Annotated in this window: 40 protein-coding genes and 1 pseudogene; 26 read left to right on the top strand and 15 right to left on the bottom strand. The window is 72.1% G+C overall.

The features are described 5' to 3' along the window. Positions 1 to 154 precede the first annotated feature (154 nt). Positions 155 to 1,612: an NAD(P)/FAD-dependent oxidoreductase gene (locus tag AAG827_RS11500; RefSeq protein ID WP_341926120.1), complete on the bottom strand. Its 1,458-nt coding sequence runs from the start codon at positions 1,610 to 1,612 to the stop codon at positions 155 to 157. A 70-nt stretch (positions 1,613 to 1,682) separates the two neighbouring features. Here AAG827_RS11500 and AAG827_RS11495 point away from each other — a divergent pair, with 70 nt between their 5' ends. Together AAG827_RS11495 and AAG827_RS11490 are read left to right on the top strand one after the other, a co-directional pair. Then, positions 1,683 to 2,663, top strand: coding sequence for a helix-turn-helix domain-containing protein (locus AAG827_RS11495; protein WP_341926119.1), 981 nt, complete (start codon positions 1,683 to 1,685; stop codon positions 2,661 to 2,663). A 69-nt stretch (positions 2,664 to 2,732) separates the two neighbouring features. Beyond that, positions 2,733 to 4,808, top strand: a complete 2,076-nt coding sequence (locus tag AAG827_RS11490) for a PhoX family phosphatase (RefSeq protein ID WP_341926118.1) — start codon at positions 2,733 to 2,735, stop codon at positions 4,806 to 4,808. Between the two features lie 51 nt (positions 4,809 to 4,859). Here AAG827_RS11490 and AAG827_RS11485 read toward each other — a convergent pair whose 3' ends face one another. Then, positions 4,860 to 5,621, bottom strand: a complete 762-nt coding sequence (locus tag AAG827_RS11485; protein ID WP_341926117.1) for a 3-oxoacyl-ACP reductase family protein — start codon at positions 5,619 to 5,621, stop codon at positions 4,860 to 4,862. A 102-nt stretch (positions 5,622 to 5,723) separates the two neighbouring features. Between AAG827_RS11485 and AAG827_RS11480 the strand changes: the two genes are divergently transcribed. The 6 genes from AAG827_RS11480 to holA all read left to right on the top strand — a co-directional run bounded on the left by AAG827_RS11480 (position 5,724) and on the right by holA (position 14,435). Then, positions 5,724 to 6,350 (top strand): TetR/AcrR family transcriptional regulator, encoded by a 627-nt coding sequence (locus tag AAG827_RS11480; protein ID WP_341926116.1) that lies wholly within the window; start codon positions 5,724 to 5,726, stop codon positions 6,348 to 6,350. Positions 6,351 to 6,494: 144 nt separating this feature from the next. After that, a complete protein-coding gene (gene leuS, locus AAG827_RS11475; RefSeq protein WP_341926115.1) occupies positions 6,495 to 8,987 on the top strand; it encodes a leucine--tRNA ligase in 2,493 nt (830 codons plus the stop codon). 38 nt (positions 8,988 to 9,025) lie between these two features. After that, complete coding sequence (locus tag AAG827_RS11470; RefSeq protein ID WP_341926114.1) at positions 9,026 to 9,880, top strand: DegV family protein; 855 nt, start codon at positions 9,026 to 9,028, stop codon at positions 9,878 to 9,880. Between the two features lie 204 nt (positions 9,881 to 10,084). Further along, entirely contained in the window at positions 10,085 to 11,077 is a 993-nt protein-coding gene (locus AAG827_RS11465; protein WP_341926113.1) for a ComEA family DNA-binding protein, read from the top strand. Between the two features lie 21 nt (positions 11,078 to 11,098). Then, positions 11,099 to 13,417, top strand: coding sequence for a ComEC/Rec2 family competence protein (locus tag AAG827_RS11460; protein ID WP_341926112.1), 2,319 nt, complete (start codon positions 11,099 to 11,101; stop codon positions 13,415 to 13,417). Positions 13,418 to 13,460: 43 nt separating this feature from the next. Next, positions 13,461 to 14,435 (top strand): DNA polymerase III subunit delta, encoded by a 975-nt coding sequence (gene holA, locus AAG827_RS11455; protein WP_341926111.1) that lies wholly within the window; start codon positions 13,461 to 13,463, stop codon positions 14,433 to 14,435. Between the two features lie 115 nt (positions 14,436 to 14,550). Here holA and rpsT read toward each other — a convergent pair whose 3' ends face one another. Continuing rightward, the gene (gene rpsT, locus AAG827_RS11450) at positions 14,551 to 14,808 is read right to left on the bottom strand and encodes a 30S ribosomal protein S20 (RefSeq protein ID WP_341926110.1); all 258 of its coding nucleotides are present in this window, start codon (positions 14,806 to 14,808) and stop codon (positions 14,551 to 14,553) included. Positions 14,809 to 14,941: 133 nt separating this feature from the next. After that, the gene (locus AAG827_RS11445) at positions 14,942 to 15,883 is read right to left on the bottom strand and encodes a hypothetical protein (protein WP_341926109.1); all 942 of its coding nucleotides are present in this window, start codon (positions 15,881 to 15,883) and stop codon (positions 14,942 to 14,944) included. A gap of 110 nt (positions 15,884 to 15,993) precedes the next feature. Here AAG827_RS11445 and lepA point away from each other — a divergent pair, with 110 nt between their 5' ends. Both lepA and AAG827_RS11435 read left to right on the top strand, forming a co-directional pair. Beyond that, positions 15,994 to 17,907, top strand: a complete 1,914-nt coding sequence (gene lepA, locus AAG827_RS11440) for a translation elongation factor 4 (RefSeq protein ID WP_341926108.1) — start codon at positions 15,994 to 15,996, stop codon at positions 17,905 to 17,907. 11 nt (positions 17,908 to 17,918) lie between these two features. Continuing rightward, positions 17,919 to 18,809, top strand: a complete 891-nt coding sequence (locus AAG827_RS11435; protein WP_341926107.1) for an aminoglycoside phosphotransferase family protein — start codon at positions 17,919 to 17,921, stop codon at positions 18,807 to 18,809. Between the two features lie 10 nt (positions 18,810 to 18,819). On the opposite strand, the gene AAG827_RS11430 is transcribed toward AAG827_RS11435, so the two are convergent. Genes AAG827_RS11430 through AAG827_RS11420 form a run of 3 tightly spaced genes read right to left on the bottom strand, consistent with a single transcriptional unit; the run spans position 18,820 to position 21,754 of the window. Next, positions 18,820 to 20,268: a DUF1254 domain-containing protein gene (locus tag AAG827_RS11430; protein WP_341926105.1), complete on the bottom strand. Its 1,449-nt coding sequence runs from the start codon at positions 20,266 to 20,268 to the stop codon at positions 18,820 to 18,822. A 45-nt stretch (positions 20,269 to 20,313) separates the two neighbouring features. Next, positions 20,314 to 20,700, bottom strand: coding sequence for a VOC family protein (locus AAG827_RS11425; protein ID WP_341926103.1), 387 nt, complete (start codon positions 20,698 to 20,700; stop codon positions 20,314 to 20,316). A 4-nt stretch (positions 20,701 to 20,704) separates the two neighbouring features. Further along, positions 20,705 to 21,754: a hypothetical protein gene (locus AAG827_RS11420; RefSeq protein ID WP_341926102.1), complete on the bottom strand. Its 1,050-nt coding sequence runs from the start codon at positions 21,752 to 21,754 to the stop codon at positions 20,705 to 20,707. Between the two features lie 111 nt (positions 21,755 to 21,865). On the opposite strand from AAG827_RS11420, the gene AAG827_RS11415 reads away from it, so the two are divergent. The 5 genes from AAG827_RS11415 (at position 21,866) to AAG827_RS11395 (ending at position 27,640) form a co-directional block, all read left to right on the top strand. Then, the gene (locus AAG827_RS11415; RefSeq protein ID WP_341926101.1) at positions 21,866 to 22,519 is read left to right on the top strand and encodes an MOSC domain-containing protein; all 654 of its coding nucleotides are present in this window, start codon (positions 21,866 to 21,868) and stop codon (positions 22,517 to 22,519) included. Between the two features lie 10 nt (positions 22,520 to 22,529). Further along, positions 22,530 to 23,768, top strand: a complete 1,239-nt coding sequence (locus AAG827_RS11410; protein WP_341926100.1) for an MFS transporter — start codon at positions 22,530 to 22,532, stop codon at positions 23,766 to 23,768. A 57-nt stretch (positions 23,769 to 23,825) separates the two neighbouring features. Continuing rightward, positions 23,826 to 25,646 carry a long-chain fatty acid--CoA ligase gene (locus AAG827_RS11405; RefSeq protein WP_341926099.1) on the top strand — a complete coding sequence of 607 codons (1,821 nt, stop codon included), beginning with the start codon at positions 23,826 to 23,828 and terminating at the stop codon, positions 25,644 to 25,646. 214 nt (positions 25,647 to 25,860) lie between these two features. Next, a complete protein-coding gene (gene hemW / locus AAG827_RS11400) occupies positions 25,861 to 27,072 on the top strand; it encodes a radical SAM family heme chaperone HemW (protein ID WP_341926098.1) in 1,212 nt (403 codons plus the stop codon). A gap of 43 nt (positions 27,073 to 27,115) precedes the next feature. After that, complete coding sequence (locus AAG827_RS11395; RefSeq protein WP_341926097.1) at positions 27,116 to 27,640, top strand: NINE protein; 525 nt, start codon at positions 27,116 to 27,118, stop codon at positions 27,638 to 27,640. A 46-nt stretch (positions 27,641 to 27,686) separates the two neighbouring features. Here the strand turns inward: AAG827_RS11395 and AAG827_RS11390 are convergent, their stop codons facing one another. The 4 genes from AAG827_RS11390 to AAG827_RS11375 are packed head-to-tail and all read right to left on the bottom strand — an operon-like array spanning position 27,687 to position 30,487. Beyond that, entirely contained in the window at positions 27,687 to 28,535 is an 849-nt protein-coding gene (locus tag AAG827_RS11390) for a DUF3097 domain-containing protein (RefSeq protein WP_341926095.1), read from the bottom strand. A 50-nt stretch (positions 28,536 to 28,585) separates the two neighbouring features. Beyond that, on the bottom strand, positions 28,586 to 28,798 hold the full coding sequence (locus AAG827_RS11385) for a hypothetical protein (protein ID WP_341926094.1): 213 nt from the start codon (positions 28,796 to 28,798) through the stop codon (positions 28,586 to 28,588). Between the two features lie 56 nt (positions 28,799 to 28,854). Beyond that, complete coding sequence (locus AAG827_RS11380; protein ID WP_341926092.1) at positions 28,855 to 29,724, bottom strand: MBL fold metallo-hydrolase; 870 nt, start codon at positions 29,722 to 29,724, stop codon at positions 28,855 to 28,857. Positions 29,725 to 29,758: 34 nt separating this feature from the next. Continuing rightward, entirely contained in the window at positions 29,759 to 30,487 is a 729-nt protein-coding gene (locus tag AAG827_RS11375; RefSeq protein WP_341926091.1) for a hypothetical protein, read from the bottom strand. A 150-nt stretch (positions 30,488 to 30,637) separates the two neighbouring features. On the opposite strand from AAG827_RS11375, the gene hrcA reads away from it, so the two are divergent. The 3 genes from hrcA to AAG827_RS11360 all read left to right on the top strand — a co-directional run bounded on the left by hrcA (position 30,638) and on the right by AAG827_RS11360 (position 33,651). Next, positions 30,638 to 31,663: a heat-inducible transcriptional repressor HrcA gene (hrcA, locus tag AAG827_RS11370; RefSeq protein ID WP_341926090.1), complete on the top strand. Its 1,026-nt coding sequence runs from the start codon at positions 30,638 to 30,640 to the stop codon at positions 31,661 to 31,663. Positions 31,664 to 31,726: 63 nt separating this feature from the next. Next, positions 31,727 to 32,911 (top strand): molecular chaperone DnaJ, encoded by a 1,185-nt coding sequence (dnaJ, locus tag AAG827_RS11365; RefSeq protein ID WP_341926089.1) that lies wholly within the window; start codon positions 31,727 to 31,729, stop codon positions 32,909 to 32,911. After that, entirely contained in the window at positions 32,908 to 33,651 is a 744-nt protein-coding gene (locus AAG827_RS11360) for a 16S rRNA (uracil(1498)-N(3))-methyltransferase (RefSeq protein ID WP_341926088.1), read from the top strand. The genes dnaJ and AAG827_RS11360 overlap by 4 nt, the downstream gene beginning before the upstream one ends. A 134-nt stretch (positions 33,652 to 33,785) precedes the next feature. On the opposite strand, the gene AAG827_RS11355 is transcribed toward AAG827_RS11360, so the two are convergent. The 3 genes from AAG827_RS11355 to AAG827_RS11345 are packed head-to-tail and all read right to left on the bottom strand — an operon-like array spanning position 33,786 to position 36,343. Next, positions 33,786 to 34,718: a Gmad2 immunoglobulin-like domain-containing protein gene (locus tag AAG827_RS11355; RefSeq protein ID WP_341926087.1), complete on the bottom strand. Its 933-nt coding sequence runs from the start codon at positions 34,716 to 34,718 to the stop codon at positions 33,786 to 33,788. Between the two features lie 27 nt (positions 34,719 to 34,745). Continuing rightward, positions 34,746 to 35,816 carry a Gmad2 immunoglobulin-like domain-containing protein gene (locus tag AAG827_RS11350; protein ID WP_341926086.1) on the bottom strand — a complete coding sequence of 357 codons (1,071 nt, stop codon included), beginning with the start codon at positions 35,814 to 35,816 and terminating at the stop codon, positions 34,746 to 34,748. Further along, entirely contained in the window at positions 35,816 to 36,343 is a 528-nt protein-coding gene (locus AAG827_RS11345) for a SigE family RNA polymerase sigma factor (RefSeq protein ID WP_341926085.1), read from the bottom strand. Before AAG827_RS11345 ends, AAG827_RS11350 begins: the two co-directional genes overlap by 1 nt. 132 nt (positions 36,344 to 36,475) lie before the next feature. On the opposite strand from AAG827_RS11345, the gene AAG827_RS11340 reads away from it, so the two are divergent. Together AAG827_RS11340 and AAG827_RS11335 are read left to right on the top strand one after the other, a co-directional pair. Beyond that, positions 36,476 to 36,814: an HIT domain-containing protein gene (locus AAG827_RS11340; protein WP_341926084.1), complete on the top strand. Its 339-nt coding sequence runs from the start codon at positions 36,476 to 36,478 to the stop codon at positions 36,812 to 36,814. After that, complete coding sequence (locus AAG827_RS11335) at positions 36,811 to 38,052, top strand: hypothetical protein (protein ID WP_341926083.1); 1,242 nt, start codon at positions 36,811 to 36,813, stop codon at positions 38,050 to 38,052. Before AAG827_RS11340 ends, AAG827_RS11335 begins: the two co-directional genes overlap by 4 nt. Before the next feature lie 26 nt (positions 38,053 to 38,078). Here the strand turns inward: AAG827_RS11335 and AAG827_RS11330 are convergent, their stop codons facing one another. Further along, positions 38,079 to 38,357 (bottom strand): hypothetical protein, encoded by a 279-nt coding sequence (locus AAG827_RS11330; protein WP_341926082.1) that lies wholly within the window; start codon positions 38,355 to 38,357, stop codon positions 38,079 to 38,081. 128 nt (positions 38,358 to 38,485) lie between these two features. Here AAG827_RS11330 and AAG827_RS11325 point away from each other — a divergent pair, with 128 nt between their 5' ends. The 6 genes and pseudogenes from AAG827_RS11325 to AAG827_RS11300 form a co-directional block, all read left to right on the top strand. Beyond that, entirely contained in the window at positions 38,486 to 39,517 is a 1,032-nt protein-coding gene (locus tag AAG827_RS11325) for a PhoH family protein (protein ID WP_341926080.1), read from the top strand. A 5-nt stretch (positions 39,518 to 39,522) separates the two neighbouring features. Further along, positions 39,523 to 40,011, top strand: coding sequence for an rRNA maturation RNase YbeY (gene ybeY, locus AAG827_RS11320; RefSeq protein ID WP_341926121.1), 489 nt, complete (start codon positions 39,523 to 39,525; stop codon positions 40,009 to 40,011). After that, complete coding sequence (locus tag AAG827_RS11315; RefSeq protein ID WP_341926079.1) at positions 40,008 to 41,360, top strand: hemolysin family protein; 1,353 nt, start codon at positions 40,008 to 40,010, stop codon at positions 41,358 to 41,360. The genes ybeY and AAG827_RS11315 overlap by 4 nt, the downstream gene beginning before the upstream one ends. Continuing rightward, positions 41,353 to 41,694 carry a cytidine deaminase gene (locus AAG827_RS11310; protein WP_341926078.1) on the top strand — a complete coding sequence of 114 codons (342 nt, stop codon included), beginning with the start codon at positions 41,353 to 41,355 and terminating at the stop codon, positions 41,692 to 41,694. The genes AAG827_RS11315 and AAG827_RS11310 overlap by 8 nt, the downstream gene beginning before the upstream one ends. Before the next feature lie 52 nt (positions 41,695 to 41,746). After that, a complete protein-coding gene (locus AAG827_RS11305; protein ID WP_341926076.1) occupies positions 41,747 to 43,126 on the top strand; it encodes an FAD-binding oxidoreductase in 1,380 nt (459 codons plus the stop codon). Then, positions 43,123 to 43,368 (top strand): annotated as a pseudogene (locus AAG827_RS11300) (SAM-dependent methyltransferase); the annotation flags it as partial. The gene AAG827_RS11305 and the pseudogene AAG827_RS11300, both read left to right, overlap by 4 nt.

The following is a 43,368-nucleotide window of genomic DNA, read 5'->3' as shown; positions in this document are numbered from 1 at the left end:
TAGGCGACGAACGCGGTCGACACGATCGCCCGGCCCCGCACGCTCACCGGGGTCGCGCTGAAGGGCAGCGGCGGCAGGGACTCGACCGGCACGGTCCAGGTCGTCAGGTGGCCGGTGCCGGCGAGGTCCCACGGCTCCGGGGGATAGGGCGTGCTCACGAGACGACCTCGAGCTCGTCCCAGTCGACCGTGGCCGTGCGCTGCTGGTACTCCGCGACCTGGCCGGGCCAGTTGGTCGTGATGCGCGGCCCGTCGACGTACCAGCTCGAGCAGCCGGCCCACGCGCTCGTGGCGAGCCGCGACTGCATCTCGGTGTCGTAGGCGTCCGCCACCTCCCGTCGTACGACGACCGCGCGGGCGCCGCCGTCGGCGATGCGACGGGCGACCTGGGCGATGTAGGAGGCCTGCGCCTCGAGCATGTTGATGATCGAGCTGCCACCGAGGTTGGTGTTGGGCCCGTAGATGCAGAAGAGGTTGGGGAAGTCGGGCACCGCCAGCCCGAGGTGGGCGCGCGCACCGTCGGCCCACCGCTCGTGCAGGTCGGCGCCGCCGACCCCGGTGACGGTGATGGGGGCGAGGAAGTCGGTGGCGGCGAAGCCGGTGCCCCAGATCAGCACGTCGGCCTCGTGGAGCACGCCGTCGGCGGTGCGCACCCCGGTCGGCTCCACGGAGGCGACGCGCTCGGTGACGACGTCGACGTGGTCACGCGCCAGCGCGGGATACCAGTGGTTGGAGAAGAGCAGCCGCTTGCAGCCGAGCTCGTAGTCGGGCACGAGCTTGGCGCGCAGGGCGGCGTCGCGGACCTGGGCGCGCAGCGCGAGTCGCCACGTCTGCTTGAGCGCGGCCAGCAGGGGCTTGGTGGCGAAGGACTCGCCGGAGAGTGCGCCGTTGAAGAGCTCGGTGAGCCGGAACCACGTGCGCCGCTCGGTGGCCAGCAGGGCCGGGAAGCGCTCGAACGCGCGGTGGTGGCGGGGGCGGTAGGCCTGGTCGGGCTTGGGCACGACGTAGGGCGCCGAGCGCTGGAAGACCGTCATCTCGCTGACCCGGTCGACGATGCCGGGGACGAACTGGATGGCGCTCGCGCCGGTGCCGACCACCGCGACGCGCTTGCCGGTGAGGTCGACGTCGTGGCGCCACTGCGCGGAGTGGAAGGTGGGGCCGGCGAAGGTCTCGGTGCCCGGGAGGTCGGGGATGACCGGGTTGGAGAGCTGGCCGACGGCGGAGACGACGATCTCGGCCGTCCACGACCTCCCGTCCGCCGCGGCGACGTGCCAGGTCAGGGCCTGCTCGTCGTAGGTCACGCTCGTGACCTCGACCCCGGTGGTCACCAGGTCGAGCAGTCCCTCGCGCGCCGCGGTCTCCTGGATGTAGTCGAGGATCTCCGGCTGCTCGGAGTAGCGCCGTCCCCAGCCGGGGTTGGTGGCCCAGGACCAGGAGTAGAGCGGTGAGGGCACGTCGCAGGCGGCGCCCGGGTAGGTGTTGTCGCGCCACACCCCGCCCACGCTGTCGGCGCGCTCGAGGACGGTGACGTCCGTGATGCCCTGCTGAAGGAGGGCATGGGCGGCGCCGAGGCCGCCGAAGCCGGCTCCGATGATGACGACACGGGTGCTCATGGCTCCGAAACTAGGCGCCGCACGGACGTCGTGGAGCGTGTGGGCGGTGATCTGATTGATAATTCCGGACATGACGACCGATGCGCGGGGGCTGCCGGCCCCGGCCGCCGAGGACTGGGGCTTCCCCCGCTCGGCGGCGGGCACCGCCCTGCTCGTGGAGTACGCCGGGGCGCGCGGCGTCGGCGCGGCCCGCGCGCTCGTCGGCACCGGTCTCACCGCGGGGTCGCTCGCGGCGCTGGTGCGCGGCGGCGGTGAGGTCACCGCCGCGCAGGAGCTGTGCGTGGTGCGCACCCTCCACCGGCTTCTCGGCGAGGTCGGGGTGGAGGTGGGGGAGCGTTACCAGGCCTCCACGTTCGGCGCGTTCGGCTACGCGATGCTGTCCAGCCGCACCGTGCTGGACGCCATCACCGTGGCGCTGCGGCTGATCGACCTCAGCTTCGCCTTCGCGATCCCACGCGCGTCGCTGGTCGGGGACGAGGTCCACGTCAGCGTCGACGGCGGCGCGCTGCCCTCCGACGTACGCAGGCTGCTGGTGGAGCGCGACGCCACGGCGATCGTGACCGTCCTGGAGTCGCTGGTCCCGGGCGGGGTGGGGGCGCGGCTGACGTGGGCCCCGGGAGCGGCGGCCATCGCGTTCGGCGCGGACCAGCTCGAGCGTCCGCTGCCGCAGCGCAGCGCCGAGCGGCTCGCGCTCGCCGAGCGGATGTGCGCCGAGGTCGTCGACGTGCGTCGGGTCCGCCGGGGGCTGGCGCAGGACGTGCGGGTGCTGATCACCCAGCGCCTGGCCGAGGGCGCGCCGATGGCGGAGGTCGCGGCTGCGCTGGCGATGGGGGAGCGCACCTTGCGTCGTCGGCTGGGAGACGAGGGAGTGGGCTACCAGGAGCTGCTCGACGAGGTCCGGTCGTCGCTGGCGATGGCGCTGCTCGACGGTCGGGCCACGATGCCGGTGGCGGAGGTCGCCCGCCGCCTGGGCTATGCCGAGTCCGCCAGCTTCATCCGCGCCTTCCGTCGGTGGACCGGGCGCACGCCGACCGAGGTGTCGCCCTCCTGACCATTGCGGGACACCCGTTGGTCACCTGTCCGGTCCACCTGGTTCACCGGGCGCTGGTCGGCTGGGGGCATGACCCAGACGCCCTCGCGCCCCCTGCTGCCCCTGACCCCGGTGACGCCGGCATCGTCAGCGAGCCGCCACGGCTCGCGCAGCTTCATGACCTGCTTCTTCCGGTGCGGCAACGCCTGCGACCACCCCGAGCCCAACCGCTCCGGCAACGGCCACATCCAGGAGGAGATCACGAAAGCGGTCCAGCGCCGCTCCGTCCTCAAGGGTGCTGCGATCGGCACCGGCGCCCTGGTCGTGGGCTCGGGCGCCGCCTCCGGCGGTCTGGCCGCCGCCGCCGTCGAGCCCGCCGCCCGTGCGACCTCCGGCGACCTCGCGAAGACCACCTTCACGGCCGTCAAGCCCAACAAGCGCGACGCGGTCACCGTCGCCGAGGGCTTCGCCACCTCGGTCGTGATGCGCTGGGGCGACCGCGTCCTGCCGGGTGCTCCCGAGTTCGACGCCACGAAGCAGACTCCCGAGGCCGCGCGCCAGCAGTTCGGCTACAACTGCGACTACGTCGGCGTGCTGCCGACCGGTCGCGACGAGGCCGTCATGGTCGTCAACCACGAGTACACCGACGAGAACCTGATGTTCCCCGCCGGCACCTACACGCCGGCCGAGATCAAGGCCATCTCGATGAGCAACCACGGCATGTCCGTGGTCGAGATCCGGCGCGGGGTCGTGCCCGGCGACTGGAGGGCCGAGACCAACCTGCGCAAGGCCAAGCTCAACCGACGGCTGCACATCGAGACCGAGTTCAAGATCGTCGGCCCCGCCGCCGGCGACGACCGGCTCAAGACGATCGACGACACGTCCGGTCGGAGTGCGCGCGGGACGCTCAACAACTGCGCCGGCGGCAAGACCCCCTGGGGCACGGTGCTCTCGGGCGAGGAGAACTTCAACCAGTACTTCGACAAGTCCGGCGCGCTCGACCCGCGCTACACCGCCGAGTACGCGCGCTACGGCATCACCGGCTCCGGCAAGGGGTGGAGCGAGATTGACTCCCGCTTCGACCTCACCCTGGACCCGCACGAGCCGCACCGCTTCGGCTGGATCGTCGAGGTCGACCCGATGGATCCCTCCTCCACCCCGCGCAAGCACACGATGCTCGGTCGCTTCAAGCACGAGGGCGCCAACATCGTCATCGCCAAGAACGGCAAGGCCGTGGCCTACATGGGCGACGACGAGCGCGGTGACTACATCTACCGCTTCGTCTCGGCCGAGAAGTTCGACCCGGCCCGCACGGCCAAGGCGCGTCGCCACAACCTGACGCTGCTGACGAAGGGCACGCTGTCGGTCGCGAAGTTCTCCGGCGACGGCTCCGAGGACGGCGTCTACGACGGCACCGGCCGGTGGATCCCGCTGTGCACCGACACGACGTCGTACGTCGAGGGCATGTCAGTCGCCGACGTCCTCATCTTCACGCGCCTGGCCGCCGACAAGGTCGGCCCCACCAAGATGGACCGCCCCGAGGACGTCGAGCCCAACCTGGTCAACGGCAAGGTCTACGCCGCGCTGACCAACAACTCCAACCGCGGCAAGCCCGAGCTCCCGGTCGACGAGGCCAACCCGATCGCGTCGTCGATGGTGCGGGCGTCGCCCGGTGCGCCGCTCACGTCGGCGTCGGGCAACCGCAACGGCTACGTGCTGGAGATGACGCCGACCGGCGGCCACGCCGCCAGCGGCTTCACCTGGGACCTGCTGCTCGTCTGCGGCGACCCGGCTGCGGCCGAGACCTACTTCGGCGGCGTGGACAAGGCGACGGTCAGCCCCATCAGCTGCCCCGACAACGTCACCTTCGACTCCGAGGGCCAGCTGTGGATCTCCACCGACGGCAACGTGCTCGGCTCCAACGACGGGATCTTCCGCGTCCCCACCCAGGGACCGCTGCGCGGCCAGGTCCGCCAGTTCGTCACGATGCCCCGTGGCGCCGAGGCGTGCGGACCGCTGATCTACGACAAGAACCGCTCGCTGTTCTTCGCCGTCCAGCACCCCGGCGAGATCGACGGTGCGACCTTCGAGAACCAGGCGAGCACCTGGCCGCACACCGACGACTTCCCGCGTCCGTCGGTGGTCGTGGCCTACCGGCGCCGCTGAGGGAGCGGTCGCTGCTCGATCACCTGATCACGACCGCTCGCGCGGTCGTGATCAGGTGATCGTCATGCCCCCGTCGACGGGCAGCGTCTGGCCGGTGATGTAGCCGGCGGCGTCGGAGGCGAGGAAGACCACGGTGGCGGCCAGCTCGGCCGGATCGCCCTTGCGGCCGGCGGGGATCCGCGGGCCCTGGGACTCCAGGTAGCCCTCGGGATAGCTGTCGGTCATCTCCGAGGTGAAGAAGCCCGGGGCGATCGCGTTGACGCGGATGCCCTTGCGCCCGGTCCACTGCTGGGCCAGGTCGCGGGTCAGGCCGATCAGCCCGGCCTTGGACGCGGCGTAGGCCGCCTGGGGCAGGCCCGCGGTCGTGATGCCGAGGACCGAGGAGATGTTGATGATGCTGGAGCCCGGCTGCATCACGCGCCCGCACTCCTGGGCCATCCAGTAGCACCCGTTGAGGTTGACGTCGATGACGCCGCGGAACTGCTCGGGCGTCTCCCGCGTGGCGGGCACCGCGGTGCCGATGCCCGCGTTGTTGACCAGGATGTCGACGCGGCCGAACTCCTCCATGGCCAGCGCCACCAGGTTGGCGCACGAGGCCGGGTCGGACACATCGGTGCTCACCGTGAGCGCACGCCGTCCCGCGGCCTCGACCAGCGCGGCGGTGTCGGCCATCTTCTCCACGCGTCGCGCGCCCAGCGCGAGATCGGCGCCGGCCTCGGCCAGGCCCTGGGCGAAGGCGACGCCCAGTCCGCTCGAGGCGCCGGTCACCACGGCCACCTTGCCGTCCAGTCGGAACATGTCAGTCACAGTCATGGGTCCGACCCTAGGCCCCGTGCGTCGACCGGCGTAGAAGTGCCGGTCCGCAGGCGCGTGCTCGCGTAGCATGAGGTCCCAGACGTGGAGGAGGTGGACTCGATGGCCACCACGACCAGGGCTCGAGCCACCCAGGCCGACAAGCACGAAGCACGCCGCGCGGAGCTGGCCGAGTCCGCACTCGTCACGTTGGGGGAGCGCGGCTACGCGCGCACCACGCTGCGCGAGATCGCCCTCAACTCCCAGTTCAGCCACGGCGTCGTGCACTACTACTTCCAGGACAAGCTCGAGCTCATCGTCTACTGCGTGCGCCACTACAAGGCCACGTGCGTCACCCGCTACGACCAGGTCGTCGCCACGTCCACCACCGCCGACGGGCTGCTCGAGGCCTTCTCCGCCAAGCTGGTCGAGACGCTGCAGGACGAGGCGCCCATGCACCGGCTGTGGTACGACCTGCGCTCGCAGAGCATGTTCGAGGACTCGCTGCGTGAGGCGGTCTCGATGATCGACGCCACCCTCGAGGACATGGTCTGGCGCGTCGTCGAGCGCTACTCCGAGCTGGTCGGGCGGCCGACGGTGGTGCCGCGCGCCGCGGCGTACGGCATCCTGGACGGGCTCTTCCAGCAGGCGTTGCTGGGCCACCTCGCGGGTGAGCGAGCGGCCCTCGACACGATCGTCGAGCAGGTCCACGGCCTGATGCCGCTCATGCTGGCTCCCGCGCCGGCCTGACGTTCCGCTACCCTGAGGTCATGCGCAGGACCCTTCTCCTTATCTAGCCGCGTCGACACGCACACGTCGCCGCGGCTGCCCCTCGTGCTCGGGGGGTTTTTTTGTGCCCCGATGAGGTCCGACCCAGAGCCGAGAGAGAAGACGATGACCCAGCGAGAGACGGCCGAGCGGGACGAGCCCGCGACCTACGACGTGGCTGCCACCGAGCAGAAGTGGCAGCCGGTCTGGGAGCAGCTCGACCCCTTCCGCGCCGACGACTCCTCGACGCGTGAGAAGCGCTACGCGCTGACGATGTTCCCCTACCCCAGCGGCGACCTGCACATGGGTCACGCGGAGGTCACCGCGCTGCACGACGTGATCGCGCGCTACTGGTGGCAGAAGGGTTACGAGGTCCTCAACCCCATGGGCTGGGACTCCTTCGGCCTGCCCGCCGAGAACGCCGCGATCCGCAACGACGCGCACCCGGCCGACTACACCTACGGCAACATCGCCACGCAGCTGGAGTCCTTCCAGAAGTACGCCGTGAGCTTCGACTGGTCGCGCCGGTTCAACACCTCGGACCCCTCCTACTACCGCTGGACCCAGTGGCTGTTCCTGAAGATGCGGGAGCAGGGCCTGGCCTACCGCAAGAACAGCCCGGTCAACTGGTGCCCCAACGACCAGACCGTGCTGGCCAACGAGCAGGTCGTCGACGGCGCCTGCGAGCGCTGCGGCGCCGAGGTCACCAAGCGCGAGCTGACCCAGTGGTACTTCCGCACGACGGCCTACGCCCAGGAGCTGCTGGACTGCCTGGACGAGCTGCAGCCGACCTGGCCGGCCAAGGTGATCAACGCGCAGCGCAACTGGATCGGTCGCTCCGAGGGCGCCCACGTCGACTTCGTCGTCGAGGGGCGCGAGGAGCCCCTGACGGTCTACACCACCCGTCCCGACACCCTGTTCGGTGCGACGTTCATGGTGGTCGCGGCCGACGCGGCCCTGGCCACCGAGCTGGTGACCGACGAGCAGAGCGCCGCTCTGGAGGACTACCTGGTCGAGGTCCGCAAGGAGACCGAGATCAACCGGCTGTCCACCGACCGGCCGAAGACGGGCGTCTTCCTGGGCGTGCACGCCGTCAACCCGCTGACCGGCGAGCGGATCCCGGTCTACGCCGCGGACTACGTCCTGGCCGACTACGGCACCGGCGCGATCATGGCCGTGCCCGCACAGGACCAGCGCGACTGGGACTTCGCGAAGGCCTTCGACCTGCCGATCGTGCGCACGGTCGAGCCGCCCGCGGACTGGGACGGCCACGACACGATGGCCTTCACCGGTGACGGCCCGGCCATCAACTCCGCCAACGACGAGATCGACCTGTCGGGCATGGGCGTGGCCGAGGCGAAGAGCACGACCATCACCTACCTGGAGGGCAAGGGGCTGGGTCGCGGCACGGTCAACTTCCGGCTGCGCGACTGGCTGCTGTCGCGCCAGCGTTACTGGGGCGCCCCGATCCCGATCATCCACTGCCCGGTCGACGGCGAGGTCCCGGTGCCGGAGGACCAGCTGCCCGTGGAGCTGCCCGAGCTGCGCGGCGCCGACCTGAAGCCCAAGGGCACCTCGCCCCTGGGTGCGGCGACCGACTGGGTCAACGTCAGCTGCCCGACCTGTGGCGGTCCGGCGACGCGCGACACCGACACCATGGACACCTTCGTGGACTCGTCGTGGTACTTCTTCCGCTACGTCTCCCCGCACGACGACAGCCAGGCCTTCGACACCACGCTGGCCCAGGAGTGGGGTCCCATCGACCTCTACGTCGGCGGCGACGAGCACGCCGTGCTGCACCTGCTCTACGCCCGCTTCTTCACCAAGGCCCTGCGCGACATGGGGCTGGTCAGCTGGGACGAGCCGTTCTCGGCCTACCTGTCCCAGGGCAAGGTCATCAACAACGGCCGCAAGATGAGCAAGTCGCAGGGCAACGGCATCAACCTGGGCGACCAGTTGGCGGAGTTCGGCGTGGACGCCGTGCGCCTGACGCTGGTCTTCGCGAGCCCGCCCGAGGACAACATCGACTGGGCCGACGTGTCGCCCGGTGGGTCATTGCGCTTCCTGCAGCGGGCATGGCGCCTGAGCGGCGACGTCACCAGCGCGCCGGGCACCGACCCGGCGACGGGTGACACCGCCCTGCGCACGCTGACGCACAAGACGGTGCACGAGGCCGAGGGGCTGATCGAGAAGCACCGCTTCAACGTCATGGTGGCCCGCACGATGGAGCTGGTCAACGCCACCCGCAAGGCGATCGACTCGGGTTGCGGCGGCGCCGACCCCGCGGTCCGCGAGGCCGTGGAGACCGTGGCGATCCTGCTGTCCCTGGTGGCGCCGTACACCGCCGAGGAGATGTGGGAGCGGCTGGGCCACGAGCCGACCGTCGCCCGCGTGGGGTGGCCGGTCGTCGACCCCGCGCTGCTGGTCGAGGAGTCGGTCACGGCGGTCGTCCAGGTCCAGGGCAAGGTCAAGGCCCGCCTGGAGGTGGCCCCCGACATCGCCGAGGGTGACCTGGAGGCGCTGGCGCTCGCCGACCCGACGGTCGTGGCGGCCATCGACGGTCGTGAGGTCCGCAAGGTCGTCGTGCGGGCACCCAAGCTCGTCAACATCGTGGTCTGACCACGACCGACGAGGCGGACGCCACTACTCTCTGCCACATGTCGGTCGTCGTCGTCACGGACTCGACCGCCAGCCTCCCCGCGGAGGTGGCGGCCGAGCGCGGGATCATCGTCGTCCCGCTCCAGGTGGTCATCGGTGCCCACGCCTACGACGAGGGCTCCCCGGAGGCCACCCCGGAGCGGGTCGCGGAGGCGCTGCGCGACTTCCGTCCCGTGAGCACCTCGCGCCCGGCGCCGGCGGTGATGCTGGATGCCTATGAGCGGGCCGCCGCCGCCGGGGCCAAGCAGATCGTGTCGGTGCACCTCTCCGGTGACATGAGCGGCACGTTCGAGTCGGCGCAGCTCGCGGCGCGCGACTCCCCGGTGCGGGTCGTGTGCGTCGACAGCCGCGAGGTCGGGGTCGCCACCGGCTATGCCGCCCTTGCTGCAGCGGACGTCATCGGACGGGACGGCTCCGTCGAGGCAGCCGCCGCCGCGGCCCGCGCCCGCGCCGAGGCCTGCTCGTCGTTGTTCTACGTCGACACGCTGGAGTATCTCCGGCGCGGTGGGCGCATCGGGGCAGCCGCCGCGCTGTTCGGGGGAGCCCTCGCGGTCAAGCCGCTGCTCACCATCGAGGACGGCGTCGTCGCGTCGCTGGAGAAGGTCCGCACCTCGGGCAGGGCGCTGGCCCGGCTCGAGGAGCTGGCCGTGGCCGCGGCCGGGGACGCCGAGATCGACCTGTGCGTCGCCCACCTCGCCAACCAGGAGCGCGCCGACCTCCTCGCCGACCAGCTCCGGACCCGCTTGGCGGACAACCTCGGGGGCCGGGAGGTCTGGTGCGGAGAGCTCGGTGCGGTCCTCGGTGCGCACGTGGGTCCCGGCATGATCGCCGTCTGCGTGGCGCCGCGGCTCTGAGCGCGGGTGCGGCGGGTCTCAGTCGCCGAACGGGGCGGTGGGTGGTGGGGGGGTGTGGTGCCTGTCGGATCGCCCGTAGGTCACCGCCCGAGCTCGACGCCCACCGGGCCCGGGAGCGGTCCACAGCCGCCGCTCAGGCCGCGTTGTCCACAGGCGTGCCGCCGGTCCGAGCGCGCCGGGGGCCGTCCTGCCTACCGTCCTTCCATGCGATCTCGACGCTCGGGCCAGGACCACGATGCCGCTGTCGCGCGGCGGCTGGAGCAGCTGCGCGTGGAGCTGGACGCGACGCGTGGCGGGCAGGCGGCCGCACCTGCGGCGGTCGAGCCCGCCGCGGGCGGCGCGTGGTGGGAGGGCCACACCCGGGTGGCCGGCCGCCCGCTGGTGGTCGTCCCACCGCTCGAGGCACTGCCCGCGGAGCCCCGCCCGCCGCGGCCGGTCGAGGTTCTCGGGCCGTCCGCGCCCGCCGAGCCGCCCCGGGTGCCGGTGCCCGGACGGCACGCCGCCCGCCGTCGCCGACCCGGCCTGGCCGAGGCCCTGCCCGACACGCTGAGGGGACGTGTCGGTCTCGGGCTCGCCCAGGTGGCCGTGCTCGCGGTGCTCGTGGCGATCGGGCTGGCGCTGACGACGTGGTGGGTGCTGCGAGGTGATCCCGAGGCGGCTCCCACGGCGGCGCCGGTGGTGACCTCCCCGGGCGCCGAGCTCGTGACGCTCCCGTCGGCGTCGGCGTCGGTGTCCTCGGCCCCGGAGGGTGCGGCAGGAGCGGCGACGGTGACCGTCGACGTCGCCGGCAAGGTGCGACGACCCGGGATCGCCGTCCTCGACACCGGGTCGCGGGTGGTCGACGCCCTCGAGGCGGCCGGGGGAGCGCGGCCCGGCGTGGACCTGTCGTCGATCAACCTGGCTCGGGTGCTCGTCGACGGCGAGCAGATCCTGGTCGGGCGTGCTCCGAGCTCGACGACCCCGGCACCCCCGGGCCTCACCGGGACCGCGCCGGGAGCGGGCGGTCCGCTGGTCAACCTCAACCTCGCCGGCCAGGCCGAGCTCGAGACCCTGCCTGAGGTGGGCCCCGTGACCGCCCAGTCGATCCTCGCGTGGCGTGACGAGCACGGCGGCTTCTCGGCCGTGGAGGAGCTGCTGGAGGTCGACGGCATCGGCGACGCCACGCTGGAGCAGATCGCTCCGTTCGTGACGATCTGACGTGCCGACGAGCCGGCGGTGGTGAGGCCCGACGACCACGACCCGGACCGGGGACCTCGCGACCTGCGGATGCCGCTGCTCGGGGTCGTCGCCTGGCTCGCGGCGCTGGCGGTGCACCTGCTCGGCGCGGGCGCGTGGGTGCTGCTCGGCCTCCTGGCCTCACTGGGGGCTGCGGCGGTGGCACGGCCTCCGCGACGGCACCACGCGGCCACCGTCGCCGGCCTCGTGCTCGTCGCCGCTGCCGTCGCGGGCTCCACCGCGCTGCGTCACCAGGCGATCAGCGCCAACCCCGTCGCCGACCTGGCCGAGGACCGGGCGGCGGTGGTGCTGAGCGGCACGGTGGTCTCGGACCCGCGGCCGGTGTCCGGGAGGTTCGCCGACCAGGTGCTGCTGCGGCTGGAGGTCCGGGAGGTCACGGGTCGGGGTGCCACCCACCGCTTGGCCACCCCGGTCCTGGTCATCGGCGGGGAGGCCTGGTCCGATGCGGCGCTGGGGTCTCGGGTGCGCACGTCCGGGCTCCTGGCCCCGGCTGACGGCGACGACCTGGCAGCGGTGCTGACGTCCGCCCGCGACCCGGTCGTCCTCGAGCGCCCCGACGTGTGGTGGCGCGGTGCGGGCGCCGTCCGCGAGTCGATCCGCGCCTCTGTAGCTCACCGCCCCGACGACCAGCGGGCCCTCGTCCCGGCGCTCGTGGACGGTGACGACGCCGGGCTGGACCCGGCTCTCGCCGATGACTTCCGCACCACGGGGCTGACCCACCTGACGGCCGTCTCGGGCACCAACCTGACCCTGGTCGTCGGCTTCCTGCTGGTCCTGGCGCGCTGGTGCCGGCTGCGCGGCCGCTGGCTCTACGTCGTCGGCGCCCTGGGCATCCTCGGCTTCGTGCTCCTGGCCCGCACCGAGCCGAGCGTGCTCCGCGCGGCCGCCATGGGAGCAGTGGGGCTGCTGGCGATGGGGTCCAACGGGCAGCAGCGGGCGTTCCGGGCGCTGGGCGTCGCCGTGGTCGTGCTGCTGCTCGTGCAGCCGGGGCTGGCGGCCTCGGTGGGGTTCGCCCTGTCGGCGCTCGCCACCGCCGGCATCGTCGTGCTCGCGCCCGGGTGGCGCGACGCGATGGCGCGCTGGCTCCCACGGTGGGTGGCGGAGGCGGTCTCGGTCCCGGCAGCGGCCCAGCTGGCCTGCACCCCGGTCGTCGCCGCCATCTCGGGACAGGTGAGCCTGGTCGCCGTCGTCGCCAACCTGGCCGTGGCCCCCGTCGTGGGCCCGGCCACCGTCCTCGGGCTCACCGGTGGGCTGCTCGGCCTGGCGGTCCCGGCCGCGGGCACCCTCGTGGGCACCGGCGCCGCCTGGTGCGTCGGCTGGATCGTCGCGGTCGCGCGGCGCGGTGCCGAGCTGCCCGGCGCAGCGCTGGACTGGGAGGCGGGTGTCGGATCGGTGGCCGTGCTCAGCCTGCTCTGCCTGGTCCTGGCCGTGGCCGCACCCTGGCTCCTGCGCCGGCCGCTGGCAGCCATCGGCCTCGCGATCGTGATGGTCATCGGGGTGACGGTCCGGCTGCCCAGCCCGGGCTGGCCGCCCGCGGGCTGGGTGCTCGTCATGTGTGACGTCGGCCAGGGCGACGCCCTGGTCCTGCGAGCAGGTCCCCGGACCGGGGTCGTGGTCGACGTGGGACCCGACGCCTCAGCCGTCGACGCGTGCCTCGACGACCTCGGCGTCGACATCGTGCCGCTCGTGGTCCTGACGCACTTCCATGCCGACCACGTCGACGGCCTGGCGGGGGTGCTCGAGGGGCGCGAGGTCGGTGAGGTGGAGACGTCGCGGATGCGCGACCCGACCTCCGGCGTCGAGACGGTGCTCGGCGCCGCGGCGGCAGTCGGGCTGGCGCCCCTCGTCGCGCCCTACGCCGAGACACGCGTCGTCGGTGAGGTGACCCTCCAGACCCTGTGGCCGCTCCCGGACTCGCCCACCGAGGGCACCGGTGACGGGAGCCGGGCCAACGACGCCAGCGTGGTGCTGCTCGCCGAGGTCAGAGGCGTGCGGATCCTGCTCGCCGGCGACCTGGAGCCCCCCGGTCAGGCGGCGCTGGCGCGTCTCGTGCCGGCCCTCGACGTCGACGTGCTCAAGGTGCCCCACCACGGCAGTCGCTACCAGGACCTCGCCTTCCTCACCTCGCTCGAGGCGGAGCTGGGACTGGTGTCGGTGGGGGCCGACAACGACTACGGGCACCCGGCTGAGGAGGTCCTCGACGCGCTGGAGCAGGCCGGCGCCGACGTGCTCCGCACCGACACGTCGGGCGACCTGGCGGTCGTCGTCGACGAGGGAGAAGCGGTGGCCGTGGGCCGATGAGGGAGGCCGGGGGACTGTCGGAGCGATGTGGGAGGGTTGCCTCATGCGTGCGGGAGACGTCCTGGGTCGGGTCACCCTGGTGACCGGCAAGGAGGAGTTCCTCAACGAGCGCACGATCACCGCCGTGCGTGAGGTGGTCCGCTCCCACGACCCCGAGTCCGAGATCTCCGAGACCGGTGCCGCCGAGCTGACGCTCGCCAGCCTGGGGGAGCTCTCCGCCCCGTCGCTGTTCTCCACGATCCGCTGCGTGGTGGTGCGCTCCTTCGAGCAGCTGCCCGACGAGTCGGTCGACGGCCTGCTGGGCTATGCCGCCTCGCCCGCCGAGGACGTCGCGCTGGTGCTGGTCCACGGCGGCGGCCCCAAGGGCTCCGGCGTGCTGACCAAGCTCCGCAAGCTGACCACCGTGACCGAGTCCAAGTCGGGCGAGCTGAAGCCCTCGGAGTTCCCCGCGTTCGTCGCCTCCGAGGTCCGCGTCCACGGCTCGACGATCGAGCAGGAGGCCGCGCTCTTCCTCGTCCAGGCCGTCGGGCACGACCTGCGATCGCTCTCGGCCGCCGCCCACCAGCTCACCAACGACTTCCCGGGGCAGCCGCTGACGGTCGACCGGGTCAAGCAGTACTTCGGCGGTCGAGCCGAGGCCAAGTCGTTCGCGGTCGCCGACGCCGCCTTCTCCGGGCGCCGCACGGCCGCGCTCGAGGAGCTGCGGTGGGCTCTCGACGGCGGCACGCCCGCGGTCCTCGTGACGTCGGCCTTCGCCGGCAGCGCTCGCGGCCTCGCCCGCTACAAGGGGGCCATGCGGGGCATGCGCGAGGCCGACCTGGCTCGCGAGGTGGGGGTCCCGCCGTGGAAGCTTCGCTCGATCCGTGACCAGTCCCGGGGGTGGTCCGACGCCGGGCTCTCGCGGGTGATCCGGGCTGTGGCCAAGGCCGACGCCGACATCAAGGGCGCCGCGAGCGACCCGTCCTACACGCTGGAGCGGCTCGTGCTCACTGTGACCGCGTTGCGCGACCAGCGCTGACGGCTCATCCCCGGTGCCGGTCGCTGCTCCCGGCAGATCCGGCCGAGAGAGCCAGGAAATGCACGAAGACCCGTCAGAGGGACTCTGACGGGTCGCACGTGCGAGGCTGCTCAGCTCAGAGCGAGGCAGCCTTCTTGGCGATGGCCGACTTGCGGTTGGCCGCCTGGTTCTTGTGGATGACGCCCTTGGAGGCAGCCTTGTCGAGCTTGCGCGCGGCGTCCTGGCCCAGGGCCACGGCGTCGGCGGAGCCGGCCTCGGCGGCCTCGCGGAACTTGCGGACGGCGGTCTTCAGGTTGCTCTTCACAGCCTTGTTGCGCTCGTGCGCCTTCTCGTTCTGCTTGTTGCGCTTGATCTGGCTCTTGATGTTGGCCACTGCTACGCCTTCGTCTTGGGGGATTGCTGTCTCAGGTCTGGAGTTTGCGGTCGGCGCAGGCTCCTGCCGGACACGCGACGGGCAAGATTAGCAGCGGGCCGTCCGGCTGCCCAAATCGGACGCCGACGGTGCTTCACTCCCAGCCCCGTCGCTCGCACAGCCAGTCCCAGACCACCTCGCCCTGCCACCACTGCACGTCGCGGAGGTGGGGCGACGTCGGCGGCACCGGCTCGTCGGACTGGCGCATGAAGAAGGCGGCCAGCAGGGCCAGGACGATGTCGACGTGCTCGGCCGGCAGGTCCTTCGTCAGGGGAGCCGAGGCGAGGGCGGTCTCCACGTCGAGCCCGTCCCCGCGGGGACCGATCATCAGGAAGACGGTGTCGAGCCAGGCCGCCCCGACCGCCGGCCAGTTCCAGTCGCACAGGACCGCCGAGCCGTCGGGTCGGATCAGGATGTTGTCGTCGCGCACGTCGGTGTGGACCACCGTGTCGCCCGCGGTCACCTCCGCGAAGCGGGCCGCGAGCGCGGCGCCCTCCTCCTGGTGGGCGAGTCCGGGACGGGTGGCGCGGACGTGGTCCCAGTGGCCGGGGAAGTCGGCGAACTCCACGGCGAAGGTGTCCAGGGGCATGCCGGCCGGTGCGGGCGTCAGGACCCGAGCCGCGTGCTCCAGCATCGCGATCGAGGCGTCGAGGTCCGCCTGCGTCCAGGGACGCCGCGGCGCCCGCCCCTCGACGTACGCCAGACCCAGGACGACCCAGTCCTCACCGTCGTGGAACCAGCGCAGCGGCGCGGCGGGGGCGCTGGCGGGAAGGCCACGGAGCTTGCGGGCCTCCTCGCGGTAGGAGTGGGCGAACATCCGTTGCGCCTTGGTGGACGCCGCCTTCACGAAGTGGCGCGACCCGTCCTCGCAGACCAGGACGGACGCGAAGCCGGGTGTGAAGCCGCCGCCCTGCGAGATCGCGTCCACGACGGGGGAGCCGCAGCGCTGCTCCACGAGGGCGCGGATGTGGGGCGGGAGGAAGGTCCACTCGACGCGGCGGGCGGTCCGACCGTGGGGGAGGGGTGACTCGATCACCCGGCCCATCCTCGGTCACCGGCCACCGCCGGCGCGAACCGGCGCGACCGGGCTCGCCCGGCGCCCGCCGGTGCTCGCTGAGGCGGGGATGTCCAGGGCCGTGTGGGAGAATGAGGCGTCCCCCCGCACACCACCGAGAGTCGTCCGTGCCCCAGAACCTGCCCACCCCCGGCCAGACCGATCCGGCGATCATCCGCAACTTCTGCATCATCGCGCACATCGACCACGGCAAGTCGACGCTGGCCGACCGGATGCTCCAGCTGACCGGTGTCGTCGACGCCCGCGCCGCCCGCGCGCAGTACCTCGACCGCATGGACATCGAGCGCGAGCGCGGCATCACGATCAAGAGCCAGGCCGTCCGCATGCCGTGGACCGTGCCGGCCGGCAACGACCAGGACGCCGAGCCCGGCAACTACGTGCTCAACATGATCGACACCCCCGGCCACGTCGACTTCACCTACGAGGTGTCGCGCTCCCTCGAGGCGTGCGAGGCGGCCGTCCTGCTCGTCGACGCCGCCCAGGGCATCGAGGCCCAGACGCTGGCCAACCTCTACCTGGCGCTCGGCGCCGACCTGCACATCATCCCGGTGCTCAACAAGATCGACCTGCCCTCCGCGCAGCCCGAGAAGTACGCCGCGGAGCTCGCCGGCATCATCGGGTGCGACCCCTCCGACGTGCTGCAGACCTCGGCCAAGACCGGGCTCGGCGTCGAGGCGCTGCTCAACGAGATCGTCAAGCAGACCCCCGCGCCCGTGGGCAACGCCGACGCCCCGCCCCGCGCGCTGATCTTCGACTCCGTCTACGACACCTACCGCGGCGTGGTCACCTACGTCCGGGTCATCGACGGCAAGCTCAAGCACCGCGACCGGATCAAGATGATGTCGACCGGTGCCGTGCACGAGATGCTCGAGGTCGGCGTGATCAGCCCCGAGCCGGTCAAGGCCGGCGAGATCGGTGTGGGCGAGGTCGGCTACCTCATCACCGGCGTGAAGGACGTGCGTCAGTCGCGTGTGGGTGACACGGTCACCAGCCAGCACAACGGTGCCGACGAGCCCCTGGGTGGCTACAAGCACCCCAACCCGATGGTCTACTCCGGCCTCTACCCGATCGACGGCGACGACTACCCGACGCTGCGCGACGCGCTCGAGCGCCTCCAGCTCAACGACGCGGCCCTGGCCTACGAGCCCGAGACCTCCGGCGCGCTGGGCTTCGGCTTCCGCTGCGGCTTCCTGGGCCTGCTCCACATGGAGATCACCCGCGACCGCCTCGAGCGCGAGTTCAACCTCGACCTCATCTCGACCGCGCCCAACGTCGTCTACGAGGTGACGCTGGAGGACGGCAACGTCGTCGAGGTGACCAACCCCAGCGAATACCCCGAGGGCAAGATCGCCGAGGTCCGCGAGCCGGTCGTGCGCGCCACGATCCTGAGCCCGTCGGACTACATCGGCACCATCATGGAGCTGTGCCAGACCAAGCGCGGCAACCTGCAGGGGATGGACTACCTCTCCGAGGACCGCGTCGAGATGCGCTACACGCTGCCCATGGGCGAGATCGTCTTCGACTTCTTCGACCAGCTCAAGTCGCGCACCAAGGGCTACGCCTCGCTCGACTACGAACGCTCCGGTGACCAGGCCGCCGACCTCGTCAAGGTCGACATCCTGCTCCAGGGCGAGCCGGTCGACGCGTTCTCCGCGATCGTGCACAAGGACGCCGCCTACTCCTACGGCGTGATGCTGGCCGGCAAGCTCAAGGACCTGATCCCGCGTCAGCAGTTCGAGGTGCCGATCCAGGCCGCCATCGGCGCCCGGGTCATCGCCCGCGAGAACATCCGCGCGATCCGCAAGGACGTGCTCGCCAAGTGCTACGGCGGCGACATCACCCGCAAGCGCAAGCTGCTGGAGAAGCAGAAGGAGGGCAAGAAGCGGATGAAGATGGTCGGCCGCGTCGAGGTCCCCCAGGAGGCCTTCATCGCCGCGCTCTCCAACGACGGCGCCGGCAGCTCGGTCGACAAGGCCAAGAAGTAGTCGCTCCCGCCGTGCCGATCGACCTCTCCGCGGTCCTGGCGACCTTCGCCGGGCGCGACGAGATCTGGGCCTCGTGGGTCGACACCGTGCCGGGCCGGGTCGTCGCGCTGCTGGAGGAGTGGAAGCTGGTGCCCGACGGCCCGGCGATGCACGGCTTCGCGTCCGTGGTGGTGCCGGTGCTCCACCAGCGGGACCGGGCGGTGCTCAAGGTGGCCTTCCCCGACGACGAGTCCGAGCACGAGGCGCTGGCCCTGCAGCACTGGCACGGGCGCGGGGCGGTCACGCTGCTGCGGGCCGACCCGCGACGACGGGCGCTGCTGCTCGAGCGGTTGCACCCCACCGACCTCACCGAGCACTGGGACGTCGAGGCGTGCGAGGTCGTCGGCGGGCTCTACGCCGACCTCCACCGACCCGCACTGCCGCAGCTGCGCACCCTCACGTCGTACGTCGAGCGGTGGGGCGCCGCGCTCGGCTCGCTGCCGCGCAGCGCACCCTTGCCGCGTCGCCTGGTCGAGCAGGCGGTGTCGCTCGGCCACGACCTCGTCGGTGACCCGGCCAGCGTCGGGCGGGTGATCCACGGGGACCTGCACTACGCCAACGTGCTGGCCGGTGACCGGGCGCCGTGGCTGGCGATCGACCCCAAGCCGATGAGCGGCGACCCGCACTACGAGGTCGCACCGCTGCTGTGGAACCGCTTCGACGAGCTGGCCGGCGACGTCCGCGAGGGGGTGCGGCGGCGCTTCCACGCGACGATCGACGCGGCCGGACTCGACGAGGACCGGGCCCGGGACTGGGTGGTCGTGCGGGTGCTGCACAACGCGCTGTGGGCGATCCAGGACGGCGACCCGGACCCGGCGTGGCTGACCACCTGCGTGGCGATCGCCAAGGCGGTCCAGGACTGACCCCGTGCGGTCAGCCGAGGTGCGGTCCCAGGTCCTGGACGGGCGGCGGCGTCCACCTGCCGTCGAGCGCGGTCGGCCGCGGACCGTAGAGCCGCAGGTTGAGCCGGAACTGGCCGGGTGGGGACGGCAGCCAGTTGACGGTGGGGTCGCTCGGACGCGTCCGGGACAGCACCACGACCACGGACCCGTCGGGCTGCTCGCGCAGGCCGGGGTGGCTCGGGCCGACCGAGTAGCGGTCACCGGCGTTGGGCACGAGGTAGCCGTCGGCGTCGTACATCGTCAGCGACCAGAAGTAGCGCACCGGCGGGAGGTCGTCGGCGGCGAAGGTGAGCCGGTAGTCGTGGGTGCCGACGTAGGGCACCCCGGTCCCGTCGGTCACGCCGACCGGGTAGGTCGCCTCGATCCGGGTGTTGGCTCCCAGGCCCGCTGAGGCGATCTGGGCGCGCAGCTCGTAGTCGGTGCCGTAGCGCCCGATCGTCGGAGGGGGGTCGAACCAGCCGTCGTTGGTCAGCGCGCCGCGCAGCGCCCGCACCTGGACCTCGCGGGGCAGGAGCATCGCCGCCGTCGAGATGCCGCGGTGGAGCGACTCCTGCGTGACCGGGTCCAGCCCCGCGTCGTCGGGGGAGAGGCCCGGACCGATGCCGTAGGCCGCCAGCCGCGCGAGCAGGGGCGCGTCCCGCTGCGGCGGCGGGATCCGGGTGAGGGCGGCGTTGAGGCGTCGGACGAACGCGGCACCGGTGGTCGGCGTCGGGTGCTTCTCGGGCCTCCCCGGACGGCAGTCGTCGGGGAAGGTGCGGCGTCGGCCCGCGTCGTCGGTGAGCGTGTAGCGCGTCATCAGCTCGTGGGCCCGGCGCTGGTCGGCGCGACCGGAGGCGAGCGTGCGGCCGATGACCCAGACGTAGCGGTAGCGGCTGGTCACCACGCGGTCGTACGTCGGGCCGCCGGCGGGCCCCGGTCGGCGCGACCACCGCACCTGGACCGACCCGGCGCGGCCACCGTCCTCGCGGGCACCGGGGATCGCGATCACGTTGGTGTAGGGGTCGAGCATCGCGAAGCTGTAGTAACGACGGCCCATGTCGGGGTGGCGCAGGACGATCGGGCCCCGGCCCAGGTCGAGGTGGGCGATCGAGTAGAGCGTGTCGGTGTTGGGGGCCACGACGGTGCGCGCGGTGGCGTCGGCGAAGCGCCGCGCGTGCGAGAAGGAGTTGAGCGGCGCGTTGCCCCTCTCGTCGGGGCAGCGGACGCTGGTCATCTCGGCGCGCACGCGCAGGGACTCGAGCAGCGGGAAGCCGTAGTGGTAGGCCTCGCGGCCGATGGCCAGTGCGCTCACGGGGTCGGTGGCGGCGGGCGCAGCAGTGGGGACGGAGGCGGGCGAGGCCGGGCTCGGTGCCGCCGCGACGAGCGGGCTCGCCAGAGCGACGACGCACAGCGCGCCCAGGATCGACAGGCGACGTCTCATGCGGCTCGGGCTCCTCGGGGTGGGTGACCCGAGACTAGTGACTCCTCAGCCGCCGTCGTCGCGACACAGGCAGAACGGACGACCCGCAGGGTCGAGCAGGACCCGCACGTGGTCCTGGGGCTGGTGCTCGGCCAGGGTCGCGCCGAGGGCGACGGCCTCGGCCACGGCCTCCTCGAGGTCGCCGACCTGGAAGTCGAGGTGCATCATCGCCCGCTGCCCACCGGGCACCGGCGGCCACACCGGCGGTTCCCAGTCGGAGGCCTGCTGGAAGACCAGGTAGGGCCCCTCCTGCGCCGCAGCGACGATCGCGGTGCCGGGCTCCTCGTGCCCGACCGGCCAGCCGAGCAGCTCGGAGTAGAAGTGCGCCAGGGCGCTGGGGTCCGGGGCCTCGATGGCGTTGCCCCACCACATGCCGGGCGTCCGTGATCGCATGCGGTCACCCTCGCCCCGCGGCTGTGACGATGTCCAGGGACGCCAGGAACGCGTCGTACGACGCCTGGTCCTCGACCCACTCCTCCGGCGTCGCCGCCCAGGTCAGCCGCGCGGTGTCGTTGCCGACAGCGACGTTGCGCCACGTGCCGGGGCCGCTGCCGAAGCGCGGCCTGGTCAGGGTGACGACCCAGGTCAGCCGGTCGGCGGGCCGACCGTCCAGCTGTGCCGCACCTGGCTCGAGCACGATCCCGGAGACGTTCTCGGCGCCGCGGAGCCGGTCCGCCTGCTCGGCCAGCGAGTCGCGGGGCGACAGCACGACCGCGGCGTAGCGCTGGAGCGACTCGCGCGGTCGCAGGTAGAGGTAGCAGCGTCCGCCGCCCGACTCGACGGTCTCGGTCTGGGGCAGCGGCGGGAGGTAGAGCGCCGTGACGCCGCGGCCGGTGCAGGTCGCACGGTCGTCCTCGACGACCGCCACCGACGCGGCGACGGTGGCCAGGGCGTCGGCCTCGGCCTCTCCCCGGCCCGCGGCGACGTCCCAGTGCAGGCGCACGCCGTCGGCCTGGAGGACGCGCACGTCCAGCGGGAGGCCGTCGTTGAACGGCGCGTAGGCCAGCGCCTCGCCGTGCCGGTCGCCGAAGACGGCCACGTCGCCGTCGTAGGACACGTCGGTCAGGCCGTCGTCGCCGCCGTCACCCTCGAAGGGCGCGACCGCCTCGTCGCGGAAGTCCGCCAGGGACTGGCCGACGCCCATCGTGACCGACAGCCCGCGCTCGTCGCCGGTGGAGAAGGAGCAGCCACGCCCCTCGCGGTAGGAGGTGCGGTAGTCGTCGGGCACGAGCAGCTGCAGGGTGAGCCCCGAGCCGCCCTCACCACGCAGGTCGGGGCACTGCTCCGCGTGGAAGCCCTCCGGCGCCGGCCCCGCGACCGAGGCCGGGAAGGGGGTGGGGCCCACGACGGACGGACCGTCGCCCGGTGCCCCCGAGCCGCACGCCGACGCGAGCAGCAGCAGGGTGAGCACGGAGGAGGCGGCCAGGGCCGTGCCCGAGAGCGTCATGTCCCCTCCGACCCCAGGAGGGCCCGACGGGTTCGGGCCGTGACCGGATCGTGACGGGAGACAGCCGAAACCCGGTCGCCGGGGCCTCGACCGGCGGGAGAGGATGGCGGCATGGCTCACCTGCGCTCGGTCAACGTCGGTCGTCCCCGGGAGGCGGCCTGGGCCGTCATCGGCCGCACCTCGATCGACAAGGAGGCCGTCGTCGGGCCCGTCGAGGTCGGAGTGCTGGGCCTCGAGGGAGACCAGGTCTCCGACACCCGGCACCACGGCGGCGTCGACCAGGCCGTCTACGCCTTCGCGCGCGAGGACCTCGACCACTGGACCCAGGTGCTGGGCGAGCCGATCCGCGACGGTCAGTTCGGCGAGAACCTCACGACGTCCGGGATCGACGTCAACGAGGCCGAGGTCGGCGAGCGCTGGCGCATCGGTGCCGACGTGGTGCTCGAGGTCGCCTCGATCCGCACCCCCTGCAACGACTTCAAGATGTGGATGGGCCGCGGAGGCTACGACAACACCGCGTGGGTCAAGCGCTTCACGCTCGAGGGTCGCCCCGGGCCCTACCTGCGCGTGCTCGTGCCCGGCGCGATCCAGGCCGGCGACGAGATCAGCGTCGTCCACCAGCCGGGTCACGGCGTGACCGTGGCGATGATGTTCCGCGCGCTGCACACCGAGCCCACGCTGCTGCCGCGCCTCCTCGAGGTCGACGGCCTGGTCGCCGAGGCACGCGACAAGGCGTCGGCGTACGTCGCCAACCTGTCGCTGTGAGGCTGGTCCCGTGAGGCTGGTGGACCGCCTGCTGCCCGAGGAGCCCGCCGTCCGTCGGATGGCGGTCGCAACGCTCGTCAACACGATGGGCAACGGCATCTTCTTCACCCTCAGCGCGCTCTACTTCACCCGCATCGTCGGGTTCTCGGTCGTGGAGGTCGGGACCGGGCTGAGCATCGCGGCCGGTGTCGCGCTCTTCGCCGGCGTGCCGATCGGGCACCTGGCGGACCGGCGCGGCCCCCGCGAGGTCCAGGTCGCCCTCGTGCTGGTGATCGCCGCCCTGACCGGGGTGCTCCTGCTGGTGACGCAGTGGTGGCAGTTCGTCCTCGTCACGAGCGTCATCGCGGTGCTCGACCGCGGCGCCGGCGCGGTGCGCGGGGCCCTGATCGCCGGCCTCGTCGAGGGGGCCGGTCGGGCGACCACCAAGGCCTACCTCCGCTCGGTCACCAACGTCGGCATGACGGTCGGCACGGGCATCGCCGCGGTCGCGCTGCACTTCGACACCCGCGAGGCCTACCTCGTGGTGCTCTACGTCGACGTGGCGTCGTACGTCGCCACCGCGGCGTTGCTGGCCCGGGTGCCGCACGTGCCACCCAGGCCCGCCGGTCAGGGGTTGGCCATGCTCACCGCCCTGCGCGACCTGCCGTTCGTGGCGGTGGTGGTCGTCAGCTCGGTCGTGACCATGCAGTACTGGATCCTCGAGCTCGCGATCCCGCTGTGGGTGGTCAACGAGACCGAGGCGCCGCGGTGGCTCGTGGCGGTGCTGATGGTCATCAACACCGTGATCGTCGTGGTCGCCCAGGTGGCGGTCGCGCGACGGGTCGTCACCGTCGACGCGGCCGTGCGCGCGACCCTCGTGGCGGGGCTGCTGTTCTTCGCGGCGTGCGCCGTCTTCGGGCTGAGCGGTCGGGTGTCCGCGGCGCTGGCCGCCACGCTGCTGGTCTCGGGTGCGCTGCTGCACGTCGTCGGTGAGCTCGCCCAGGCCTCCGCGTCCTTCGTGCTCGGCTTCGAGCTGCCCCCGGAGGAGGCGATGGGGCAGTACCAGGGGGTCTGGGGGATGACCTTCTCGATCAGCTCGTTCCTCGCCCCGACCGTCATCGCGCTGCTCCCGCTGGCGCTCGGCGGGGCCGGCTGGCTGCTGCTCGGAGCGATACTGCTGGGGGCATCGGTGCTGACGGGGCCCACGGTCCGGTGGGCGGTGCGGTCGAACGAGTCGCGGCTCGCCGTCGAGGCGGCTACCAGTCGGTAGGGTTAGTGATCTAGGTTACTTCCCACACCATCCGTCTCGGCCTGACCCAGGAGTGGCATGCCCGTCAACCACGACACGACCTTCGTCGACAACCTCACGCAGAACATGGCGGTGCAGTTCCTCGACCGAGTAGCCGCGTCGCCCGACTCCGAAGCCTTCCGCTACCCCGTGGGTGACGACTGGACGTCGATCACCTGGAAGCAGACCGGCGACCGGGTCCGCAGCCTCGCGGCCGGTCTGCTCTCGCTCGGCATCTCCTCGGAGGACCGGGTCGGCATCGCCTCCGCGACCCGCTACGAGTGGATCTTCGCCGACCTCGCGATCGTCTGCGCCGGTGGCGCCACGACCACCGTCTACCCGACCACCAACGCCGTCGACACGGCGTACATCCTCGGTGACTCGGAGTCGCGCATCGTCTTCGCGGAGGACGACGAGCAGATCGCCAAGCTCAAGGAGCACAAGTCCGAGCTGCCGCACCTGATGAAGGTCGTCACCTTCGACGGCACGACCGACGGCGACTGGGTCATCTCGATGGACGACCTGGCCGCCCTGGGCGACGCCCACCTCGCGGCGCACCCGGACATCATCGAGACCACGGCGGCCGCGATCGCGCCCGACCAGCTCGCCACCTTGATCTACACCTCCGGCACGACCGGTCGACCCAAGGGCGTGCGTCTGACGCACAAGTCCTGGGTCTACGAGGGCATGTCGATCCAGGTCCAGGGGATCCTCTCCGAGAGCGACCTGGAGTTCCGTTGGCTGCCGATGTCGCACTCCTTCGGCAAGGTGCTGCTGTCGGCGCAGATGGCCTGCGGCTTCGCCGCCGCCATCGACGGTCGCGTCGACAAGATCGTCGAGAACTGCTCGATCGTGAAGCCGACCTTCATGGGTGCCGCGCCCCGCATCTTCGAGAAGGCCTACGGCCGGATCCAGACGATGCAGGCCGCCGAGGGAGGCGCCAAGGAGAAGATCTTCAACAAGGCCTTCGCCGTCGGCCTCGAGGTCGACCGTCGCAAGCGTGACGGCAAGTCCGTCCCGCTCCCGCTCAAGCTCCAGCACGCGCTCTTCGACAAGCTGGTCTTCAGCAAGGTGCGCGAGCGGTTCGGTGGACGGGTGCGCTTCTTCATCTCCGGCTCGGCCGCGCTCAACCGTGAGATCGCCGAGTGGTTCAACGCCGCCGGCATCGTGATCCTCGAGGGCTACGGCATGACCGAGAACTCCGCCGGGGCCACGGTCAACCACCCCGACGACAACAAGATCGGCACCGTCGGGCGCGCGCTCCCCGGCACCGAGGTCAAGATCGGTGAGGGCGACGAGGTCCTGCTGCGTGGCCCCCACGTCATGAACGGCTACCACAACCTCCCCGAGGAGACGGCCAAGACGCTCACCGAGGACGGCTGGCTGCGCACCGGCGACAAGGGCAGCCTCGACTCCGAGGGCTACCTCACGATCACCGGTCGCATCAAGGACCTCTTCAAGACCTCGGGCGGCAAGTACATCGCGCCGTCCGCGATCGAGGCCAACTTCAAGGCGATCTGCCCCTACGCCAGCCAGTTCATGGTCTTCGGCAACGACCGCAACTTCGTCGTCGCCCTCGTCACCCTCGACCCCGACGCCATGGTGGGCTGGGCCGAGGAGAACGGCATGGCCGGGGCCTCCTACAGCGACATCGTGACGTCGGAGAAGGCCCACGAGATGGTCGCCGGCTACGTCGAGGAGCTCAACGGGCGCCTCAACCGCTGGGAGACCATCAAGAAGTGGGAGATCCTCGACCACGACCTGACCATCGAGTCCGGTGAGCTGACCCCCTCGATGAAGGTCAAGCGCAACGTCGTGGAGAAGAACAACGAGGAGCGCATCGCGGCGTTCTACAGCTGATCGGTGCCGCTGGGTCCTCGCACAGGGGACGCACAGGCCGGCTGGGTCGAATGGGTGTCGGCGGGAGACCGCCGACACCCGTTCGTCATTTCCCGCCGAGTCGGCGCAATGTTGCACGCCGTACGTCGAGTCGGCGCAATGTTGCACGGCCCAGGCAGGCGGGGGTGACCAGGGGACGACATCGCGCCGACTCGGCGGGTGGGAGGATGGACGCGTGCCCTCCGCCCTGCCTCCCGGTGACCCGGTCCCGGAGGACGGGGCGCTCCCGACCGAAGCGCTGTCGGGGTTGGGGGAGCGGCCGTTCGGCTTCTACGTCCACGTCCCGTTCTGCACGGTGCGGTGCGGCTACTGCGACTTCAACACCTACACCGCGGAGGAGCTCGGCCCCGGGGCCTCGCGGGTCACCTACGCCGCGTCCGCGGCCGCGGAGGTACGCCGAGCACGCCAGGTCCTCGGCGACGTCGAGGCCCGCGTCGACACGGTGTTCCTCGGCGGTGGCACTCCCACCCTGCTCGCCCCGGCCGACCTCGGCGCCATGCTCGGCGCCATCACCGAGGAGTTCGGGCTCGCCCCCGGGGCCGAGGTCACGACCGAGGCCAACCCCGACAGTGTCAGCCCCGCCGACCTCGCGGCGCTGCGCGATGCCGGCTTCACGCGCATCTCGTTCGGCATGCAGTCGGCCGTGCCCCACGTGCTCGCCGTCCTCGACCGCACCCACGACCCGGCCCGCGTGCCTGACGTGGTGCGGTGGGCCCGCGAGGCCGGCTTCGAGCAGGTCAGCCTCGACCTGATCTACGGCACGCCGGGGGAGTCGCTCGACGACTGGGCCCGGACCCTCGACGAGGCCCTCGCCTGCGCACCCGACCACGTCTCGGCGTACAGCCTGATCGTCGAGGACGGCACGGCGCTGGCCCGCCGCGTGCGCCGCGGCGAGCTGCCGATGCCCGACGAGGACGACCTCGCCGACAAGTACGACCTCGCCGACGACCGGCTGACCGCGGCGGGGCTGGGCTGGTATGAGGTGTCCAACTGGGCGCGCGACGACGCGGCACGGTGCCGCCACAACCTCGGCTACTGGACCGACGGCGACTGGTGGGGCGTCGGCCCCGGCGCGCACTCCCACGTCGGCGGGGTGCGCTGGTGGAACGTCAAGCACCCCGCGGCGTACGCCGACCGGCTGGCCCGCGGTCTCAGCCCGGCGCACGCCCGCGAGGTCCTCGACCCGGAGAGCCGTCGCGTCGAGCGGGTGCTGCTCGAGCTGCGGCTGCGTGAGGGGCTGCCGGTCGACGTGCTCGACGCCGACGGACTGGCCGCGGTGCCGACGCTGGTGGGCGACGGGTTGCTGGAGCCGGTCAGCGACCGGCTGGTCCTCACCCGTCGTGGCCGGCTGCTGGCCGACGCGGTCGTGCGCGACCTGCTGCCCTGACAGGCTGCGCCACACAGCCGCATGCAGGGCTTAGGGTGCGTGCATGACGCAGGGACCCGAGAACCCGTACGAGCCGAACCAGCCGCACGATCCCTCCAGCGGTGACTCGCCCTACGGCGCGACCCCGCCGCCTCCGCCTCCACCGCCGCCCTACGGCGACCCGCAGAGCCCACCCCCGTCCTACGAGCAGCCGACCTACGACCAGCAGGGCTACGGCCAGCCGGCGCAGCCCGCCTACGGTCAGGCGCCCTACGGTCAGCAGCCCTACGGCCAGATGCCCTACCAGACCTACGGCGCCGGCCCGGCCGGCCCGGGCGCGCCCTACGGCGTGCACCCGGTCACCGGCATCCCCTACTCCGACAAGTCGAAGGTCGTCGCCGGACTGCTCCAGATCCTGGTGCCCTTCGGGATCGGACGCTTCTACATCGGTGACAGCGGCATCGGCATCGCGCAGCTGCTCGTCACGATCTTCACCTGCGGCATCGGTGCGCTGTGGCCCGTCATCGACGGGATCATCATGCTGGCCAGCGACTCCAAGGACGCCAACGGCCTGATGCTGCGCAGCTGACCCCACGCCCGTCGGTCGAGCCCGACGAGCGCCAGCGAGGAGCCGGTCAGTCCTCGGTGGTGACGAAGTCGATGAGCTCCTCGACGCGGCCCAGCAGGGCCGGCTCGAGGTCGTCGTAGGACTGCACGCGCGACAGGATGTGCTGCCAGGCCCGCGCGATGTCGGCCTGGTCGGCGTGCGGCCAGCCGAAGGCGCGGCAGATGCCCTTCTTCCACTCGATGCTGCGGGGGACGTCGGGCCAGGCCGCGACGCCGATGCGGTCGGGCTTGACCGCCGCCCACACGTCGATGAAGGGGTGGCCGACGACGAGCACGTGGCGGCCGACAGGGGAGGCCGCGACCTGCTGGGCGATCCGACTCTCCTTGGAGCCCGTCACCAGGTGGTCGACCAGCACGCCGACCCGTCGCTCCGGGCCGGGGCCGAAGTCGCGGAGGTGCTCGACCAGGTCGTCGACGCCCTGGAGGTATTCCACGACCACGCCCTCGAGGCGCAGGTCGTCGCCCCAGACCTTCTCGACCAGCTCCGCGTCGTGGCGGCCCTCGACGAAGATCCGGCTCGCGCGCGCGACGCGCGCCTTCGCCCCGTGGACCGCGACCGACCCCGACGCGGTGCGGCTGGGGGCGGCCGGGGCGCCGGCGCGCACGGGACGGGTGAGGATCACGGGCTTGCCCTCGAGCAGGAAGCCCGGGCCGAGGGGGAACGTGCGGCGACGGCTGCGGCGGTCCTCGAGCGTGAGCGTGTCGAGGTCGCGGTCGATCGCGACGATCTCGCCGACCCAGTCGGTGGTGACCTCCTCGACGACCATGCCAATCTCGGAGGGCGTCTCGACGGCGCGCCCGCGCTGGGGGACCTTCCAGTCACCGGAGAGGACGTCGCTGCCGTAACGGTCGTTCACGCCGTCCACGCTAGGCGGCGCCGCCGACGGCGCCGGTCTGCCGCGCCGGGTCAGTCCTGCTGTGACTCGTCTGACTCGTCACCGGCCCCGTCACCGCCGGCGTCCTCGCTCTCCTCGGCGGTCTTGCCGCCGGTCAGCAGGTCGTCGACGGTCTCGTCGTCGTCGAGACCCTCGGCGAGCGGATTGTCCTCGCCGGGCTGGAGGTCCTCGGGCAGCTGGTCGTCGCCGATGCCGATGTCGGGCTCGTTCTCGGATTCGCTCATGGTCCGAACCTAGCCCGCGGCGCGGACGCCGCGACTCACCCGACGAGATGAAGCAGTCAGATGAGCGGCAGTCGCTTCTGGCTGCGGGGCAGCTGCTCGTAGATGCGTCGCACGGCGGAGCCGAGCCGCTCCACCGGGAACGGCCACTCGCCCGCGGCGACGGCGTCCTCGAGCCGGACGCCGCGCGAGGCGAGGTCGCGCACGGTCTCGGCCAGGATCCCGATCTGGTTGCGCTGGTCCTCGACGAACTCGCGGTCGACGACCGCCCCGTGGCCGGGCACGACGACGCTCGACGAGGTGGTGAGCCCGAGCACGATGTCGAGGGTCAGCGGCCACTCCAGCGGGAAGCAGTCGTCGCCGAAGCCCGGCACCCCGCCGCTCGCCTCGGACTCCTCGACGAGGTCGCCGGCGAGGAGCACGTCCGCGTCCGGCACGCGTACGACGAGGTCCCCGGCCGTGTGCCCACGCCCGGGGTGGACCAGCTCGACGAGACGGTCGCCGAGGTCGAGGGCCACGGCGGAGGAGAACGTGTGGTCGGCCGCGACGACCTCGGTGGCCAGCACCTCGTCCCGGTGCGGGTCCGCGGCGTCGCCGGTGCTCTCGGCGTACAGCGTCTTGATGCGGTCGCCGGCGGCCACCGTCTGCTCGGCGGCGGTCTCGTGGGCGTGGATGGGGACCGCGCCGTAGGCGGTGCGCAGCGCGTGGTTGCCGAAGGTGTGGTCGAAGTGCTCGTGGGTGTTGACGATCGCGGTCACGTCGCCGACGCCGAGGGCGCGGATGTCGTCCACGACGCCGCGGGCCGCGAGGCTCGAGGCGTGGGTGTCGACGACCAGCAGGCCTCCGGAGCCGCCCACCAGCGTGACGTTGACGTCGAACCACGCGTGGCGCGCGACCCAGACCCGGTCGGCGACCTCGAGGAACCCCATCCGGTCAGCGTAGGCGTGCCGTCGCGACGCGTCGTCAGCAGAGCCCGGCGTGCAGCTCGTGGCGCAGCAGCTCCCCGAGCTCGTCGGCGCTGGAGGCGGAGCGGGCGAAGGTGAGCGTGCGCTCCTGCGACCCGGTGAGGTCGACCCACTGCACCCCGACGCGGTCGCGGCGCAGGTCGACCAGCGTGACCCCGACGACCTCGCTGACGCGGGTGCCGGTGGTCGTGGCCACCGCCTGGCGCAGCTCCTCCTGGTGGCAGCGGTTGGCGTGCTCCACGGAGCGCTGGAGATAGCCGCGGTTGAGCTCCAGCGCGGGGGAGCGGAAGTCGTCGAGCGGCACCCGGCGCTGCTGCTCGCGGCGGCCGGCCCCGGCGCGGGAGAGCAGCGCGAAGGTGAGGCGCATCGAGACGACGTCGCGCACCTGGCCGCAGCAGTCGCAGTCCTCCCGCGCGGTGGTGTGCAGCGTCCCGGCCAGGGTCAGCGTCGCGTCCCGGTCGGGGGAGCCGCTCGGGCCGAGCCCGCTGTGCAGGGTCAGCAGCGACCGGGCGCCGCGTGCCGCGGCCCGCGCCAGGTCGGTCCCGGGCACGCAGGAGAAGGTCGGGTGGCCGCCGAGGTCCTGCATCCCGAGCTCGTCGGTCCCGGCCAGCACGTCGTCGACGCCGTCGACGACGAGGTGGACCGAGGAGGGACAGGCCAGGATGCTGCGCGCCGCAGCGGCCAGGCGCAGGGGCTGGTCGAGGTGGGTGAGGTCGAGCGTGGCCATCGCGGGACTCCTTCGAATCAGTTAGGTAAGCCTAACCTACACAATGCCGGAGCGGGGGTGGAGGAGTCGGCCGCACCCGGGCTCGCCTTGTAGCATTGGCACTCACCACGACGGAGTGCCAGAGGGACGACGAGCAACGGAGGAGGCGGCATGCAGGAGGAACGACGACTGGCCGTGCTCCGCGCGATCGTGGAGGACTACGTCGCCACCGAGGAGCCGGTCGGCTCCAAGGCGCTCGTCGAGCGCCACGGTCTCGGCGTCTCGCCGGCCACGGTCCGCAACGACATGGCGGTGCTCGAGGACGAGGGCTACATCACCCAGCCCCACACCAGCGCCGGACGCGTGCCGACCGACAAGGGTTACCGGCTCTTCGTCGACCGGCTCACCACCGTCAAGCCGATGAGTGTCGCGGAGAAGCGGGCGGTCTCGACGTTCCTCGACGGGGCCGTCGACCTCGACGACGTCGTGCAGCGCTCGGTGCGGGTGCTCTCGCAGCTCACCCGTCAGGTCGCCGTGGTGCAGTACCCCACGCTGTCGCGCTCGACCGTGCGCCACGTCGAGCTCGTGGCGCTGGCGCCGCGCCGGCTCCTCGCCGTCCTCATCCTGAGCACCGGCCGGGTCGAGCAGCGCCTCGTCGACCTCGAGGCCGACCTCGACGACGACGTGCTCGCCGACCTGCGTCTGCGGGTCAACCAGACCGCGACGGGCCAGGTCATCGCCGAGGCCGTCACGGCCTTGCGCGGCCTGGGCGAGCAGCCCCCGACCAGCCCGCTCGCGGTCTACGCCGCGCCGGTCGTCGACGCCCTCGCCGACGCCATGAGCGACCACCGCTCCGACGAGCGCATCGCCGTCGGTGGTGCGGCCAACCTGGCGCGCTACGGCGACAGCTTCGACTCCGCCGTCCGTCCGCTGCTCGAGGCGCTCGAGGAGCACGTCGTGCTGCTCAAGCTCCTCGGCGAGGCCACGGCCGGGGGCATGGTGACCGTCCGCATCGGCGCGGAGGGCCCCTACGAGCAGCTCGCGGCGACCAGCGTGGTCGCCACCGGCTACGGCCCCCAGGACGACGCCCTCGCGACCCTCGGGGTCGTGGGGCCCACCCGCATGGACTACCCCGGCACCATGACCGCGGTCCGCGCGGTCGCGCGCTACGTCTCGCGCATCCTCGACGAAGCCTGAGCGGCTCGTCATCACCGCCACCATCACCAGCTCCCCGATCGAGACCAGAGAAGGACACCCACGTTGAGCCAGGACCTGTACGAGCTCCTCGGTGTCGCCCGCGACGCGGATGGCGACGCCATCAAGAAGGCCTACCGGCGCCTCGCACGGCAGCTGCACCCCGACGTCAACCCCGACCCGGAGACGCAGGAGAAGTTCAAGGAGGTCTCGCGCGCCTACGAGGTCCTCTCCGACTCCCAGAAGCGCGCCGCCTACGACCGCGGCGGTGACCCCTTCGGCGGCGGCCAGGCCGGCTTCGGCCAGGGCGCGGGCTTCTCGTTCACCGACATCATGGACGCCTTCTTCGGTGGTCAGCCCGGTGCCGGTGGCGGAGGGCAGGGCCGCGGTCCCCGCTCCCGCGTACGCCGGGGCCAGGACGCCCTGATCCGCCTCGAGATCGCGCTGGCCGAGGCCGCCTTCGGCGTCGCCAAGGAGCTCAAGGTCGACACCGCGGTGCTCTGCACCAGCTGCGACGGCGAGGGCGCCGCCCCCGGCAGCCACCCGATCCCGTGCGAGACCTGTCGCGGCGCCGGCGAGGTCGCCCACGTGCAGCGCTCGTTCCTCGGTGAGATCCGCACCCTGCGCCCCTGCGCCGCGTGCCGCGGCTTCGGCTCGATCATCCCCGAGCCCTGCCGCGACTGCGCCGGCGACGGACGTGTCCGCTCCCGTCGCACGTTGACGGTCAAGATCCCCGCCGGTGTCGACACCGGCACCCGCGTCCAGCTCAGCGAGCAGGGCGAGGTCGGTCCCGGCGGCGGACCCGCCGGTGACCTCTACGTCGAGATCCACGTCGGCGAGCACCCGACCTTCACCCGCCACGGCAACGACCTGCACTGCACGGTCACGCTGCCCATGACGGCCGCGGCGCTCGGCACCACGCTGACGCTGCCGACCCTCGAGGCCGACGTCGAGCAGGGCGCCGACTCCGGTGTGGAGACCGAGTTCGAGCTCGAGGTCGGCTCCGGCACCCAGTCGGGCACCCAGCAGGTGATGCGCGGCCGGGGTGTGCCCGGGCTGCGCGGCGGTCGCGGCGACCTCATCGTCACGACGCTCGTCGAGACTCCGCAGCGCCTCGACCCGCGCCAGGAGGAGCTGCTGCGCGAGCTCGCCGCCATCCGGGGCGAGGAGGCTCCGACGGGCCAGGTCCGCAGCACCTCGACCAAGGGCGTCTTCGGTCGACTTCGCGACGCGTTCAACCAGCACGGATGAGCCTGCCGGTCCACCTCGTCGCCTCGCTGGCCGGGGTGTCGGTCGGCGGTGCGATCACCGTCGAGGGGGACGAGGCGCACCACGCCGTCGCCGTACGACGCCTGCGGGTCGGTGAGCAAGTCGTCCTGACCGATGGCGCCGGCCGGTCGGTGACCGGCGCGGTGACCGAGACCGGCAAGCGGGTGTTCTCGGTCGAGGCCGCCTCCGTCGAGGAGCACCCGCGACCCTCGCCGTCCTTCGTCGTCGTGCAGGCCCTGCCCAAGGGCGACCGCGGCGAGCTGGCCGTCGAGGTGCTGACCGAGATCGGCGTCGACCGGGTCGTGCCGTGGGCCGCCTCCCGCAGCGTCGCGGTCTGGAAGGGCGAGCGCGCGACCAAGTCGCTGGCTCGCTGGCGCTCCACGGCCCGCGAGGCCGCCAAGCAGTCGCGGCGCTCCTGGCACCCGACGGTCTCGGAGCTCTCCACGACGGCCGAGGTCGCCGAGCTCGTCGCCGGGGCCGATCTCGCCGTCGTGCTCCACGAGGAGGCGGGCACGCCGCTCGCCGGGCTCTCCGTCCCTGCGTCGGGGGTGGTCGTGGTGGTCGTCGGCCCCGAGGGCGGACTGAGCCCCGAGGAGGTGGCGACCTTCGTCGCCGCCGGCGCGGTCAGCGTCCGCCTCGGCACCGAGGTGCTCCGCACCTCCACCGCCGGCGTCGCCGCGTGTGCCGCGCTGCTGGCGCGCACGGCTCGCTGGGGTGGGTAGCGGGTCCGGGCCGAAGTTGTCACACGCAGTTACCCCATCTACGAGACCGCTGGACCCCGCCGGTCTCGTAGTGGGGTAGCGACGTGTGACAAGTGGCCGGCGCCCCGGGGGACCCCGCCAGCCGAGCCAGCCGGTCAGCCGACCGTGATCGCCTTGGTGTCGACGAACGGGCCGGGGCCCTCGCCGCCGGACGGGTCGTCGGTCATCGCGACGAACGTGTAGTCGCCGGGTGCCAGGCCGGACACGTCGACCGAGGTCTCCCACGGGTAGAGCTGGTCCATGAAGCCCTCGGCGGTGGCGAAGCCCTCGAGCACGACGGTGTCGCCCTGGCGGACCTCCCACGGCACGGTCGCCTCGAAGGAGCTGGCCACGCCGCTGGCAGTGAAGGAGCCGCTCACGGTCGCGCCCTCCTCGGGCGAGGTCACGTTGACCAGGCTGAGCACATCGAGCTGGGGCGCGTTCTTGACTCCGGCAGCGGTGTCGATGCCGAGCAGCGTCGTGGGGGAGCCGTCGAGGGTGACGACGACGGGCGCGCGGTCCTGCTGGACACCCTGGAGGGTGTAGACGAGTGCCTGGACGGCCACGCGGGCGTCTGCCGCGCTCATCCCGGACGGCGCCGTGGTCAGGGAGGCGTCGGAGAGCTCGACGACGAAGCGACCGCCGGGCTCGTCGTAGGTCACGGAGGCGAAGCCGCCGGTGAAGAGCGTGCCGTAGTCGGGGTCGAGCGCGTCGCCGGCCGCCATCAGGGCGGCGGCCTCGGCGAGCGGGTTGTCGGCCTCGACGGCGCGGAACTCGCGGTAGAGCCGGGGTCCCATCGGGGTGTCGCCGACGAAGTAGACCGGCGCGACCACCGTCTCCGCGGGCGCGGACGGCTCCGTCGTCGCGGACTCCGAGGGCTCCGGCGTCGACGACGAGGCCGGGGGAGCACTCGTCCCGCCGGTGGGGGCCGGGTCATCGGCGACCGGGTCGGTGTCGGTCGAGCAGCCGGCGAGGGTCGCTGTGGCCACCAGGGCGGCCACGGCAAGAGCGACGGAGTGACGGGTGGTGCGGGTGGGGAAGGCGTTCATGGCACCCATCCTGTCGGCGTCGACGGGCTATTCGACGGTGATCGAGCGCGTGTCGGTGTCGGGACCCGACCCCTCGGTGCCCCCGGACGGGTCGTCGTTGGCGGCGGTGAAGGTGTAGCGACCAGGGGCCAGGCCCGAGACGTCGATCGACTCGGTCTCCCAGGGGAAGAGGCCGCCCTCGCCCCAGCCCTCGGCCGTGGCGAAGCCGTCGAGCACCACCGTGCCGGCCCCGTCGGTGATCGTCCAGGTCATCGTGGCCTCGAAGCCGTTGTTGCGTCCCAGGGCGATGAACGAGCCCGAGACGACATCGCCCTCGGTCGGGAACGCGATGTTCATCTGCGCCTGCACGTCCTCGGACCCACCAGCCGCGAGACCCTCCGCCGTCGGCACGCCGAGGACCTGGTCGATCGGGTTGCGACCCAGGTAGAAATGCACCGGCGCCTGCACCGGGTCACCCGCGGAAGCGGCCGCCTGGAGCGTCCAGATGACCGACTCGACGGCGAGCTGCGCGTCGGCCTCGCTCATCCCCGCAGGCCGCTCGCGCAGGGTCGCGTCGGCGAGGACCACGCTGAGCTGCCCGTCCACACCGATCCCGTCGAACCCGGCGTCCGCGAAGCTGCCCTCCGGCCACAGCCCGCGGTAGTCGGGGTCCTGCGGCGCGGTCTCCAGCTGTCGCAGCGCTGCGGTCAGGTCGCGCTCCCCGGCGAGGTCCCGGACCTCGCTGAAGAGGCGCGGTCCGCGCGCGGTGTCGCCGACGTAGAAGACGGTGTACGACGTCGTCGTGCCCGCGCCGGTCGGCGGGTCCGCCGAACTCGCCGAGCCTGACGGCGTCGGCACCGGGTCCGTCACGGTCGGGGTGGGGTCCTGGGCCGGGCCGGTGTCGTCGGCGGACGGCGACGTCGGGTTGCCGAGCAGGGCCACGGTCACGACGGCGGCCGCGACGAGGAACGAGGCCCCGCCGGCGGCGTACCAGCGCGTGCGCCGGCGCGCGGACGCCGTGCGCGTCCTGATCTCGCTCAGGCGGTCCGTGGGCTCGACGCCGTCGGCGGCGTCGGTGATCAGGCCGACGAGCTGCTCGTCGCGGGAGTCGTCGTTCATCACAGGTCTCCGGTCAGGTGGTCGGCGAGCAGGTCGCGCAGCGTGGCGGACCCGCGGGAGGCGTGGCTCTTGACCGCGCCGCGGCTGATGCCGAGGGTCGAGGCGATCTCCGCCTCGGGCAGGTCGAGGTAGTAGCGCAGCGTGAGCACCTCGCGCTGCCGCTCCGGCAAGGTGCGCAAGGCGTCCAGCACGGTGTCGCGGCGGGTCACCGCGTCGGCCGCCTCGTCCCCTCCCGTCCGGGAGCCGGGGGACAGCTGGGAGGCGGCGTGCCGGGTGACGACCCCGCGGTGCCGCAGCACCGAGCGGGATCCGTTGACCACGGCCTGGCGCACGTAGGCCAGCGCCTTGTCGGGCTCCCGCAGCCGTGACCAGCGCCGGTGCATCGCCACGAACGCGTCCTGCACGACCTCCTCGGCAGTGCCGGTGTCCCGCACCAGCAGGACCGACAGGCGCACCAGCTGGCGCCAGTGCGCGGCGTAGAGCTCGTCGAGCGCCTCGTCGGCGCTCCACGAGGGACGGTCGGTCACCGTCTGGTCCCGTGTGCTCGCATGCGTCATCACGCTAGTTGCACGCCTGGACCGGCTCCGGGGTTTACCGCGGAACGGCGAGGATTCCGTGGGAGGATGAGGCACTGACTTCTGGGAGGGAGAGCAGGCTTCGTGGAGAACTGTCTTTTCTGCAGGATCGTGGTCGGGGAGATCCCCGCCGAGATCGTGCACAGCACCGAGCGCACCGTCGCGTTCCGCGACATCAACGCGCAGGCTCCGACGCACGTGCTGGTCGTGCCCAAGGACCACTACGCCAACGCCGCCGAGCTCGCCGCGGGCGACCCCGTGGCCTCGGCCGAGCTGGTGAGCACAGCGGCCGCCGTCGCCACGGCCGAGGGCCACGACGACTACCGGCTGGTGTTCAACACCGGCGCCGGGGTGGGCCAGACCGTCTTCCACACCCACCTCCACGTCCTGGCCGGGCGCTCGATGACCTGGCCTCCCGGATGAGCCGCCCCAGCAGCCGTCGTACGACGTGGCTCGCGGCGTCCGCGCTCGCGCTCGTCCTGAGTGCCTGCTCGGCCACCGACGAAGGGGACGTGTCCGCTGCTCCCGAGGCGCCGACGACGGCCGTCGCGGGGGAGCCGACCGCGACCCCCACGGCAGCCGCGACCGAGGACGCCCACCACGACGCCCCCGACCCCGGCCCGCTGCTGCCGCTGCGCCGGGGCGAGGACCGCGTGACGATGACGATGCCGACCACCTACACCCCGTCGTCACCGACGGGGGTCGGGACCGACGACTACCGCTGCTTCCTGCTCGACCCGCAGCTCGCGCGCGACAGCTACCTCACCGGCACCAACGTGGTGCCCGGCAACCCCGACGTGGTCCACCACGTCATCCTCTTCCGCGTCTCGCCCGACCAGGTGGCCGAGGCCGAGGACATGGACGCCCAGAGCGACGAGCAGGGCTGGACCTGCTTCGGCGGCACCGGCCTGGCCGGCGACTTCGGCAACATCGACGACGCCAACTGGCTCGGAGCCTGGGCGCCGGGCGGCAAGGAGACGATGACCCGCAAGGGCTTCGGCACCGACCTGCCGAAGGGCTCGCGGATCGTCATGCAGGTCCACTACAACCTGCTCGCCGGCGCCAGCCCCGACATGAGCTCGACCCAGCTGCGTGTCATGGCCAAGAAGCCGGGCATCACCCGCCTGCACACCTTCCTGATGCCTGCGCCGGTCGAGATGCCGTGCCGGCCCGGGCGCAGCGATGGCCCGCTCTGCGACCGCGACGCGGCGATCGCCGACGAGCAGGCCCGCATCGGCCCGTCCGGTGGCGGCACCGCCAACGTCCTGCACCTGCTCTGCGGCACCGAGCCCAAGCCGTCCGACACCAGCTCCTGCGTGCGCACGCTGGGTCGCGCCATGACCGTCTACGGCGTCGCCGGCCACATGCACCTGCTCGGGCGCCGGATCACGATCGAGACCAACCCCGGCACCCCCGACGCGCGCACCGTGCTGGACATCAAGCCGTGGAACTTCGACGACCAGGGCTCGCAGCCGATCGACCCGGTGCGCCTCGAGCCGTTCGACACGATCAAGGTCACCTGCAAGCACGCGCAGTGGCTGCGCGACAAGCTGCCGGCCTTCGAGACCCAGCGCGAGGACAAGTACGTCGTCTGGGGCGAGGGGACCACCGACGAGATGTGCCTCGGGATGCTCTCGGTCTCCTTCGACGACGAGCAGTAGGCGCCAGCAGCAGGCCCCAGCAGGCCTCAGCCGGGGACGATCACGGACACGAGGCGCATGATCGCGAAGACCACCGGCAGGCCGAAGACGACCAGCATCGCCCAGGCGGTGATCTTGTGACCGCGCTTGCTGCTGTCCAGCGAGCCGGCGAAGTCGAGCAGCGCCCCGTCGGGCACGTGCTGGGTCAGCCCCATGGCGCGCGCGTGCGGGGGCAGGTGCTGGCCGTTGAACCAGTAGGGCGGCGCGTCGTCGACGTCCCCGTCGGCGGGTTCCCAGTCCTCGTCGTACTCGTCCCGCTCCTGCATGCTCCCTACCGTACGGCCTGGGGTGCGACTCCTGGGGTGATCCAAACCCGCTGGGCGCCTGTGCGGCGCTCCCGTAGCATGGAGACCGCGCATCATCGCCGACCGAAAGGCCGCCCGCCAGGGCACCCATGACTGACAGCACCACCGACCGCACCCCGCCCCGGGAGAAGCACACGACCAAGCACACCGTCGTGGTGCCCAACAGCATCAACATGGTCAGCCTCCTCGGGCCCGGCGACGAGCACCTCGGCATCATCGAGGGCGCGTTCGACGCCGAGATCCACGTGCGCGGCAACCGGATCTCGATGCGCGGCGAGCCCGGCGAGGTCGCGCTGGCCGAGCGTCTCCTCGACGAGCTCGTGACGATCATCCGCACCGGTCAGGGCATCACGTCCGAGACCGTCGAGCGGGTGCACACGATGCTGCGGGCCGAGACCACCGAGCGCCCCGCCGACGTGCTGAGCCTCAACATCCTCAGCAACCGCGGCCGCTCGATCCGCCCCAAGACGCTCAACCAGAAGCGCTACGTCGACGCGATCGACAAGCACACGATCACCTTCGGCATCGGGCCCGCCGGCACGGGCAAGACCTACCTCGCGATGGCCAAGGCCGTGCAGGCGCTGACGTCCAAGAACGTCAACCGGATCATCCTGACCCGCCCGGCCGTCGAGGCGGGGGAGCGGCTCGGCTTCCTGCCCGGCACGCTCAGCGAGAAGATCGACCCCTACCTGCGCCCGCTCTACGACGCGCTCCACGACATGATCGATCCCGAGACGATCCCCAAGCTCCTCGCCTCGGGCACGATCGAGGTCGCGCCGCTGGCCTACATGCGCGGTCGCTCGCTCAACGACTCCTTCATCATCCTCGACGAGGCCCAGAACACCTCGCCCGAGCAGATGAAGATGTTCCTCACCCGGCTGGGCTTCGGCTCCAAGATCGTGGTGACCGGCGACGTGACCCAGGTGGACCTGCCCAGCGGCACCAAGTCGGGCCTGCGCGTGATCGAGGGCATCCTCGACGAGGTCGAGGACATCTCCTTCAACCGGCTCACCTCCAGCGACGTCGTCCGTCACCGCCTGGTCGGCAAGATCGTCCAGGCCTACGACGAGTTCGACGCCCGCGGTGGCCTGCAGGCCGCACCTCGCGGCGATCGGCAGTGAGCGAGATGAGCATCGAGGTGCTCAACGAGTCCGGCCACGAGCTCGACGTGACGGGCCTGGCCCGGCTCTCGCGCTTCGTGATGGACCAGATGCGTGTCCACCCCCTCGCCGAGCTCTGCATCAAGGCCGTCGACGAGGACACCATCGCGCAGCTCAACGAGCAGTGGATGGAGAAGCAGGGCCCGACCGACGTGCTCGCCTTCCCCATGGACGAGCTGCGGCCCGGGCTGGTCAACGAGGAGCCGGAGGAGGGCGTCCTGGGCGACCTCATGCTCTGTCCCGCGATCGCGGAGCGCCAGGGCGCCGAGGCCGGTCACGGCACCGTGGCCGAGATCGAGCTCCTCACGGTGCACGGCATCCTCCACCTCCTCGGCTACGACCACGCCGAGCCGGAGGAGCACGCGGAGATGTTCGGGCTCCAGGACCGGCTGCTCGCCGCCTGGCGCGACCCGGCCACGGCCCATCCGGCGGCCGAACCGGTGCCCGAGCCATGAGCTCCGGCGATATCGGGCTGCTGGTCACAGCAGCCGCACTAGTCCTCCTGGCCGGCCTCTTCACGGCCGTCGACGCTGCTCTGGCGTCGTTCTCCAAGGCACGCGCGCTCGAGCTCGTGGCTGAGGAGCGCGCCGGCGCCCAGCGACTGGTGGCGCTGCTCGAGGACGCCCCGCGCTACCTCAACACCGCGCTGCTGCTGAGGCTGCTCTGCGAGATCTCCGCGATCGTCCTGGTCACGCTCCAGATCGACGAGCTCGTCGACGGCTCCTGGATCCTCGCCGTGCTCGTGGCGATCGGGTCGATGCTGGTCGTGTCGTTCGTGGTCATCGGGGTCGCCCCACGCACCCTGGGGCGTCAGCACTCGGAGACGGTGGCGCTGCTCTCCGCCGGCCCGTTGGCGCTCTTCACGACCGTCCTGGGCCCCCTGCCCCGGGTGCTGATCCTGGTCGGCAACGCGATCACCCCGGGCCGGGGCTTCCGCGAGGGGCCGTTCTCCAGCGAGACCGAGCTGCGCGAGATGGTCGACATGGCCGAGGCCTCGGCGCTGATCGAGTCGGGTGAGCGCAAGATGATCCACTCGGTCTTCGAGCTCGGTGACACCTCGGTACGCGAGGTCATGGTGCCGCGCAACGACGTGGTCTACATCGAGCACTTCAAGAACCTGCGCCAGACCATGTCGCTCTTCCTGCGCAGCGGCTACTCCCGGGTCCCGGTCATCGGCGAGAACCTCGACGACATCCGCGGCTTCGCCTACCTCAAGGACATCGTCCGCCGCGACTTCGAGGCACCGGACGTGGAGTTCACCGAGCGCATCGAGGAGGTCATGCGCCCCGTGCACTGGGTGCCCGAGTCGAAGCCGGTCGACGCGCTGCTGCGCGAGATGCAGGCACGGCGTCAGCACATCGCCGTCGTCGTCGACGAATACGGCGGCACCGCCGGCCTGATCACGATCGAAGACCTGCTCGAGGAGATCGTCGGTGAGATCACCGACGAGTACGACGAGGACGAGATCGAGATCGAGATCGTCAGCGACGGCGTCGTCCGGGTCTCCTCGCGCTACCCGGTCGACGACCTCGACGAGCTCTTCGGCTTCGACGTGGAGGAGGAGGACGTCGACAGCGTCGGCGGCCTCATGGCCAAGCACCTCGGTCGGGTCCCGATCCCCGGGTCCGCCGTCGAGGCTCACGGTCTCCGCTTCCTGGCCGAGGACGCCTCGGGTCGTCGCAACAAGGTCGGCACCGTGCTGATCGCCAGGGTCGACCCCGCCGCCCAGCCCCCCGCCGCTGTTGCTGCTCCCGTCACATCCACTGCCACTGCCCCTGCCGAGATGGAGCCCGCCCATGAGTGACCTCAGCACCGAGGACACCAAGTTGGTCACCCTCGCGCGCGCCACGCGTGCCCGCACCGGGGCCGCGGAGGGCGCCGCGATCCGTGACGCCGACGGTCGCACCTACGCCGCCGCGTCGGTGGCGCTGCCGTCGCTGACGCTCTCGGCGCTGCACGTCTGCGTGGCGATGGCGGTCGCGTCCGGATCTCGCGGGCTCGAGGCCGCGGTCGTCCTGGGCGAGGCCGACCAGGTCACCGACCTCGACCTCGCGGCCCTGCGTGACCTCGGGGGCACCGGCGTCGTCGTCCACCGGGGCGACGCCCGCGGGACCATCGCGGCCACCACCACGACCTGACGTCCTCGAGCGTCCGCGACACGACGGCGCAGGATGGGGCTAGCGTGCAGCCATGAGCTCTGGGAGGGCCTGGCATCAGCACGAGCGTGCCGTGGCGCGACTCGTGGCCTCTGCTTCCGCGATCCCAGCGGGGGAGCCGGTCCGGCTCGCCAAGCAGACCTCCAACCTCTTCCGGCCCCGTCAGGCCGTGCACACGCCCGGTCTCGACGTCGCGGGCCTGACCGGGGTGATCGAGGTCGACGCCGTGTCGCTGACCGCCGAGGTGCAGGGCATGTGCACCTACGAGGACCTGGTCGACGCGACGCTCGCGCACGGGCTGGTCCCGTTGGTGGTGCCCCAGCTGCGCACGATCACCCTCGGTGGTGCGGTCACCGGCCTGGGCATCGAGTCCACGTGCTTCCGCAGCGGTCTGCCCCACGAGTCGGTGCTGGAGATGGACGTCCTCACCGGAGCCGGCGAGGTGGTCACGTGCGCCCCGGGTGACGACCTGTTCGACACCTTCCCCAACTCCTACGGGTCCCTGGGCTATGCCACCCGGCTGCGGATCGCCCTCGAGCGAGTCCCGACGTACGTCGCGCTGCGGCACGTGCGCTTCGACGACGCGACCCGGCTCGCCACGACGATCGCCGAGATCGTGGCGACGGGCGAGCACGACGGCGAGCGGGTGGACGGGCTCGACGGGGTGGCCTTCTCGCCCGACGAGCACTACCTCACGCTGGCGCGCTGGAGCGATCGCCCCGACGGCGCGACGCCCAGCGACTACGCCGGTCAGCAGGTGTTCTTCCGCTCGTTGCAGGAGCGCGAGACCGACCTGCTGACGATCCACGACTACCTCTGGCGCTGGGACACCGACTGGTTCTGGTGCTCCGGCGCGTTCGGGGCGCAGCACCCGCTGCTTCGCCGGGTCTGGCCGCGGCACCTGCGCCGCTCCGACGTCTACCACCGGTTGCTCGGCCTCGACCGGCGCTTCTCCGTCGCCGACCGGTGGGACCGCTGGGCCGGTCGCCCGATGCGCGAGCGCGTCATCCAGGACGTCGAGGTGCCCGTCGGCCGGTTGCCCGACTTCCTGGCGTGGTTCGACGCCGAGGTCGGCATGCGGCCGGTCTGGCTCTGCCCCCTGGTGTCGACCGGGACCCGCGACGGGTCGCGGTGGCGCACCTATCCCCTCGAGCCGGGCGAGACCTACGTCAACGTCGGCTTCTGGGGCACCGTCCACGTCGGTGACGACGCCCCCGAGGGCCCGCTCAACCGGGCGATCGAGCAGAAGGTCCACGAGCTCGGCGGGCACAAGTCGCTCTACTCCGAGGCGTTCTACGAGCGGGTGACCTTCGACGCGCTCTACGACGGCGCCAACCTCGCCGCCGTCAAGCGCCGCTACGACCCCGACTCCCGACTGACGACCCTCTACGACAAGGCAGTGAGGAAGAGATGACGACCATCAAGATCGGTGACGCGGTCGCCGAGCTGCTGCGCGACGGGATACCCCTGCGCTTCACGGCCTACGACGGCAGCGCGGTGGGCCCGGCCGACGCCCCGATCGGCCTCGAGCTGCTCAACCAGCGTGGCCTGGCCTACCTGCTCACCGCGCCCGGTGACCTCGGGATGGCGCGCGCCTACGTCTCCGGTGACCTCGTCGTCCACGGGGTCCACCCCGGCGATCCCTACGACGTGATG

Origin of the sequence: Nocardioides psychrotolerans (assembly GCF_943371775.1) — a bacterium.
GTDB lineage: Bacteria > Actinomycetota > Actinomycetes > Propionibacteriales > Nocardioidaceae > Nocardioides > Nocardioides psychrotolerans_A.
This window is presented reverse-complemented; position numbering and strand designations above follow the sequence as displayed.

Coding starts and splice junctions, on each gene's coding strand:
- AAG827_RS11500 (WP_341926120.1), bottom strand. CDS start 1,612: ATGAGCACCCGTGTCGTCATCATCGGAGCCGGCTTCGGCGGCCTCGGC.
- AAG827_RS11495 (WP_341926119.1), top strand. CDS start 1,683: ATGACGACCGATGCGCGGGGGCTGCCGGCCCCGGCCGCCGAGGACTGG.
- AAG827_RS11490 (WP_341926118.1), top strand. CDS start 2,733: ATGACCCAGACGCCCTCGCGCCCCCTGCTGCCCCTGACCCCGGTGACG.
- AAG827_RS11485 (WP_341926117.1), bottom strand. CDS start 5,621: ATGACTGTGACTGACATGTTCCGACTGGACGGCAAGGTGGCCGTGGTG.
- AAG827_RS11480 (WP_341926116.1), top strand. CDS start 5,724: ATGGCCACCACGACCAGGGCTCGAGCCACCCAGGCCGACAAGCACGAA.
- leuS (WP_341926115.1), top strand. CDS start 6,495: ATGACCCAGCGAGAGACGGCCGAGCGGGACGAGCCCGCGACCTACGAC.
- AAG827_RS11470 (WP_341926114.1), top strand. CDS start 9,026: ATGTCGGTCGTCGTCGTCACGGACTCGACCGCCAGCCTCCCCGCGGAG.
- AAG827_RS11465 (WP_341926113.1), top strand. CDS start 10,085: ATGCGATCTCGACGCTCGGGCCAGGACCACGATGCCGCTGTCGCGCGG.
- holA (WP_341926111.1), top strand. CDS start 13,461: ATGCGTGCGGGAGACGTCCTGGGTCGGGTCACCCTGGTGACCGGCAAG.
- lepA (WP_341926108.1), top strand. CDS start 15,994: ATGAGGCGTCCCCCCGCACACCACCGAGAGTCGTCCGTGCCCCAGAAC.
- AAG827_RS11430 (WP_341926105.1), bottom strand. CDS start 20,268: ATGAGACGTCGCCTGTCGATCCTGGGCGCGCTGTGCGTCGTCGCTCTG.
- AAG827_RS11425 (WP_341926103.1), bottom strand. CDS start 20,700: ATGCGATCACGGACGCCCGGCATGTGGTGGGGCAACGCCATCGAGGCC.
- AAG827_RS11420 (WP_341926102.1), bottom strand. CDS start 21,754: ATGACGCTCTCGGGCACGGCCCTGGCCGCCTCCTCCGTGCTCACCCTG.
- AAG827_RS11415 (WP_341926101.1), top strand. CDS start 21,866: ATGGCTCACCTGCGCTCGGTCAACGTCGGTCGTCCCCGGGAGGCGGCC.
- AAG827_RS11405 (WP_341926099.1), top strand. CDS start 23,826: ATGCCCGTCAACCACGACACGACCTTCGTCGACAACCTCACGCAGAAC.
- AAG827_RS11395 (WP_341926097.1), top strand. CDS start 27,116: ATGACGCAGGGACCCGAGAACCCGTACGAGCCGAACCAGCCGCACGAT.
- AAG827_RS11385 (WP_341926094.1), bottom strand. CDS start 28,798: ATGAGCGAATCCGAGAACGAGCCCGACATCGGCATCGGCGACGACCAG.
- AAG827_RS11380 (WP_341926092.1), bottom strand. CDS start 29,724: ATGGGGTTCCTCGAGGTCGCCGACCGGGTCTGGGTCGCGCGCCACGCG.
- AAG827_RS11375 (WP_341926091.1), bottom strand. CDS start 30,487: ATGGCCACGCTCGACCTCACCCACCTCGACCAGCCCCTGCGCCTGGCC.
- hrcA (WP_341926090.1), top strand. CDS start 30,638: ATGCAGGAGGAACGACGACTGGCCGTGCTCCGCGCGATCGTGGAGGAC.
- AAG827_RS11360 (WP_341926088.1), top strand. CDS start 32,908: ATGAGCCTGCCGGTCCACCTCGTCGCCTCGCTGGCCGGGGTGTCGGTC.
- AAG827_RS11355 (WP_341926087.1), bottom strand. CDS start 34,718: ATGAACGCCTTCCCCACCCGCACCACCCGTCACTCCGTCGCTCTTGCC.
- AAG827_RS11350 (WP_341926086.1), bottom strand. CDS start 35,816: ATGAACGACGACTCCCGCGACGAGCAGCTCGTCGGCCTGATCACCGAC.
- AAG827_RS11335 (WP_341926083.1), top strand. CDS start 36,811: ATGAGCCGCCCCAGCAGCCGTCGTACGACGTGGCTCGCGGCGTCCGCG.
- AAG827_RS11330 (WP_341926082.1), bottom strand. CDS start 38,357: ATGCAGGAGCGGGACGAGTACGACGAGGACTGGGAACCCGCCGACGGG.
- AAG827_RS11325 (WP_341926080.1), top strand. CDS start 38,486: ATGACTGACAGCACCACCGACCGCACCCCGCCCCGGGAGAAGCACACG.
- ybeY (WP_341926121.1), top strand. CDS start 39,523: ATGAGCATCGAGGTGCTCAACGAGTCCGGCCACGAGCTCGACGTGACG.
- AAG827_RS11315 (WP_341926079.1), top strand. CDS start 40,008: ATGAGCTCCGGCGATATCGGGCTGCTGGTCACAGCAGCCGCACTAGTC.
- AAG827_RS11310 (WP_341926078.1), top strand. CDS start 41,353: ATGAGTGACCTCAGCACCGAGGACACCAAGTTGGTCACCCTCGCGCGC.
- AAG827_RS11305 (WP_341926076.1), top strand. CDS start 41,747: ATGAGCTCTGGGAGGGCCTGGCATCAGCACGAGCGTGCCGTGGCGCGA.